Below are 57671 nucleotides of genomic sequence, written 5' to 3' on the forward strand. Positions count from 1 at the left end.
CTGTCGCATGCTGGGGGGCACAGCAAAGGTCAGGGCACTCATGATGCCGCCACACATGCCGATACAGTGCGCGCCTCCCAGCAAGCCGAAGACGAAGGCCGCCGCCAGCGGCGGCAGGCTCATGTCGGCGGGATTCATTTAAGCCCGCCTTATTCACGAGGGCGCTGATTGAGCGGTCTGAAGGTACTGGCTGTTGGCATTGCTTATCAGGATTCGCATCTTCAGCGCGAGTGGCTGTTGAGTAATGCCAGAACGCAGCCCTTTTCCTACTTACTTATAGCTCTTTGGAATCAATGGCGGCCGTCCAAGCAGCCGTGATCGCCGACCGCCGCTCCGGTCGCTCGCTTTCTGATGCTGTGGTGGTCTCGCAGGAGCGTCAGCTCAGTGCGGTCAGCTTCGGCAGCCCCTTAAGCAAGGTCGGCCACCACTTGTCGGCGGCGGCACCCAGATGAACGGTGATTCGCCGAGCGTGCAGCCTCAGCGTGGCGGCGACCTTCAGCACCTGCTCGCGCATCCGGCTGAGGCTCCAGCCTTGCCGGGTCTGCCGCTCCAGCAGGCAGCGCAGGCCATGCAGGACCTGGTAGGCGTAGAGGCTGAGCAGCAGGCTCACCTCGTTGCGGGCCATCACGTCCTGAACGGTGGAGGCGCCGCGCTCGGTCGACGAGAGGTGCACGTCGAGCGCCGACTTCACTTCGCCCATGTGCGCCTCGGCGCTGCCGCGCTTGCGATAGAGTGCTAGGACCTTCTCTGGCGGCCAGTCGAACTTGCCGAGGTTGGTGACCAGGAAGAAGGCATGCAGCAGCAGGTCATCGGGGCGTTCCTGCACCACCAGCACCACGCGACGCGGTGCCGACCAAGAGCCCGCTTGATACTCCAGATCGTGGCACCACTCGCGAGGCTGCTCGGGTGGCCGGCCGGGTGGCCGCTTCAGGAGCGGTGCTGCCAGCTTCTGTAGACCGGTGTGACTGCGCAACCGGCCCAGGTATTCGATCTCCCGATCCTCCAGGGCCTCCAGCGTCGCGTTATCGGTAAAACCGGCGTCGATGCGCACACGAACCTGTGCCCCGGTGCTCTCGTTGAGTCGTCGTACCAGATGCGGGATCCAGGTGTCGGCGTTCTCGGCCGGGCCGGCGTTGCCCTCGCGCAGCAGCCCACCCACCATGTCGCCGGTCTCGGCCAGCGAGGCGACCAGCGGCGAGTAGATGCGGGCACCGTAAAGTCCGTGAAATGCGGACCCGCCTTGGTGGCCGTGGACTTCGATCGGCAGGCCGTCGATGTCCAGCGTCAGCTGCTTGGGACGCTCGCCGTTCTGCAGCGAGGTCAGGCGCCAGACCACCAGCCGCAGCAGGCCTTCGTGCACGGCATCGATATTGTCGTTACGACCGAGGCAGCTCAGCAGCCGCGACAGCGTGGCTTGCGACGGCCGGTCCTGGGCCAGGGGCGTTGTCCCGCGCGCATCGCTGCAGGCCCAGCTGCCAGAGCGGATCACGGCGCAGCGTGTCGGTATCGCTGAGGTCGATCCAGCCCATCGCACGCTGCAGCACCAGGGTACGCAACTGGCTGGCCAGCGAATGAAGGATGCGCAGCGGGTGGCGTCGATCGACCAGATTGTCTTCCAGCGCCTCAATCACGCCGCTGTTGTCGAGGGCCTCACGCAACAGCAGAGCGCCGCTGTCGCTGGTAGTGCGCTGGCCGCTCAGCTCAACACGGACAGAGCCGTTGCATGAGGGCGTCCAGGTGGATAGGCTTTCACCCATAGCGGATGGCTCTCTTGGTTCAGATTCTTGCCGGAACGTTCTGATTTCTCAAGAGAATACCATCCGCTATCTTCGTTTTCAGGTCGGCCTCATGAATAAGGCGGGTTAATACATGATGGACTCCCGACAGACTGTTGTGCCACCAGCGACGACTCAACGCCGCCACCGATTGTGCTACCCTCGGCGTAGCGCCAAGACGCATCAGCTCACGATAAATCGTCTTACCTCGACGCCATTGCTTAAGGTGCAAAGCTCTTAACCGTCGTCGTATCCACCCGTCCAGCGACCGCCAGATACGAGGTGTTTGCGACAGCTTAAAGTAGCCTTGCCAGCCTAAAAGGTAGCGTCGTAGATAGGCGACGACCTGTGAGATACTGCGTCCGCCATTTCGGCGTGTCAGTTGCCTAATCCGCTGTTTAAATGTCCCCAACGCTTTTGCTGATATACCACGTCGGACATCTCCACCCTTAGCTTCCCATAGGGCGTAGCCCAGGAACTTGCGACCAAACACGCTGGTGACCGCACTTTTGGACTCATTGATCGTCAAGCGCAGCTTACTGTAACAGCGACGCTCTACCCAATACAAACCCTAGGCAGTTAACGCTATCTCGCGCTGAAGACGCAGATACAGCAACGCGCTGGCGGTGGCTTCGCTGACCACGCTGGGCCAGGTTAATGGGGGCAGTTTCCATCGGGTAAGCGCATCACCAAGGCAGCTGCTGGCTTCGATATGAGGATGCAGCCGCCGTAGCTGACGCCCGTGCAGCTTGGCAATATCCACCTGCGCGTTAGGCAGCCCGAATCCCAGCACGTTTCGAAACAGCCCATTAAGCGGCTCAATGGTGTTCTCTAATTGCCACCCGACTAGCGGCCGATTGCCAATAAACTCCGCCAGCTCACTCAGACACTCAGCATCGGGAGAACGGGGCGAGTGCGTGGCATGCAACTGATGATGGCGTCGCAGAGTAGCAGGCGCCAGCGCCGATGATGCGACTAAGGTGGCCACCCACGTACGGCTGGTGTGCACTTGGCGCGGGCTTAGCACCACCGCCGCCACACTCATTACAGCGGGCTGAACGGCGCTTACCTGGCACGCCATGGCCACGGCCTCTTCCCCCATATAAGGCTGAAACAGCCAGGCATAGGGCGAGTCCGCCCAGCGACGGCGGTCGCTCTCACGCTGAAGCAGAGTGCGCAGTGAACCGCTGAACAGGGTCATATGTCGATCTAACAAGCGCATTCCGCTCACGAATACTCCAAATGGTAACGATGGGAAAGACGCTGCTTAAAGTCTTTCACGATGCGTAGGGCTTCACGCAACAAGTCCCGTTCTAGCGAAGAGAGTTCCTGAACGACCACTCGATTGGTGCGTTTAGGGTTGACGTTATCCAACTCCTGAAGCTGCTGACGAAGGCGTAGCTCGGTAAACAGCGCCAGCGCCTCGCCTAGATCATCAGCAAAGCGGCGGTCAAGCCGCCCATCGGCGGCCAAGGCATCTAAGCGGTCCAAGGTAGAGGTCGCATTAATGCGCCGCTCAAGGGCCATCGTACGCACACCGTGGACTATCGGAAAAATACCGCCTTTTTTGATATCAATACCGTGCTGGGGCTTTTTCAGCGAGCCAAATAGCGTCAGCGGCGTCGAGAAGCGCAGTGCCGCCCGGGCAAAGTAAGAGAGCAGCAGTTCATCGTGGGAGCAGCGCTCAAACAGCGCTTCACGCACCTGATCCAGTAGCGCCGGATTACCCGCCACGCAGTGGGAGTCCAATAGAATCGCTAGTTTCATCAGGCTATCGCCATCTCGGGCATTGACCCACTTAGTGATATTGTTTTTCCACTGGGAAACCGTACCTACCCACTCTGGGTTAGACACCATGATATTGCCGGGGCAAGGTGGATAGCCTAGCTGGATTAGCGTTTCCGTTAGAGTGTTCATCTCCTCAGCCACTGTGGGCCACTGGCAATCATCAGCTAAGATCAACCCGTTATCTTGATCGGTTTTGAGGATCTGCTCGCCGCGTCCTTCGCTGCCCATCACCATTAAGCAGCTTTGGGTGTGGTACTGCTCAGGCACTGTGAAGCTCCACGCTTTGCTCATAATGCGCCCGTTCAGCGCCGCCAACAGATCCATGGCAAAACGCAGCTTTACGCCCTGCGCCATCAGCGCATTCACTAATTCCGGCGTACGCTGGCTAGCCGCCGCCAGCGCTTCCAGACTGCTAGCCTGCTCCACCTGCAGGCTGACCACGTAGCTACGGCTAGAGAAGAAGCTCAACACGTCCATTAGCTCAACGACGCCTTTAACACTCTCCCCTTCCATTACCACCACCCGCGCCACTTTATGGCGGGTCATTAAAATCAGCGCTTCAAACAGGTACTGCTCGGGAGCTACCGTGACCAAGGAGACGTTGGCCAGCGCTTCAACCGGTGTTGCCTGGGTGCAGTTACCCAATACCAACCCATTGAGCAGATCGGTTTTGGTCACCATGCCCAGGGCGCCTGCAGTAGCGACCAGTAGACTGTCCGCATGACTATCATGTAGCTGTCGAACAGCGTCATGAATACTCTTTGAGGCATCAATGAGCAGCGGCTCGCGCATACACTCATTCACTTTGGCCAGCATAAAGCCCGCCATGGTGACGCCGCCTTCAGCGCGTTTTTCGGTGAGCAGGCGCGCTTTGTGTGAGAGCGACTGCTTAAAGAACTGCTCAAACGGTGGATAGTGACGGCACAGTTGAGTAAACAGCGCTTTAGGCATCACATAGCACAGGCACTCTTGTTCAGCTTGGAAGCGGTAGCGGCTTTTGCCGTTGAGAATACTGATGGCGCCAAACAAATCGCCTGCGGTGTAGTGGCCAATGCGCGCACTAGCAGCAGGCAGGGTGGGATCAAGCTCGGCGACTTCTCCTTTATGTATCAAAAAAACCGACTCACCCGGCTGGCCCATCTCCAGAATAATTTCATCGCGGTCAAAGTAGGCAAGATCCATCCCGCGACGAACATGATCGCGCCCCGCCTCATCCATCAGCGTAAACGGTAGCTGGGAGAGATCCATTTCTACCATGGGCGACCTCGCTTAAGGGCAGGGGTTGGGAAGTAAAACGAACGGTTTGACTACTTTTCAACTCATTCACTTATTATACTTTAAGCTATAGCGCTAACGTCTTAACGACGTTCGTTTAGCGACTAAAGTAGTGTCTTTTTTAAACTCTCTTAAAACGATTAAACATCACTCATTAAGGTAGCAAACATTACTTTTAACCGAGCCATAGACCATTGTCCTATCACCGGCCACGCGGCGTTTAAAGAGCGCTGAAAGGCCATCAAAAATAATGCTTTATATTCATACAGACCATTTTCATCGCATCACTAAAAGCACCTGATACCAAAGTCTGGGATTTATTTTTTGCGATTATTGCCCAGTATTATCAACGAGTCATACAGGGTAATCGCACGACACCTATCTAACGCACTTCAAGCCGCTGACGATAACTTGCCGATCACCCAATAACGACACAAGACGGCTTAACAATAAGAAGGTGACGTGCCTGGCAACGCTGTCTTACCGCCCAACACCCAGCGCGGTTTTCTATGCGGGGTCGCCCTGATGAACCAAACGCTATCTTGAGTTCACTTTCCAACCCTAAAAATCACAACTGGAGAGCAACACAATGGCAGACGATAAATCCAATGCTGCTGAATACTGGAAGGCCAACGTCCGGCTAATCTTCGGATGCCTCATGGTTTGGGCATTTGTCTCCTATGGATGCGCCATCCTATTCCGTCCGCTACTCGCGGGCATTCCCGTTGGCGGAACGGACCTGGGCTTCTGGTTTGCTCAGCAAGGCTCCATTCTTACCTTCATCGTGCTGATCTTCTTCTACGCCTGGAGAATGAACGCGCTCGACAAAAAATACGGCCTGGGGGAGTAAGCCAGCATGAGCCAGTTTGCAATTAACTTACTGTTTGTTGGCGCCTCGTTTGCGCTCTATATCGGGATTGCGATATGGGCGCGAGCGGGCTCCACCAAAGACTTCTATGTCGCCGGTGGCGGCGTACACCCGATTACCAACGGCATGGCGACAGCAGCCGACTGGATGTCGGCGGCATCATTTATCTCTATGGCGGGCTTGCTCGCTTCTGGCGGCTACGCTAACTCCACCTTCCTGATGGGCTGGACCGGGGGCTACGTTATCCTGGCGATGCTACTTGCCCCTTACCTGCGTAAGTTCGGCAAGTTCACCGTTCCAGATTTCATCGGCGACCGCTTCTACAGTAACACCGCGCGTTTAGTGGCGATTGTGTGTTTGATCGTAGCCTCGGTGACCTACGTTATCGGCCAGATGACCGGTGCAGGCGTTGCGTTCTCCCGCTTCCTAGAAGTGAGCAACACCTGGGGTATCTGGATCGCCGCGTTTATCGTCTTCCTTTACGCTGTTTTCGGCGGTATGAAAGGCATCACGTATACGCAGGTTGCTCAGTACGTGGTACTGATCATCGCCTACACTATCCCGGCGGTGTTTATCGCCATGCAGCTTACCGGCAACCCAATCCCGATGTTCGGCATGTTCAGCACACATACAGAGTCCGGCATTCCGTTACTCACGAAGCTTGACGATGTGGTCAATGCACTGGGTTTCCAAGACTACACCGCAGACGTTGATAACAAGCTGAACATGGTGTTGTTCACTCTATCGCTGATGGTCGGTACTGCCGGTCTGCCCCACGTTATTATCCGCTTCTTTACTGTACCGAAAGTAGCCGATGCACGTTGGTCAGCGGGCTGGGCACTTGTCTTCATCGCACTGCTGTATTTAACCGCTCCTGCGGTTGGCTCAATGGCACGTCTCAACCTGGCTACAACCGTCTATCCAGATATGGCTGGGCAGGTGGAAAACTATGAAGAAGCCACTCTTAACCCCATCCTCTATGAAGATCGCCCTGACTGGTTCCGCACCTGGGAAGAGACTGGCCTGATTACCCATACTGACCTGAACAACGATGGTCGTATCCAGATGTACAACAATGCGGCTGATTTTTCTGATCGCGGCTGGGAAGGTAACGAGCTAGAAGTAAACAACGACATCCTAGTATTGGCGAACCCTGAAATTGCCAATCTCCCAAGCTGGGTAGTGGGCTTGATCGCAGCGGGCGGTATCGCAGCGGCACTCTCTACGGCAGCGGGTCTGCTCTTGGCAATCTCGTCAGCGATCAGTCATGACTTGATCAAAACCATGATCAACCCGAAAATCTCCGAAAAAGGCGAAATGCTGGCGGCGCGTATCTCCATGGCCGGTGCGATCCTGCTAGCAACTTACTTGGGCCTTAACCCACCTGGGTTTGCCGCTCAAACGGTAGCACTTGCCTTCGGTATTGCCGGTGCCTCGCTGTTCCCTGCGCTAATGATGGGTATCTTCTCTAAGCGCATGAACAACAAAGGCGCAATTGCCGGTATGCTGGCAGGTCTGATCTGCACCCTGCTCTACATCTTCACCTACCTGGGCTGGTTCTTTATTCCGGGCACCAACATGCTGGCCAATACGCCGGATAACTGGATACTGGGCATTTCACCGCTCTCGTTTGGTGCTGTAGGCGCGCTGATCAACTTCGCTGTGGCCTTCGTTGTCTCTAACGCCACCGATGCGCCGCCGCAAGAAATTCAGGACCTGGTGGAAAGCGTACGCTATCCGAAAGGTGCTGGTGCAGCGGTTGATCACTAAGTCATAATCGTTCCACCTTATTGCGCCGTCGGCCAATAGCGAACGGAACCACCTTCCATCGGGCTTCCTTAGGGAAGCCCGATGGCTTTTCAGAAGGAAATAGTATGATTTGGCACTTAGTGGCCGCTGTGTTTGCAGGCCTTGCCGCGGCAGGTATCGGCCTATTGCTTCGAACAATCAGCCGTAAGCGGCTACCCAAATGGATCGTGCCGGTGTTTGGTGGGCTGGGCATGCTGGGTTATCAGGTTCAATTTGAGTATGACTGGTTCGAGCATAAGCAGCTGCAGCTGCCGGAAACGGCCCAAGTGATTTCCAGCGACACGTCCAGCAACATGTGGCGACCCTGGACGTTTATTTTCCCGATCACCACCACTTTTAGTGTGGTGGATAGCGAGAATGTACGCGCCCAAACCGTCGATGGCGATCTGGTGGCCGAGTTTATTCTTTACCAGTTTGAGCGCCGCCATACGGACCTGATCACCACGCAGCCCTACATCCTCAACTGCTCAAGCCGAGAGCTGATTCCGCTAAACCCAGAGACCGGGGACGCGGATCTCAATGAGCTACGCACACTCCGCGACACCTCACCGCTGCTGACCACCGTTTGCCAACTGGCCAACGAACGGCAGACGTAGCGCCTCCCCTTCGCCTAGAATGGAGCCCTTTGCTGGGCGAAGGTCGATTTAGACGTACCGCTCAGAAGCGCTATTTAAAGGTACTGTTAAAGGTACGATTGGTGAGGAGACACTATGTTTCATGGCGGGCTGCTGGTCGCGGTGTCACTGCTCTATATTGCAGTGCTGTTTGGTATTGCCTGGTTTGGCGACCGGCGTGCACGCACTCACGGCGCTAGCCGGCGCCGCCCGATTATTTATAGCCTAGCGCTCGCTATCTACTGTACGTCATGGACCTTCTACGGCGCGGTGGGTCAAGCTGCCACCGCGGGCTGGTCATTTGCCAGTATCTTTGTCGGGCCTATTCTGACGTTTTTGCTCTTCTGGCCTGTGCTGGCGAAGATGATCCGCGTTGCTAAGCACCAAAACGTCACCTCCATTGCCGACTTCATCGCCTCCCGTTACGGTAAAACCCAATCGCTGGCCGCCTTTGCTAGTCTGGTCGCCCTTGTCGGCACCCTGCCCTACATCGCGCTACAGCTAAAAGCGGTCTCCACCACGTTCAGCGTGCTCACCGACGCTTCTGATGTTACTCATACGCCACTGTTTGGCGATACGGCCTTTTATGTGGCAGTGGTGATGGCCATTTTTGCCATTCTATTCGGCACGCGGCATACCGATGCCACTGAACACCATGAAGGTTTAATCCACGCCGTCGCGTTTGAGTCATTGGTCAAGCTGCTGGCCTTTGTCGTCCTCGGCGCTTTTGTTACCTGGGGCATGTTCGATGGCCTGGGTGAGCTGATGGGGCACGCAGAGAGTCAGCTTGAACTTCAGCGCCAGCTCGCTAATCAGGATTTTGGCCAGAGCTTCTGGGCGCAGACCCTGCTCGCCATGCTGGCAATCCTGTGTCTACCCCGCCAGTTTCATGTGGCGGTGGTCGAGAACATTCACCCTGACGACGCCACTAAAGCACGCTGGCTGTTTCCGCTTTACTTGCTGGCGATTGCCTTTTTCGTAGTTCCCCTGGCCGCCGCTGGTCTGCTGCTGTTTTCAGAAAGCGGTGTGGAGCCCGACACCTATGCGCTCGCCCTTTCCATGGCCTCCGGCCAGCAGTGGCTCACGCTGCTCACGTTTATCGGCGGATTCTCTGCCGCAACGGGCATGGTGATTGTGGCGGCGGTGGCGGTCTCCATCATGATCTCGAACGAAATTGTGATCCCGGCGCTCTTCAGGCTGCGCTGGTTCGACACCAAAGCCAGAGACTATGGCCGTTTGGTGCTGCGCGCTCGCCGCCTCACTATCGTGGCCGTGCTGGCCATGGCGTACGGCTTTTACCAACTGATTGGCGAGTTCACCTCGCTGGCCTCCATCGGCATGCTCTCGTTTGCAGCGGCGGCCCAGTTTGCTCCGGCGCTGATTGGCGGGCTGTACTGGAAGCGCGGCAACCGCTTAGGCGTCATTGTGGGCATGAACGTGGGCTTTGCTATTTGGGCGTATAGCCTGCTCATGCCCGCCATGATTAACGCTGGTGTACTGCCTCAAGCGTGGCTTGCCGGTGGCCCGCTGGGGCTTAACTGGCTGTCACCCACGGCGCTGTTTGGCCTGAACATGGGCGATGCCTTTACCCATGGCGTGATGCTTTCGCTAGGGGTCAATCTGTTCTGCTATATCTTTGTCTCACAGATCACCTCCCAGCGGGTAGTCGAACGCATTCAGGCGTCGCTGTTTGTGGATAGCGTCGAAACTCGCCAAACCTCCGTTAATCGCCCCTGGACAGGGGCCACAACGGTGGGCGATTTGAAAGTGCTGTGTGAGCGCTTCTTAGGCGCGGGCCAAGTCGACCGTGCCTTCGATGATTACGCACGCCGAGCGGGCAAGCCGCTGGACGATGGCACCCGCGCCTCCATCGACGTGATCCAATTCACCGAGCGGTTTCTCGCCTCTGTCTTGGGGGCATCGTCGGCGCGGATCGTGGTGAACTCTGCCCTTCAAGGGCGAGGCATCGGTATTTCCGATGTGATCTCCATCGTGGATGAGGCCTCCCAGGTGCTGGAGTTCAACCGTGCCCTGCTACAAGCCACCATCGAGAACATCAACCAAGGCATCAGTGTGGTCGACCAGAACCTGCGCCTAGTGGTGTGGAACCAGCGCTATTTAGAGCTGTTCCGCTTCCCCGACCACATCATTCGCGTCGGCGCACCGATGGATCGCATCTTCCGCTACAACGCCCACAACGGCGAGTACGGCCCTGGCGACCCGGAAGAGCACGTGCAACTGCTGCTGGATAACATTCGCGATGGCCAACCCCACCGCTACGTACGCTACCGCCAGGACGGCAGCGTGCTGGAAGTACAGGGCAACCCGATGCCCGGCGGCGGCTTTGTCTACACCTATCAGGATATTACCCAGCAAAAGCGTATCGAAGAGGCGCTGATCCGCTCAGAAAACAATATCCGCATCTATACCGATAACGTCCCGGCGCTCATTGCCTACTTCGATAAAGAGAGCCGCTATCTCTTTACCAACCGCGCCTACGAGCAGGCGTTCAACATCGACCGCAACGCGGTGATTGGGCGGCGCTACGAAGACGTGCTGCCGGTGAAACAGGCCGAAGAACGGGTGCCCTGGGTACAGCGCACCCTGGCCGGTGAGCGGGTCAGTTTTGAAGTCTCCATGCAGGTCAACGACGCCATGCGCTATATGCTGGTGACCTACACCCCGCACTTTGGTGACAGCCAGTCGATTTTGGGTTTCTTCGCGCTGTATCAAGATATTACCGAGCGCCGCCAAGCAGAAATTGCCCTCAAAGAGACCAACGAAACCCTGGAAGAGCGGGTGCGCGAGCGTACCCAGGCGCTCTCCGAAGCCAACGCTGCTCTACGCCAAGAGAACCGCGTGCGTGCCGAAGCGGAGCAGGCATTGCGCCAGGCCAAACAGCTCGCTGAAGACGCCAACGCTTCGAAAACCCGCTTCTTGGCCGCCGCCAGCCACGACCTGCTGCAGCCTTTGAACGCCGCGCGGCTGTTCACCTCGGCGCTAATGCAGAACGTCACCGCCAGCGACACCCAGCGCACCATTGGCCATATCGATAACTCTCTTCAGGCCGCCGAAGAGCTTCTCGGCACATTGCTGGATATCTCCAAGCTGGATGCCGGTGCGCTGACGCCACGGCGCAGCCACTTTGCCCTGGCCGATATTTTCCGCCCACTACGCGCTGAGTTTGAGGTGATGGCCGATGATCGCGGCTTGGATCTTGACGTTGTGCCCACTCAGCAGTGGGTGGATTCCGACCCGCAGATGCTGCGCCGGATCGTGCAGAACTTCCTCTCCAACGCGATTCGCTACACTCAAGAGGGGCGCGTGCTGCTTGGCTGCCGCCGCCAAGGAGGGCGACTGCTGATCGAAGTATGGGACAGCGGGCCAGGGATTCCCGAATCCAAATTGACGGAGATATTTCAAGAGTTCCGACGCCTCGATCAGGTTTCCCGTCATAAAGAGAGTGAAAAAGGCCTGGGGCTGGGACTCTCCATCGCTGATCGCATGAGCCGAGTGCTCGACCACCCTATCAAAGTGCGCTCCTGGGAAGGCGTTGGCACTGTGTTCTCGGTTAGCGTCCCCATCGTTGCGGCCCGAGAAATAACCGTCGCCGATCAGGAGCCCAGCGGCCGTCGTAGCGGTAATAAGCTGGCGGGCACACGGATTGTGTGTATCGACAACGAAACACTGATTCTAGAAGGCATGACTGCGATGCTCAGCGGCTGGGGCTGCGAAGTGTTTACCGCCACCAGCATCGGTGGGGCAAAGTCGATTCTACGCAATATGGACGGTGATCCTGACGCCATCCTGGCAGATTATCACCTGGATAACGAGATCACCGGCCTGATGGCGCTAGAAGCACTTAGTGAGCGCTTTGCAGGGGCCGTTCCCGGCATTGTCATCACCGCCGACCGTACCGAAGCCGTCGCAGAAGAGATCAAGCGGGCAGGCTACCAGCTCCTGCTCAAGCCGGTGAAACCAGCCGCCCTACGCGCACTGCTCACTCGTACTCTCCAGGCCAGCCGCGCCAAACCCTAATACTAAAAAACAGCAGCGCCGCGCTTAGAAAAATCTAAGCGCGGCGCTGTTCACCTGCCGTTAGCCGTTACGACTCGACTTTCGGCGGCTCCACTTCCAGTTTCTGCGCGGCAATAACCGCCTGAGTGCGCGAGTGCACGCCCAGCTTGCGCAGAATGGCCGTCACATGGGCTTTAATAGTCGCTTCTGACACATTCAGCTCGTAGGCAATTTGCTTATTCAGCAGGCCTTCGGTCAGCATGTTCAGCACGCGAAACTGCTGGGGTGTTAGCGAGGCAATCGCCTCAGCAAAGCGCGACTCCTCTTCACTGGTCTCTTCCAGTACGTTGGCTAGTGCTTCCGGTAACCACACCTCACCCTGCAGAATCTCACCGACCGCTTCCGCGATCAGTTGCAGCGACGATGATTTAGGAATAAAACCAGAGGCACCGTAGTCGATAGCACGACGCACCACGTAGGGCTCATCGCTGCCGGATACGACGGCTACCGGAATATCCGGCATCTGCCCGCGCAGTTGGATGAGACCCGAAAAGCCGTGGGCACCAGGCATATGAAGATCCAGCAGAATTAAATCCGCATCGGGGTGTCGATTAACGACCTCAGTGGTGGCTTCCATGGTGTCGGCTTCGACAATCTCAGCCTGGGGGGCCAACTGGCGCAACGCCTGGGTGAGCGCTGCACGAAACAGCGGATGGTCGTCAGCGACGATAAACTTATGGGCTACTGCCATGGATATTCCTCCGGTTCCTCGAGCAGCGGGGTTGCCTGCCGCCGCGACGCTAGGCTCATACGGTTGAAGCATGGTACCCCATGGGCTTCATCATGCCCAAGCATCACATGCACAATTTGTTATTGGAACGTCATTCAAACAGAAACAGCGGTGCCGGCTCATGGCCGGCACCGCAACAGACTAACGCAGTTTTCCCTGATTCAATAAATCCAGGCGTGACGCTGGTCATTGAAAACAGCCCCCACAAGACGATTCATGGGGGTGCTTCCCTTACTGGTTGGCACGATGTTCGATCAGGTCATCGACCACCGACGGGTCTGCCAGCGTGCTGGTATCGCCCAGACCATCGCACTCGTTGGCGGCAATTTTGCGCAGAATGCGGCGCATAATTTTACCTGAACGCGTTTTCGGCAGCCCCGGCGCCCACTGGATAACATCCGGCGAGGCAATAGGGCCGATATCCTTACGCACCCACTGGGTCAACTCTTTCTTTAGCTCGTCCGTGGGGTCGATACCGTCGTTCAGGGTCACGTAGATGTAGATGCCCTGGCCTTTGATATCGTGGGGGAAGCCCACTACAGCCGCTTCGGCCACGGCAGAGTGCGCCACCAGCGACGACTCGATCTCGGCGGTGCCCATGCGGTGGCCGGAGACGTTCAGCACGTCGTCCACCCGGCCGGTGACCCAGTAGTAGCCATCCTCATCACGACGGCAGCCGTCGCCCGTGAAGTACATGCCGTCGTAGGTAGAGAAATAGGTCTGAACGAAGCGCTCATGATCGCCCCAAATAGAGCGCGCTTGCCCCGGCCAGGAGTCCAGAATCACCAGGTTGCCCTCGGTGGCTCCTTCGAGTTGGTGGCCTTCGTTATCGACCAGGGCAGGTTTGACGCCAAAGAAAGGCGTGGTCGCCGAGCCTGGTTTCAGGTCGGTGGCCCCTGGCAGCGGCGCAATCATGATGCCGCCGGTTTCTGTCTGCCACCAAGTATCCACAATCGGACACTTCTCGTTGCCGATCACGCGGTAGAACCACTCCCACGCTTCGGGGTTAATCGGCTCACCCACCGAGCCCAGTAAGCGCAGCGAATCACGCTTGCTGGAATCCATCACGTTGTCGCCATGAGCCATCAGCGCACGCACGGCTGTGGGCGCGGTGTAGAGGATATTGACCTGATGCTTATCGACGATTTCACCCATGCGGCCGTGGGTCGGATAGCTCGGCACGCCTTCAAACATCAGCGTAGTGGCACCGTTCGCCAGCGGGCCGTAAACGATATAGCTATGCCCGGTCACCCAGCCCACATCTGCCGTACACCAGTAGATTTCGCCCTCTTGATAGTCGAACACGTACTGATGCGTCATGGCGGCGTAGGTCAGGTAACCACCGGTAGTGTGCTTCAAGCCTTTCGGCGCGCCGGTGGAGCCTGAGGTGTAGAGAATGAACAGCGGATCTTCCGCATTCATCGCCTCAGCTGGGCACTCGCTGGACTGTTTGTCGACCAGCTCGTCAAACCAGATATCGCGGCCTTCCTGCCAGTCGATCTCACCGCCGGTACGCTTCACAACCAGCACGTTTTTGCACACATCGGTGCCGTCACGCTTGAGCGCAGAGTCGACGTTCTCTTTCAGCGGCACATGCTTGCCACCGCGAACCGACTCATCGGCAGTGATCACCAGTTTGGAATCTGCGCCGATGACCCGCTGGGCCACAGCGTCTGGCGAGAAGCCGCCAAATACCACCGAGTGCACCGCACCGATACGGGCGCAGGCCAACATGGCCATGGCCGCTTCGGGAATCATCGGCATATACAGCGTTACTGTATCGCCTTTCTGAACACCCAGCGATTTCAAGCCGTTTGCTAGCTGATTGGTGCGCTCGTAAAGTTCGCGATAACTAATATGTTTGGATTCGTTGGGGTTATCGCCTTCCCAAATAATCGCCGTTTGGTCGCCGCGCTTCTCTAGGTGGCGATCTAAGCAGTTCGCCGCGACGTTAAGTTCGCCGTCTTCAAACCAGCGGATATCGACGTTATCTCGGGCGAACGAGGTGTTTTTGATTTTGCTGGGGGTTTTAATCCAGTCGAGGCGTTTTGCTTGCTCGTCCCAGAAACCTTCTGGGTCGTCCATGGACTGCTGATACATTGCCGCATATTTATCTTTATCGGCCCATGCCTTGGCAGCGATGCTATCGCGCACTGGATAGACGTTTTTATGCTCGCTCATGAAATTGCCTTTGTCCGTGAAGTTGCACTCTCTAGAAAATGGTGTCGGCCTTATTATTGACTACACCGACGCGCGTAATCTTCACCTAGCATAAACCTGTCCTGAACGGCTTCCCTTTAGACATTGGTATTATCATTTTTTATTTTAAAAACAATGATTTAAAATAGCATCACAGGTTTTTAAATGCGCTGTAGACCAAGGTCTGATCACAATGGCGGCAACGATAACGACGCCCCTTTACCACTAAGGCATGACGTCTGGCGGTAAAATGATGGACCTGGCAGCCACACTCATACCGATAAGGACGCGGTTGGGAACGCTGAATATCAAAGCGGTGAGTCACCCGTGGCACCAAGCCAAACAGATTTCGCATCACCGACTGCCACTCGCGGCCGTGGGGCTTTAAGCGCGTGCCGTTGGCCAGATGAAAGACCAGCCAGTGGGCCATCTCGTGGGGAATCACTTCATCGAAGAAGGCCTGTCGATTGTCTTTCAACAGCACTGGGTTAAAGCGTAGTCCACCCCGCCCAAGATGCGCCTGCCCTGCTGAAGCACCTTTCAAATCAAACCATACCTTTGGGGCAGGCAGCGCTGGGTAGACTTCTCGGCAGCGTGCCAGGGCCTGCGCCACGCGCTCTTGAGCCGCCTGAAGCAGCGCGTCATGAGAACGCGACATGAGCTCATCGCGCGGCCAAGGGGGCAGTGGTGACGTCTTCATTAGTGATAAACTAGCCATTAGTAACGTTGCTCGATTGTGACGGATCGACAGCGGTTTTCAAAGATGACGTTGACCACGAGGCTCCCCATGGCAGAGCGCAATACCGTGACCGAAGCAAACTCGCCCGACAATGCCCCGCCTCAGCCGCTGCTTGATGATGAACAGCTCGACAGGCTGGATGATTTTCTCGATTCAGAGCAAGTGGGCGAAGATGCCCTCGATCTGATTTCAGCCCACGGCTTTCTAGTCGCCTTGGCGATTGCCCCTAGCGAGCAGCCCACCGAGCAGTGGCTAGAGGAGCTATTCCAAGGCGAACCCAACTACCGCGACGCCGCCGAGCGCGAAGAGATCATCCAGCTGCTGACGCTACTGCGCGACAACACCATGGCGGTACTGGAGCAAGGTGGCCTACCGGAGCTGCCCTTCGAGCTAACGCTGGATGGCCTGCCCGCCGAGGAAACCCCTATTGGCGACTGGTGTGCAGGCTTTATGGAGGGCGTATTCAGCGACGAGAGCGCCTGGTTCCAGGAAGACGAAGAGGCTGCGGCCACCCTGCTGCTGCCCTTCATGCTGCTCTCGGGTCTGTTTGACGACGAACCCGACATGGCCGAGATGGCCAGCGACCAGGCCAATCAGGAAGCGCTGGTGGCCCAGCTGCCCGAACTGGTGCTCGACCTGTACCTGCACTACCGCGTACCCCCCGAGACGCCCAAACCCAAGCCCCGCAAGAAAACCCCTGCCAAGGGCAAAAAGCGCAAGTAGCCGCTACTTGAGCCGCGTCACCAGGCCATCCAGCGCGCCATATACCCACTCCCGGGCGCGCTGCCACCAGGGCCGCGCGGCCCAGGCATGGGCATCCACCTCTTGGCTGGCGGCAAAGTTACGCTCGAAAAGCGCCTGCACTTCGCAGGCAAACGCCGAGTCCTCGATCTCCTGATTGGCCTCTAGGTTCCAGTGTAGGTTCCAGTGATCAAAGTTACAGGAGCCGAGGCTAACCCACTCATCGGCCAGGACGAACTTGGCGTGTATAAAAGTCGGCTGGAACTCGAAAATACGCACGCCCGCTCTCAGCAGCCCTTGATAAAAACGCTGACCCGCATAGCGCACGCCGGGGTGGTCGTGCTTGGCACCGGGCAGTAGCAGACGAACGTCGACGCCTCGCTGGGCGGCTCGAATCAGGCGACGACGCAGCGCAAATGTCGGCACAAAATAGGGCGTACATAACCACAGTCGTTGGCGAGACTGGTGGACCCGCGCGTAGAGTGAGTGCCGAATGGCCTGGTAGCGATAGCCACGCCCCGAGATGACCCTGCCCCTGACACCCTCTTCCTGCGGCTCGGCTACCCGCGCCTCCGGCAGTGCCAGACGCGGCCCTTGCGGGGACGCATAGCGGGTCAGCCGCGAACACCACAAGCGACGAAACAGCGCCTCCCAGTCGGCCACCACGGGCCCTTCGACCCGGGCGGCGATTTCGTACCAGGCCTCCAGGAATTCATCCACCGCGCCAAACCCGCCCGTGAAGGCTACCTCGCCATCCACCACCACGATCTTACGGTGGTCACGGCTCAGGTTGCGTGCCAGCGAGTGGAAGCCAATCGGGTTGAACAGCTGCAAGGCCACGCCCGCTGCCTGCAAACGTTCACGGTCGCTTCGCTCCAACCCCATGGCGCCATAGCCATCTAGCAATAGATAGGTTTTCACCCCTCGCCGCGTTGCGGCTGCTAACGCGTCAATGACTTGGTTTGCGAGCTCGCCGGACTCCATCAAATAGAGCTCCACCAGCACGTAGTGCTGCGCCTGACTCACCGCCTCAAACATCGCCGGTAAAAAGCGCGATGCTTCCGGCAGCAGAATCACACGATTTCCTTCTCGCCACTCGTGCTGCATAGAGACTCCTTCTCTTGCTACGCTGCTTCATCCACGCTCAGCGGCTGAGTGAACGATGAACGTACAGATCGTAGCGGCTCGTTTTACCTTCCAGCGTGTGCTGCGGCGCAGGCCCGGCAATGGGCGGTGCTTTACGTGGTCGCTTCACCACCACACGGTGCGTTGCCACCTCCAGCGCCGCTGCTAATAAGCGCGGGGCATCGTCATCATCCCCGGCCAGCTCACGAAACACGCGCATCTCTTTTTTCACCAGCGCGGACTTTTCGCGATGGGGGAACATGGGGTCCAGATGAATGACCTGAGGCGCAAACTCAGCATCAGCGATGAGAGCTGCCAACTGTTCCGCGGCGTCGCCATGGCGAAGTGCCATTCGCCCGGCAATCAATGCCGTTTCATCTGCGCTAGCGGCACGTTCAAGGCCATCTTGCAGCAGCGCCGCAATGGCTTCGACCCGCTCAATCATTAGCACCTGCGCGCCTAGGCTTGCCAACACAAAGGCGTCGCGGCCAAGGCCTGCTGTGGCATCAACCACGCTCGGCGTGATGCCCTTGGTAAGCCCGCAGGCTTTGGCCACCAATTGCCCACGGCCGCCGCCGAACTGACGGCGGTGCGCGGCCTTGCCCGAGACAAAATCAACGCTGAGCGGCTTGCCGTACTGGCGCTCATCCCCCGCTAAGGCAAGCTGACCATTCACATACCCCAGGGTTAGCCCTGGCGGCAGGGCCACCTGTGGCACCGGCTGGCTCATGCCGGTTTTTTCCAGGCAACATTATTGCGCAAGTACACCGGCTGCGCTTCATGGGCCGCCCGGCCTAAGCCTGCGTCCAAGTCGCGCGCGGCCAGCCAGGCCATCTCCTCTGCGCGCGGTTCTAAGTCCGTGAGATGTTGCGACATACTGGCCTGCACGCCGACAGCAAACTCATCCCACAGGCTAAAGCCCGAGCCTACGCCCACCCAATCGGTCTCGTCGGCCGGCAAGCAGAATGCACTGGGCGCGATGACGACCTCGTCACTTTGTAAGCTTAGGGTATCGTTCAAGCAGTGCCAGGTGGCCGCATACACTTCGCCCATGCGCGCATCCAACGCGGTGACTACATGGCGAAAGTGATAACGCCGATGCGCTTGTAGCGCGAGCGCCTCCAAGGTCGAAATGCCGAGCAGCGGGCAGTCCAAGCCAAACGCCAGGCCTTGGGCAGCACCGGCCGCAATGCGCAGGCCGGTAAACGAACCGGGGCCACGCCCGAACGCAATGGCGTTCAGCGCTTGTGGGGCAATGCCCGCATCAGCGAGCAGCTCATCCACCATCGGCATCAAGCGCTTGGTGTGCGCGCGTGGCGTCATTTCATAGCGCGCCAAACAGTCACGCTGACCGCTTGCTTGGCGGAGCAAAGCCGCAGAACAGGCGCTGGAGGAGGCATCCAGTGCCAGAAGGTATAACGACGACATAGCGGTGTTGCACTCCGTAAAAATAGGCCTCTAGTATACCGTCACACGCCTGAAACGACGATGGCCCGCAGGAAGCCTGCGGGCCATCGTGACACGTGACGCTGCGGCGCGCTTAGCTCAGCGCTTCTTTCACCTGGCGCGTGATGTCCGCCACGCTGCCCACGCCTTCGACGCGGTGATACTGCGGCGCGGCGGCCGGGTCCTCTTTCGCCCACTGTTTGTAGTATTCCACCAGCGGCGCGGTTTGGTCGTGGTAGACCGACAGACGATTGCGTACCGTAGACTCTTGATCGTCTTCACGCTGAATCAGCGCTTCGCCGGTCACATCGTCTTTGCCCGGCTCTTTGGGCGGATTGTGCTCAACGTGATACACGCGACCAGAGGCCGGGTGTACGCGGCGACCTGCCAAACGGCTGACGATCTCTTCATCCGGCACGGCGATTTCCAGTACGTGATCGAGTTTCACACCGCCCTCCTTCATGGCATCTGCCTGAGGAATGGTGCGCGGGAAGCCGTCAAACAGGAACCCATTCTCACAGTCGGGCTGGCTAATACGCTCTTTGACCAGGTCGATGATGATGTCATCCGACACCAGACCACCGCTGTTCATAATCTCTTTAACCTTCAGGCCCAGCTCAGTGCCGTCCTTGATAGCGGCGCGCAGCATATCCCCGGTGGAAATTTGGGGAATCTTGAACTGCTCACAAATAAACTGAGCCTGAGTCCCCTTCCCTGCGCCGGGGGCACCCAACAGGATTAAACGCATGGCACTGCTCCTTGAATGATCGTCTTGAATGGTAGTGATAGATGAAATCAATGAACCGACAATAACCGTGCCGTTCAGGCGACACAACTCCCCAAAAGCCTGAGAGCACGATTATTTTGTGTTTTTTTGAGCAAAAACAGCAAAGTGGCCAGCGTTAGTACTTTGGTCACCCTGTTTGCGCCAAGCCACCGTTTACACGGCTAAGCCGTTTAAACACAAGCGGCGCCCGAAAGGGCGCCGCTTGTGGCTTGCTCGTATGATCGCTTACAGCAGCAAGCGACGGATATCGGTGAGCACGTCCGCCAGGAAGGCGGTGAATCGCGCTGCATCCGCACCGTTGATCGCGCGGTGATCGTAGGAGAGTGACAGCGGCATCATCAAGCGCGGCTGGAAAGCACTGCCATCCCATACCGGCTTCATCTGCGCTTTCGATACACCCAAGATCGCGACCTCAGGGGCGTTGACGATCGGCGTGAAGGCCGTGCCACCAATCGAACCCAGGCTCGAAATGGTGAAGCAGCCACCGGTCATCTCTTCCCGCTTGAGCTTCTTGGTTTGCGCTTTCTTGCCCAGCTCCGCCATCTCCTTGGCAATCTCAATCAAGGACTTCTTATCGGCGTCGCGCAGCACGGGCACCATCAGACCGTCCGGCGTATCCACCGCGATACCGATATGGACGTACTTCTTCCATACCAGCGTATCGCCGTCGCCTTTCAAGCTGACGTTGAACTGCGGGAACTTGCGCAGTGCAAAGGCACACGCCTTGACCAGGAAGGGCAGCGGCGTGAGCTTGGCTCCCTGGGCTTCGGCTTCCGCCTTCATAGCTTTACGGAAGTTCTCAAGCTCGGTGATGTCGGCTTCATCGAACTGAGTCACATGGGGTACGTTGAGCCAGCTGCGGTGCAGGTTCGTTGCGCCCATCTTGAGCAGGCGACCCATCGGCTTCTCTTCCACTTCACCAAACTGGCTGAAGTCGACTTCCGGCACGGCGGGGATACCTGCACCACCGCTGGCAGCAGGAGCGGCTGCCTGGGCTTTGCCCTGGTTCGCAATGGCTTGCTTAACGTACGCTTGTACGTCCTCTTTCAGCACGCGGTCTTTCGGGCCGCTGGGCTTCACGAGGCCAAGGTCGACGCCTAGCTCACGGGCCAGCATGCGTACTGCGGGTCCTGCGTGAACCAGCTTGCCGTCACGCGGCTTATGCGCGGCCATTTGCGCTTCGGGGCTGGGAGAACCCGCCGGAGAAGTCTGCTTGGCGCTGGGTGCGCTCTGCGGCTTGCTATCCGCCTTTTCAGGAGCCGCTTTTTTGGGTGCGGCTTTCTTGGCACCCGCGACTTCCATATAGCCGATCACGTCACCTTCGGAGACCGTATCACCCTCTTTGACGGTGAGCTCCAGAATCTTGCCCTTGAAGGGGCTTGGCACGTCCATGGAGGCTTTGTCAGACTCCAGAGTGATCAGCGGGTCTTCGATGTCAACTTCATCGCCAGCGGCAACACCAATTTCGATAATCGGCACGTCAGAAGAGCCTGACAGATCCGGCACGCGAATCTCTTTGCGTTCGGGCTCGCCGCTGCCGCCCTCTTCTTCGGCCGCATCGTCTTCGGCGTCGGCAGATTGGTTAGCGGTGGCAGACTCGTCAGCCTGCTCAGGCGCGTCCGCGTCGTCGGTATCGTCACCTTCGCCCGCGATCTCCATCTGGCCAATCACGTCGCCTTCGGAAACGGTGTCGCCCTCTTTCACCGTTAGCGACACGATCTTACCGCTGTGCGGGCTAGGCACGTCCATGGAAGCCTTGTCAGACTCCAGGGTGATCAACGGGTCTTCAGCGTTGACGTCATCGCCTTCGCTCACGGCGACTTCGATGATCTCGACGTTATCGGAGCCGCCAAGGTCAGGCACCTTGATGTCGACGGTCTGCTTGCCACCGCTGGCTTTCTTCGGCGCAGGGGCCGCTTCTGGCTGCTTGGCGGGCGCGTCGGCTTCGGGCTGGCTGTCTTCTGCGGCGGCTTCTGGCTCGGCATCGCTCTCACCGCCACCTTCCACTTCCAGCTCAACGATATCGTCGCCTTCGGAGACTTTATCGCCCTCTTTCACCAACACTTTGACCACCTTGCCGCCTTTCGGGGCCGGTACATCCATGCTGGCTTTGTCGGATTCCAGAGTGATCAGGGTGTCTTCCGCTTCGATGACGTCGCCTTCTGACACCGCAATCTCGATGATTTCGACATCGGTATCCCCACCGATGTCGGGAACTTTGATGATTTCGCTACTCAAGGTCGCGCTCCTTCCAAATCGGATCGAGCCGGCGGACATCTGTCCGCCGGGCAGCGGTTTAGCTGGTCAGCGGGTTCGGCTTGTTGGCATCGATGCCATATTTCTTCAGCGCTTCGCCAACCTGCTTGCGATCAAGCTCACCACGGTCGGCCAGCGCACGCAGCGCAGCAACGGTGACGAAGTAGCGGTCTACTTCGAAGAAGTAGCGCAGCTTCTCGCGGGTATCAGAACGACCAAAGCCGTCGGTACCCAACACAGTGTAATCACTGGGCACCCAAGCACGTACTTGATCCGCGTAGAGCTTCATGTAGTCGGTAGACGCAATCACCGGACCATCACGACCTTCCAGGCACTTGGTAACGTGGGGCTTGTTGGCCTCGGCATCCGGGTTGAGGAACGCTTCACGCTCCAGCAGCAGCGCTTCACGACGCAGCTCGTTGAAGCTGGTCACGCTCCAGATGTCCGCCCCGATGCCCCAGTCGTTGGCCAGCAGCTCAGCGGCAGCTTCCACTTCACGCAGAATGGTGCCGGAACCCAGCAGCTGAACGCGCCCTTTGTCACCCTGGGTCTCTTTAAGCAGGTACATGCCCTTGACGATGTCGTCGGCCGGTACGTTCTCAAGCTCGGGGTGCTCGTAGTTCTCGTTCATCACGGTCAGGTAGTAGAAGCAGTTCTCTTGATCCGTGAACATGCGCTTCAGGCCGTCTTGCACGATAACCGCAACTTCATGGGCGTACGTCGGGTCGTAGCTGCGGCAGTTGGGGATGGTGGAGGCCTGAATCAGGCTGTGGCCATCCTGGTGCTGCAGGCCTTCACCGTTGAGCGTGGTACGCCCGGCGGTGCCGCCAACCATAAAGCCACGCGCCTGCAGGTCGCCTGCGGCCCATGCCAAATCACCAATACGCTGGAAGCCGAACATCGAGTAGTAGATGTAGAACGGCAGCAGGGTGACGTTGTTGTTGCTGTAGGAGGTCGCGGCGGCGATCCACGCCGACATCGCTCCTGCCTCTGTAATGCCTTCCTCGAGTACCTGACCTTTCTGGTCCTCGCGGTAGTACATGATCTGGCCTTTATCGACCGGCTCGTACTTCTGACCTTCGGCAGTGTAGATACCCAGCTGGCGGAACATGCCTTCCATACCGAAGGTACGGGCCTCATCGGGGACAATCGGCACGACCTGCTTGCCCAGCTGCTTGTCTTTCACCAGGCCATTCAGGATACGCACGAAGGCCATGGTGGTTGAGATTTCGCGGCCTTTGGAACCGCCCATCTGGGAGGCAAACGTCTTGTCTTCCAGGCTGGGGATTTCCAGCGCTTCGAAATCGCTGCGGCGGCTCGGCAGGTAGCCGTTGAGACGCTCGCGCTGCAGGTGCATGTACTTGAGCTCGGGAGAGTCCTCTTCCGGCTTGTAGTACGGCACGTCTTTGAGCTGCTCGTCGGTGAGCGGAATGCCGAAGCGGTCGCGGAATTTCTTCAGCGCTTCGTACTCCATGCTCTTGACCTGGTGGGCTTCGTTGGCGGCTTCGCCATCGCCGCTGCCCATGCCGTACCCTTTGACGGTGTGCGCCAGGATGACCGTGGGCTTGCCGTTGGTGGTGTTGACCGCTTCGTGGTAAGCCGCGTAGACCTTGAACGGGTCGTGGCCACCCCGGTTGAGCTTCCAGATATCCTCGTCGGAGAGGTCTTTGACCATCGCTTCGGTTTCTGGGTACTTACCAAAGAAGTGCTCACGGGTGTAAGCACCGCCGTTCGCCTTGTAGTTCTGGTACTCGCCGTCGACCGCCTCGTCCATGCGCTTCTGAAGGATGCCTTTCTTATCCTTCTCGAACAGCGGATCCCAGAGACGACCCCAAACGACCTTGATCACGTTCCAACCGGCACCGCGGAAGACGCCTTCGAACTCGTCCATAACGCGGGAGTTGCCGCGTACTGGGCCGTCCAGGCGCTGCAGGTTACAGTTGATCACGAAGATCAGGTTATCGAGGTTCTCACGGCCCGCCAGGGAGATCGCGCCTAGGGATTCCGGCTCGTCACACTCGCCATCGCCCATGAAGCACCAGATCTTGCGGTCGTGCATGTCTTTCAGCTCACGGTGATGCAGGTACTTCATCACGTGGGCTTGGTAGATAGCCTGAATCGGGCCAAGCCCCATGGAGACCGTGGGGAACTGCCAGTAGTCCGGCATCAGCCACGGGTGCGGGTAGGAAGAGAGGCCATCGCCGTCGACTTCACGACGGAACTTGTCCATCTGCTCTTCGGTCAGGCGGCCTTCCAGGAAGGAGCGCGCATAGATACCCGGTGCCACGTGGCCCTGAATGTAAATCAGGTCGCCTTCAAAGTCGCCTTTGGGGGCGCGGAAGAAGTGGTTGAAGCCCACGTCGTACAGCGTGGCGGACGACATGAAGCTTGCAATGTGGCCCCCCAGGCCCGGGTTGGCCCGGTTGTTACGAATCACCTGGGCAATCGCGTTGTAGCGAATCAGGGAACGAATGCGACGCTCCATGAACAGGTCGCCCGGCATGGGCGCTTCGCGATGAACCGGGATCGTATTACGGTGGGGGGTTGTCACCGAGAAGGGCACCTTCATCCCGTCCCGGCGCAGGCGATCCGCCAGGCGGGTCATCAGGTAGCGGGCACGATCCTCGCCCTCACGATCCAGTACCGATTCCAGGGATTCCAGCCACTCCGTGGTTTCGACCGGATCGAGATCTTCTCTTGTCTCCAGACTCATAGAGGTCTCTCCGAATGACGATAAATGACAATGAGCCCCGCCAACCCTTCGGGCCTGGGGCGGCTGCAGTGTTTGGCCACCACAGGCCTGTGAATAGCCGACGCGATGCATCGAGCAGGGGATTTTCACCCTACATTCAATGAGCTACGCTTTCATGAATGTAGTTAAGCTACAGGTATTTGGTAAAAATTAGCCTTTTGTATATGCGAAGATACCGCAAAGTCGCCACGCTGCCAATTCCGGCACGCCGCAAAAAGCCATCGAAAACAAACTATTGCACTGCAACATAAGCGCTTTATAAGACCTTTGTCGCTGCGACTAACACCTTCTGAATGTAGTTAAACTACCGTTTTATTACCTGCCTCAAGAACCACTTAACGCTACTTTTTAACCCACGCTTTTATCGTTTAAAGGCCGCCTGTGACAATCGCTGGCGGAAATACGCCCAATCGAAGGCGGGCCCTGGATCGGTTTTACGCAGCGGCGCTACTTTGGCATGGCTGGTGATTCGCTGTGGCGTCAAAGCCGGGTAGCGAGCCATCAGCCACCCCACCGCGTCGACGAGGGAAGTGTACTGCGCTTGGGTAAAGGGAGTGTCATCATCGCCCTCAAGTTCGATGCCCACAGAAAAATCGTTGAGCCTGGATCGCCATACGCCCAGCGCAGGGTCCCACCAGCAGGAGCGACCGGCATGCCAGGCACGCTGGTCGGTATCGACGAACTGAACGCACTCGCCGTCGCGACGGATCAACAGATGGGCCGATACCCGCAGGTGGGCGATCTCGGCAAAGAAAGGGTGTCCGTCCGGGGGCAGTCGATTGGTGAATAGCGCCTCGATGGCATCGCCCGAGAACTGCCCTGGCGGCAGGCTAATGGCGTGCAAGAGCAGCAGCGATACCTCGCCGTGAGGGCGTGCATCCTGGTTAGGCGACGCTACCTGCCGTGCCCTGGACCACTGCCCTGCCCTGTTTTCTTGGTTCATGATCGCACTCGCTCCTCTACGTTAGCGTTCTGTTTCACTATAATGCCCGTCATCGAAGACGACGCCCAGAGACCCCACCGCTATGGATTATCAAACTGCTCTTGCTGAAGAGATTCGCGCCTGTGCTGCCCGCCTGTTAGCGGAAGACGTTGGTACGGGAGATATCACGGCTCAGCTGATTCCTGAGAACCAGTGGGCAACCGCTAAGGTGATCACCCGTGAACCTGCCGTGCTGTGTGGCGTTGCCTGGGTTGATGAAATTTTTCGTCGTTTGGATAGCCGCGTGACATTACGCTGGCAGGCTGCTGACGGCGATGTTTTAGATGCGGAGCAGTGTTTTTTAGAGATTGAAGGCCCGGCCCGTAGCCTGCTGACCGGTGAACGCGCAGCGCTGAACATTCTGCAGACGCTGTCTGCCACGGCCACCGCCACTCGCCGCTATGTAGACCTGATCGAAGGCACCGGCGTACGCCTGCTGGACACCCGCAAAACGCTACCGGGGCTACGCTTGGCACAAAAGTACGCAGTCACCTGTGGCGGTGGCCATAATCACCGCCTGGGCCTGTGGGATGCCTTCTTGATCAAGGAGAATCACATCGCGGCCTGTGGTGGCATTCAGGCCGCCGTGGCGCAGGCCCGCAAACTAGCCAGCGACCTGCCGGTAGAAGTGGAAGTCGAAACCTTCGAGGAGTTGGACCAAGCGCTGGCGGCAGGTGCCGACATCGTGATGCTGGATAACTTCGCCATTGAAGACCTGCACGTGGCGGTGGAAATCAATGGCGGACGCGCCACTCTGGAAGCCTCCGGCAATGTGGATGACACCACGCTAAAAGCGATTGCCGACACCGGCGTAGACTGCATTTCTAGCGGCGTGCTGACAAAAGATGTGAAGTCCATCGACCTGTCGATGCGCATCACCCAAACCTTTAACGTCTGAGCGGCTAGGTTTCCACTGCGTTTAGCTGCTTGACGAGCCGGTAGCGCTGTAGCATCTCGCCGCTGCGCTCTACCCACTGCTCGCCGTGGTTCACGAAGCCTCGGCGTAGCAAGCGCTCGTAGAGTACCAGGCTCGCCTCGATCTCCACCTGAGACACGCCATGTTCCAGCAGAATACGCTCGGCATGGATCAGTAGCGTGGTGCCTATGCCGCGTCCCGCTAGTGACGGCCACACGTAGAGGGTCTCAATACGTCCAGCACTGATATTAAGCTCTAAAAAACCGACGCACCGGCCATCACAAGCGGCTACCAGCGTAGTGTATAGCGCTTGGCGCGCCGCCCAGGCGCTCGCCTCGCGGGGTAGCGCATTGGCCCAGGCGCGGCGCTCATCCAACCCGTAATGGGTGGCCGCCCCCTGCATGACGGCATGGTAAAATACTTCCGCCTGATCAGCGGCATCCTTGGCTAACGCCGCGCGATAGGTAACGCGGGCGGTGGGCGCAGGGGATGGTGCGCGTTCGTTCGTTTTCAACATGCTTCGCCTCAATGCGATTTAGCGGCTGGCAACGGACAACTCACTGTCTGCCGCCAGTTGGCTATTTTATACTCATCGCTACATTACTAAATACCCACGACTTCGTTGACCACGTTGGCACCGACCAACCTTCAAAAGGCAGTGCTATGCACGATCGTTCAGATAGCGCGTCATTTGCGCTGACGCCCATTGGTCATATTATCAGCGACTATCCGGATAAATTCGGCGTCCCCCGCCAGCCTGGGTTAGCGCCAGCGGCCAATGCACGTCTAGTACTCACAGCGCCGTTTGATGATCCTCTCACCGTACGGGGCTTGGAAGACTTTAGCCACCTATGGATATCATTCATCTTTCATCAAAGCCCAACCCGGTGGACGCCCTTAGTGCGCCCGCCGCGCCTGGGTGGCAACCGTAAAGTCGGCGTCTTTGCCAGCCGCAGCACCCATCGCCCTAACCGGTTGGGGCTTTCGCTGATTGAGCTATCGCACATTGATACTCAGCAAGGGGTGAGTTTGCACTTGGCAGGCTGTGACTTGGTCAGCGGCACGCCAGTGGTCGATATTAAACCCTACCTGCCCTGGGCCGAAGCGAAGCCCGAGGCGCGGGCGGGATTTGCCCCCAGCGCCCCGTCACTGCTGCCCGTGAGCTTTAGCCAGGCCGCCCAGGCCAGCCTTGCCGCCCGCGCCGACGGAGCGTCGCTCTACGCGCTAATTGAGCAGGTGTTAGGCCAAGACCCACGCCCGGCTTACCAGCGTGAGGAGCAGAGTGGGCGCATTTATGGGGTACGACTGCGGGATATAGATGTGAAATTCCAAGCGGTAAAAGAAACACCCCTTGAAAACGACGCCACCACCCTGAAGGTGGTGGCGATCGATACGCTGACTAACGAAACACGTTAGGCGGGAAAGGTAATCCCTAGACGACGGCCGACTTCTTCGTAGGCTTCAATGACGCCACCCAACCCCTGACGGAAGCGGTCCTTATCCAGCTTCTCGCGGGTGTTGGCATCCCATAAACGGCAGCCATCCGGGGAGAACTCATCACCCAGTACCACCTCGCCTTTGAACACGCCGAACTCCAGTTTGTAATCCACTAACAGCATATCGCCTTCGGCAAACAGCTGCTTGAGGATATGATTCACCTTAAACGTCAACGTCTTCATTTTGGCGAGCTGCTCGGGGGTTGCCCAGCCAAAGGTTTCCGCCAGCGACTCATTGATCATCGGGTCGCCCTTCTCGTCGTTCTTTAAGAACAGCTCAAAGGTCGGCGGGTTAAGGGCAATCCCCTCTTCCACGCCCAGTCGCTTCACCAAACCACCTGCGGCAATGTTGCGCACCACGCACTCGACCGGAATCATCTGCATTTTTTTGACCAGACTTTCGTTGTCGGAAAGCTGCTTCTCAAAATGCGTCGGGATACCGCCCTCTTCTAAACGCTCCATGATGAAAGCGTTAAAAATGTTGTTCACCATCCCCTTACGGGCCAGCGCCTCTTTCTTTTTACCATCGAAAGCGCTGGTGTCATCACGAAATTGCAGTACCAGCAGGTCAGGATCGTCAGTGGTGTAGACAGATTTTGCCTTGCCGGCATAGAGTTCTTGGCGCTTTTCCATGGAGGCTCCGTGAGAAAGTGAGAGTCAAAGGGTTAACGTAAGTAGCCGGAGACGCGCTCAAGCAACTCGCGCTGATCATCAGCGCTAAAACTACGCTCGCTGGCGTTGATAGCCCGCAGCACGGTCTGGTCACCGTTGGGCTCAAGCGCTAGTCGAATCTGCTTAACATCAGGGCCAAAGACGATCTGCAGCGGGTTGCGCCCACGCTCAGTTTCCGTCATGTACTCCACCAAGAACTCATAGTCATCGGCGGAGGTCGCGAGCAGATTACGCTGCCCCTCTTGGGTGAAATCAAGAGAGAGGTAGTGGTTCAGCTCCGCCCAAACGCGGTCGATGGGTTGCGGAATCAGCACTTCCCACTCATCGCCCTGTTGACGCAGTTGCAGCGTTTGCTCGCTAGCCAAGCGCTGAGCGGTCCAGGAAGAGGAGCTAGCCGTTGCGCTACGCGCGCCCAGGTACTGCTCTAGTGCCGTTAAGCAGCTCTCAGCACTTTGCCCACTCTGGTCACAGCGCACTTCGCTGCTACCAGCGCGCAGGGCACTCTGCAGGCTTAGTGTGGCTTGCGGGGTCACGATCACGCCTTGGGTGGCGCTGCTCTCTTGAACAGGAAGCTGGCGGCTGCGTACAAACGCTTCCAGTTGTGGCCAAACGGTACCAGGGTCGGCGGCCACTACTAACCAACTTTGATCGCCCACCTGACGGCGCTCAACGTACTCAGGCTCTAATCCACCACCAATGGCCAACGGCTGCGGCGGTTCAATCTCTGCCGGTTCGTCAAGCTGTGAGCCCTGCAACGCTATCTGGGTAACGGGCATGGCATCTTGGTAACGCTGCGTATTACGGGTTTCAGGCAGCACGAGGGGCGGCGCAGGAGCCGCTTCGGTGTAGTCCAAGTTGCGGTCGTGGTAATAACCATCGCGCGCGCAACCTGCCAGTGTGACAGCAGCTGCGAGTGCCAGCGGTATCCATTTAAGCGCACGTTGTTCAAGCACAGAGCTCATCAAGCCACCTTAACAGTCAACAGGTCAGTTACCCGGAAGGCCATGCCATCACCGGGTAGCAAAAGGGTTTCGAGCGCCGGGTTACTCCTCTACGACGCCCGCCAGCTGCAGTGCTTCGCTTACCGTGCCGTGGTACTTCTCCGACAGCCACGTCAGCGGCAGACGAATACCTGCTTCCATGTAACCCATGCGGTGCAGCGCCCACTTTACGGGAATGGGATTAGATTCAATGCCTAGGTTAGTGTGCAGCGGCATCAAGCGCGTATTAATTTGGTGAGCCTTGTCGGCATCGCCAGCCACAGCAGCCGCGCACAGGTCATGCATGGCTTTGGGGGCAACGTTCGCGGTCACGGAGATATCACCATGCCCACCCATTAGCATGAAATCGCAGGCCGTTGCGTCATCACCCGAGTAGAGCATGAAATCGCTGCCTTTCAGGCGTGAGATTAGATCCTCAGCGCGCTCAAGGTTCCCGGTGGCATCTTTTAGGCCGATAATGTTGTTCACTTCCGCTAAGCGCACCACTGTCTCGTTGTAGAGATCGGAGCAAGTGCGGCCAGGAACGTTGTACATAATGACCGGAAGTTTGCTACCTTCAGCGACCGCTTTAAAGTGCTGGTACAGGCCTTCCTGGGTAGGCTTATTGTAGTAGGGGCAGACGGATAGGCAGTAGTCCGCGCCCACTTCACTGGCGTAGCGCGCCAGCTCAACGGCTTCCGAGGTAGCGTTCGCCCCGGTACCGGCAATGACAGGAATGCGACCATTGACTTCTTCAACCACGCTGCGGATCACATCAAAGTGCTCAGCAAAGGACATGGTCGTGGGTTCACCCGTGGTGCCCGCAGCGACGATGGCATCAGTGCCATTATCGAGGTGGAAGTTCACCAGACGACGAAGCGCCTCCCAGTCGATGTCGCCATTGACTTTCATCGGCGTCGCCAGGGCGACAATGCTGCCTGTGATCATCCGTATTTTCCTCACCTGCAAAAAGTTGAAATCAAGCTGCCACGTAGGGTGCAATGACGTACATTGAGTTAAGACGCGGCGTTGATACTTTGAAGGAGCGCGATCACCCCTGCCCACAAACAGCAAATGGTACTCAGGCGATTCGAGCCTGTACAGCGTAAAGCGCTGCGAGTTTACTTAACGCTTTGACAGCAGCGCAGCGCTTGCGTGTAATTTTCTATGAAAGTCACCCCCATAAGGAGCCTTTATGGCGATTGAACTCGGCCAGCCCGTCCCTGATTTTTCCGCCCCAGCCACCGGCGGCGACACCATCACGCTGTCGGAACTGCGTGGCAAGCAGGTAGTCATCTACTTCTATCCGAAAGCCAGCACGCCAGGCTGCACCACCGAGGGCGGCGACTTCCGTGATCGCAAAACTGCCTTCGATGCCGCCAACACCGTGGTCATCGGTGTCTCCCGGGACGGTCTGCGCGCCCAGGAAAACTTCAAAGCCAAGCAGGATTTCAATTTTGAACTGATTTCCGACAAAGACGAAACCGTTTGTCAGCTGTTTGATGTGATCAAACTCAAGAAAATGTACGGCAAAGAGCACCTGGGCATCGAGCGTAGCACCTTCTTGATCGACCAGGATGGCAAGCTTGCCCAAGAGTGGCGCGGCGTTAAAGTTCCTGGCCACGTAGATGAGGTACTAAGCGCGGCGCAGGCACTGAATAGCCAGTAATAATGCACCGCTGGCTGTGCCCATATCGGGGCACAGCCATGCTCACGGCTAATCCTGCTTCAGCGGTGGCACCTGCGATGTTTGTCGGCCTTCAAGCCCTCTTGGCCATGCATACACCAGCGCTTTCAGCAGCGTGGCAAGCGGGATGGCAAAAAACACCCCCCAGAATCCCCAAATACCGCCAAAGAACAGCACCGCAACGATAATCGAGACTGGGTGGATGTTATTGGTTTCTGAGAACAGCACGGGGGCCAGTACGTTGCCATCCAGTGCCTGCAGCACGCCGTAGGCCACTAAAACGTAGACAAACTGCTCGCTAATACCGAAATGGAAGCCCGCTACCGCCGCCACGGGGATGGTTGCCACCGCCGCGCCAATGTAGGGCACCAATACGGAAAAACCGACCAGCACGGCCAGTAGCGCCGTATAGGGCAAGCCAAAAAAGGCAAAGGTGATATACGCCACCGTGCCGACGATGACGATCTCAATGGACTTACCGCGGATATAGTTGGCGATTTGGCGATCCATTTCATGCCAGATGCGCGTCAGCAGCGTACGCTTCTGCGGCAGCAGCGAGAGCGTAAAGCCCACCAGCGCCTCACGATCTTTCAGCATAAAAAAGACCAAAATCGGCACTAACACCAAATAGATGATCAACGACATGACATTGCCAAGCGAGGTCAACGAGAGCGTCAAGGCGCGCTGACCTAGCTGGCTAATTTCCCGCCCGGCGACGCCAATCCAGCTCTGCATCTGATCAGGCGTCACGATATTAGGGAAGCGCTCCTGCAACTGATCTAGCCAGCCCTGGCCGCTGGCAAACATGCGCGGCGTCTCTTGAACGAGCCCGACCAGCTGATTCCAGATCAGCGGCATCAAGATAAACGCTAGCGTGAGCAGCACGCTGACAAATGCCAAAAACACCATAATGACAGCCAGCAAATGCGGCACTCGACGTCGCGTGAGCGCGCTAACCACGCCTTGCAGTAAAAACGCCAGCACCAACGCGGTAAAGAACGGTGCCAACATGCGGCCAAACCAAATAATGGCGGCAAACCCTGCCACCAGCACCACCAGAAGAATTAACGCCTCTTCGTCTGAAAAGTAGCGCTCTACCCAACTTTTCAGAATACTGCGCATGGTCATGAGTGGGTGTTCCCTGCTTTACGAATCCAAAATACATACACGTCGCCGCGCTGCACCCGCGCTTCCATCACATGGTCGCTTAGCTCAGTAAATGCCGCCATATCCCGCCACGAGCCCGCATCGGTCGCACTTACTTCCAGCAGTTGGCCTGGCGCAAGGCCTGCCAGTGCCTGCTTCGCCTTTAGCAGCGGTAGCGGGCAGTGCAATCCGGTGGCGTCCAACACTTGATCGGGCTTAAGCCCTTCGGCTAACCCTGACGCTGTTTGCTCAGACATACTCTCCCCCAAAGGCAGCTTCCATGATGCTAAATCGTTCAATGGCTACATAACCATCGCATTGTTGCATAAACTGTTTTTTTGCGATGCCCACTGCGATATTGATTTAACGGCACTTCCCTGCCTGAATCAATGTCACACCGTTGTTAGCCGTGCCTATTATTCGAACGAATGGGGATGTCATGCTGCATTTTAGACCCGCCTACTCTCGCTGGGCCTGCACGCTCGCGCTCTCGCTCAGCGCTTTGTGCGTTAGCTTGCCCAGCCACAGCTATGACGACTACCAACTGCCCAGTTTAGGGGGCGCATCGGCATCGGTAAGCAATGAGGAGTTTCGCCTTGGCCGCGCATGGCTGCGCCAGTTTCGTGCCCAGGCCCCTCAGTGGCAGGATCCTATTGTCAGCGACTACCTGGAGAGCCTGGTGGCACGCCTGGCTCCTTACAGCCAGCTCGGCAGCCTGCAAACCACCACGGTGATGGTGGATAACCGTTCGCTCAATGCGTTTGCGGTGCCCGGCGGCGTGGTGGGCATTAATTCAGGGCTGTTTGCCTTTGCTGAAGATGAAGGCGCTTTTGTATCGGTGATTGCCCACGAGCTTGGCCACCTTTCCCAACGCCACTACGCCCGTGGCAGCGCCCGTGCAGAACAGACCCAGCTGCCCGCCATGGCGGCTATGCTAGCCGGTATGCTGATTGCTGCCAGCGGCGGCGGCGATGCAGGCATTGCCACCGCCATAGGCTCTCAGGCGGCGCTTATTCAGGACCAGCTCACCTACTCCAGACGTTTTGAGCAAGAGGCTGACCGTATTGGCCTACAGGCCATGGCAGAGGCAGGCTACGACCCAGAGGCCACGGTGCGTATGTTCGATACCATGCAGCGCCTGTCGCGGCTTCAAGGCGGCACGCCGCCTGAATTTCTATTGACCCACCCTGTGTCAGATAGCCGCCTGAGCGACGCCCAAGCGCGGGTTTCTCAGCTTAGCGTGGCCAGCCGCTACACCAGCGATACGCTCTACGACATGATGCGCGCTCGCGCTTTGCTGAGCATTTACCGCAATTCACCCCAGCAAGCGGCTTCGCGGCTGGCTCAGGAGGATGCCGAGGAGCCTGCGCTGCGTTATATCAACGCACTTATTGATGCGCACAATGGTCAAACCGACCGCGCGCTGCAAACCCTCGATCAGCTTGCCAACGAGCTTCCTGATTACGGCATGCTGCCCGCCTCCGCGGCGAACGTAGCCCTGGAAGCCCAACGCTACGATGAGGCCATTTCCCGCAGCCAGCGGCTGCTGCGGCTGATGCCTAACTATCTGCCTGCTCAGTTGACCCTAGCGGAGGCGCAGCTACAGCGCGATCCAGAAGCGGCTTACGAACTGCTTCGAGATATCACCACGCAGCACCCGGAAAGCCCCCAGGGCTTCAACCTGCTGGCAGAGGCCGCCGGGCGCAGCGGGTTTAACGGCTGGGGTCACCTGGCCCGTGCCGAGCACCTGCAGCTCACCGGCCGAGTGGACCGCGGCATTCGACAGTTAAGTATTGCCAAAGACGCCGCCCAGCAAGAAAACGACACTCAGGCGCTAGCGCGCATTGAACAGCGCAGAGAAGCGTTTCTTGAGTACCGAGAGGCGCTAGAGAAGTTTTAGCGCCATAAAGCACATGCAACACATACAAAAAAGCCCGACGCATCGCGTTCGGGCTTTTGGCTTACAGCAGAAACGTTGTACTGATATTAAAGCGCTGATACTTAAGCGCTAATGTTTAAGCGTTAAAGTTCAACATACGCTCAAGGGGCTTTAACGCCTGCTGACGCAAGGCATCATCAACAAAGATCTCGCCGCTGCCTTCACGCAGCGCGCCTGCCAAATTATCCAGCGCGTTCATCGCCATCCAGGGGCAATGGGCACAGCTGCGGCACGTCGCACCGTTTCCGGCGGTGGGCGCTTCAAAGAGCGTTTTCTCAGGCACGGCCTGCTGCATCTTGAAGAAAATGCCCCGGTCAGTGGCCACAATCAGCTGTTCATTGGGCAGCGTTTGCGCTGCTTTGATGAGCTGGGAGGTAGAGCCAGCCACATCGGCCAGCTGCACAACAGCCTCCGGCGACTCCGGGTGGACAAGCACGGCGGCATCCGGATACAGACGCTTCAAGTCTTGAATGCCTTTCGCCTTGAACTCCTCGTGCACGATGCAGGCACCGTCCCACATCAGCATGTCGGCACCGGTTTTTTTCTGAATATAGCCACCCAGATGCTTATCCGGTGCCCACAAAATCTTTTCACCCTTCTCCTGCAGGTGCTCAATGACCTCCACGGCAATCGAAGAGGTCACGACCCAATCGGCACGCGCTTTTACCGCCGCCGAGGTATTGGCGTACACCACCACCGTACGGTCCGGATGGGCATCGCAGAACGCGCTGAACTCGTCAATCGGGCAGCCAATATCGAGCGAGCAGGTCGCTTCGAGCGTAGGCATCAACACACGCTTTTCTGGGGAAAGGATCTTGGCCGTCTCGCCCATAAAGCGTACGCCTGCCACCACGAGTGTGGTGGCATCGTGACGGGCACCGAAGCGGGCCATTTCCAGGGAGTCCGCCACACAGCCGCCAGTCTCTTCAGCAAGCTGCTGAATGGCATCGTCGGTATAGTAATGCGCTACCAAAACGGCGTTATTCGCCTTGAGCAACTGCTTGATTTCAGCCACTCGCGCTTCGTCTTCCGCAGGGATACGGGTAGGACAGTACGGGCTTGGTAGCGGAGCGTCTAGCTCAGCTTGAGAGGTCATCATAGTCATTGTGTCTACCACTGTGACGAACAGGGAATCCCCCTGTTAAACACCAGTCACGGCGTATGCGCTCCGCATGCGCCGCACTCGGGGGCAACGGCCGCTGCGTCTCTCGCGGTGGCACGTCACCAGCCTGGCTTGCTTAGAGCCAGGGCTGCCGTGACATCTTCGGCAGCCAAACGATCTATCGATTATGCGTTAACCAATACGTTTTTCACTATTCTTCTAACTATGCTTCTCACCACGCGTCTCACCACTGGACCACCGTGGCAATCACGTTATTGTCATCATATTGTGGTGGACAATCGTTGCCCGCTGCAAGCAGAAAGTCACGTTGCAGCGCGGCAAAACGTGCATAGCAAAACGCCCCTGGCAGCAAGCTACCAAGGGCGTCGGAATTTGGTGGGTCGTGTAGGATTCGAACCTACGACCAATTGATTAAAAGTCAACTGCTCTACCAACTGAGCTAACGACCCAAATTTTGCTGCGCTAATCAAAAACGACTAGCAAATACTACACTAACTCACATCGAAACACATATTGAAAACAAAGCATTGGTGAAACTATTACCTGATGCGTTTGCTTATTTCGGATGGTGGGTCGTGTAGGATTCGAACCTACGACCAATTGATTAAAAGTCAACTGCTCTACCAACTGAGCTAACGACCCGTCCGAACGGATGCATATAGTACGGATACGGCTTGTGAATAGCAAGCCCTTTTTTATCTTTCGTCTATATCTACTGCTCTGCACGGTGCCAAAAAGCCTTACCCCGTGCAGAGCGCACTGCTTGAACCGCGCCTAGCCTAACCGCGCTTGGGTTTCGGCTTGCGCATCGCCTGCACCGGACGACGCTTATGCTTGTCGCGGCTCCAGCGGTTCTTCTCGTCTGGCGTCAGCTCAGGCACTTTGCGGGTTTCCAGGTTGGCCAGCGTCGCTAAGTCATCCACCTCATCCTGAGAGAGTTCGACCCACTCACCGGCTTTCGCCCGCTTGTCGAGGAAGATATTGCCGTAGCGCACACGCTTCAGGCGGCTAACGGTAAGCCCCTGGGATTCCCACAGGCGGCGCACTTCACGGTTGCGGCCCTCCAGAATCACCACGTGGAACCAGGTATTGATGCCTTCTCCACCAAACTCCTGTACGTCGGTAAAGCGCGCCGGGCCATCTTCCAGCATCACACCGTCGACCATCGCGACGATATGCTCGCGCTTGACGTCGCCCATGACCCGCACCGCGTACTCACGCTCTACCTGGGTAGAGGGGTGCATCAAGCGGTTGGCAAGTTCACCGTCGGTGGTGAACAGCAGCAAGCCGCTGGTATTGATGTCCAAGCGGCCAATGGCAATCCAGCGCTCGCCTTTCAGGCGCGGTAGGCGCTCAAAGACCGTGCGACGGCCTTCCGGGTCTTTACGGGTGCACAGCTCGCCTTCCGGCTTGTTGTACATAATGACCCGGCGCGGCACTTCCTCTTCCGGACGCAGCGTCACCGGGCGGTCATCAAAGCTGACCTTATCCCGCGCTTCCACTCGGTCGCCCAGTTTGGCCACTTGGCTATTCACCTTCACCCGACCATCGGCAATGGCAGTTTCCATTTCACGGCGGGAGCCAAGGCCCGCGCGGGCCAGCACTTTCTGCAGTTTTTCGCTGGTAGGCGGCGTGGTGTTGTTACTTTCACTCATGGTCGTCTGACCTCACATCGTTGGTCTGCGTGTCAGCGTCCTCATGTTGACGCTGCGCACGTGCCGCTAGCCGCGCCTCTAAATCGGCAAAGCTGAGCGGCTGGGTTAACGCCGTCTCGGCGTGGTGGTCGGCACTCTCTGCCAACGTATTCTCATCTTGCTGGGGTGGCGCATCCTGCACGCTTTGCACCGTTTCGTCCAGTGCTAGCGGCGGGTTTTGTTCGGATGATGCCTCCTCCAGAGAAAGCGCTTCGCGATCGTCACCGTTGACCAGGGTATGCATGGGCGGCAGCGCATCCAGGGTTTTCAGCCCGAAGTCATCCAAAAAGCTGCGCGTGGTGGCATAGACCGCCGGACGGCCCGGCACGTCCCGGTGGCCCACCACGCGTATCCAGCCGCGCTCCATCAGCGTGCGAATAATCGAACTGCTGACGCTCACACCGCGCACATCTTCGATATCACCCCGAGTCACCGGTTGGCGGTAGGCAATTAGCGCCAGCGTTTCCAAGAGTGCTCGAGAGTAGCGCTGGGGGCGCTCGTCCCACAGCCGCGAGACCCAGTGGGCCAAGCGTGGGCGAATGCGTAGCTGAAAGCCAGAGGCGGTCTCGACCAGTTCGAGCGCGCCGTTATCGTGGCGCAGCGCTAGCCGTGAAAGCGCCTCCCTCAACGCTTTGCGGGAAGGGCACTCATCGGCCAAAAATAGCGTTTCCAGGCGCTCAACCGGCAGTGGTTCACCCGCTGCTAGCAGCGCCGCTTCAATAATGTCATCTAACGTGGTGTCTCTCACCGCGACTCCTCGTCAGGTTCAAACACAGACTCTTCGAATGCTGAGGCGGCATCGCCCTGCTCCTCTTCCAAACGCTCGAATGCGTCCTCTTCCCCATCGACCAGCGCCGCTTGGCGGGCACGCACATGAATGGGCGACAGCGGTGCATTTTGAACAATCTCAATCATGGCTTCTTTGGCAAGCTCTAGAATGGCCATAAAGGTCACGACTACACCGGCACGTCCCTCTTCCAGGGTAAACAGCGCTTCAAACGGCGTATAACGGCCGCTCTCGCCATCCTGACTGAGCTGCTCCATGATTTTCAGCATGCGCTCGCGGGTGGAGAGCACTTCACGGCTGATCTGGTGGGCCTGGGCCAGCTCGGCGCGCTTGAGAATATCGGACAGTGCTCCCAGCAGCTCATCAAGCTCTACATCGGGATGGATCACCCGCGTTTCCAGCGGCGGTAAGCCCGCCTGCACGCTGAACCAGTCCCGGCCGACGCGGGGCAGCGTATCCAGCGCCTCAGCGGCCTCTTTTAGGCGCTCATACTCCTGCAGGCGGCGAATCAGCTCGGCGCGGGGATCCTCTTCCTCCTCGCCTTCCGCTTTGGGAGGGCGTGGCAGCAGCGTCCGGGATTTAATCTCCGCCAGCATGGCAGCCATTAGCAGGTACTCACCCGCCAGCTCAATCTCCATGGCTTTCATCAGCTCCACGTATTCAATGTACTGGTGGGTGATGGTGGCCACGTTGATGGTCAGAATATCCAGGTTCTGCCGCCGAATTAAATACAGCAGCAGATCCAGCGGCCCCTCGAACGCTTCCAGGAAGACCCGGAGCGCCTCGGGGGGAATATAGAGATCTTCCGGCAGCTGCGTAATGGGCTCATCGAACAGGCGCCCAAGGGCCTCCACGGTGGGCTCCACCGCAGAGGGCATCGCGTCTTGATCCGGCACGGCGCTGGGCGTCTCGCTCACGCGGGTCGAGTCCTTGTCAGTTGAAAACGGCAGTGTAACAGCGCTCCATCAATGCGGCATCTCGGCCGCCTCGGCGGCTTTACGATAGCGGCCCTGATAGTCGAACAGCTTGTCGCGGATTTGAAAGTGGCGGCCTACCTTTCTACCCACCACAAAGTCGGGATGGCGCAGGCGAGACTGGGCAGCCACCACGTCGTCTGGCGTTGCTGGCTGCCACGGCACGCCCGGCGCGCGCAGGTGGGCGCGCAAGAAGACCGCATAAAAGGCGCGGCTCTGGGCGGCGGTCTCCAGGGCAAACCATTCGCTCAGGCTGGCACCGTCTTCGTCATGATAGGTCACTTTGAGACGCGGCAGGCCGCGCCCGTTGGTGGTCGCCTCCAGCTGCATGCCGCTCACCCGCAGTACTTTGGCGTCCTTGAGCCGCAGCGCCTCCTTGAGCTTGTCATCGGCATCCACCAGCAGCTTCTCGCAGCCATGGCAGCGCCGGGCAGCGATATCGTTCTCTGCCCCGCACGCATCGCAGACCTTGAAGCGAAAGCGAAAGGTGCACTGGCTACGGCGTCCGGTGTCGTCCTCCACCAGCCCCTGGCAGCGGCGGCCAAAATGCTCGATCACCAGCTCACCGTCGCGCTTGCCCCAGAACAGGTTCGCGTGACCGCAGTCCGGGCAGGGCACCTGCACCGGTTCGCTATCGCTATCCGGCTTGGGTTCGCCTACTTCCGGGGCGTAGAGATCCCACGGGTTGCCCGCATAGTCGAGAATCAAGCACTCCTCTTTACCCGGCGAGAGGCGCAGCCCGCGACCAACGATCTGCTGATACAGGCTGACCGACTCGGTGGGCCGCAGAATCGCGATCAGATCCACATGGGGGGCATCGAACCCGGTGGTTAATACCGCCACGTTGACCAGATACTTGAGCTTGCGCGCCTTGAACGCATCGATCAGCGCGGTGCGCTCGGCGGAGACCGTCGCACCGGTGATCAGCGCGGATTGGTCGGCAGGCAGATAGCCCATGATCTCTTCGGCGTGGGCCACCGTCGCGGCAAAAATCATCACCCCCTGGCGGTCGGCAGCGTACTCCACCACTTGGGCAATGATGCCCGGTGTCGCCCGGTTGCCCGCCACCACCCGGTTGAGTTCCTCCTCCCGAAACAGACCACTGGACGAGGGCGCCAGCGCCGAGAAGTCGTACCCCTCGATGGCCATATCCAGCCGCTTGGGCGCGGCCAAAAAGCCCTGTTTGACCATCAGACGCAGCGGCTGCTCGAACACGCAGTCGGCAAAAAAGCTCTCTTCTGAACCACGCACCATCCCGTGATGGTGGCGGTGGTAGATAAAGCCCTGCCCCAAACGAAACGGCGTGGCGGTTAGGCCGAGGATTTTTAGCTGCGGGTTCTGGCTCCGTAGATGCTCGATCACCTGCCGATAGCTGGAGTCCTCCTCCAGCGATACCCGATGGCACTCGTCGATTACCAGCAGAGTAAAGCTGGCGTCGTTGAATTGCTCCATGTTACGCACCACCGACTGCACCGAGCCAAACACCACTTGGCGGCTAGCCTCTTTGCGCTTTAACCCGGCGCTGAAAATATCCGCCTCCAAGCCGTAGGCTTGGTACTTGGCGTGGTTCTGCTCCACCAGCTCACGCACGTGGGCCAACACCAGCACCCGCCCACGGGCTAGCCTCGCCAGTTCAGCGATCACCAGCGACTTGCCGCTGCCGGTGGGCAGCACCACTACGGCGGGGGCGCTGGTGGCGCGAAAGTGGCTGACTACCCGCTTGACCGCCTCGGTTTGGTAGGGGCGCAGCGAAGGCGCTGCCCCGTTAGCCAAGAAAGGCGGCCCGGAGGCCGCCTTTTCAGGATGTGTCATCCATCACCTATCGGGTTGATCACATGACGTTAGCCCAGCCATACCCGCGCATTGCGGAACAGGCGCAGCCATGCACCATCTTCGGTCCACTTCGCCGGACGCCAGGAGTTGGTGACCGCGCGGGTCACCCGCTCGGGGTGCGGCATCATGATCGTCACGCGGCCATCCGGCGTGGTCAGGCCGGTAATGCCCGACGGGGAGCCGTTGGGGTTGGCCGGGTAGCGCGTAGTGACTTGACCGTAGTTATCGATATAGCGCAGGGCAATTTGGCTGCTCGACTGCATGCTGCGCAGGTGCGCCGTATCGCGGAACTCGGCGCGGCCTTCCCCGTGGGCCACAGCGATGGGCAGCTTGGAGCCTTCCATACCCGCCAGCAGAATCGAGGGGCTCTTCTCGACCCGAACCATGGAAACGCGGGCCTCGAACTGCTCGGACTCGTTGCGCACAAAGGCAGGCCAGTTTTCCGCACCGGGAATCAGCGTTTTGAGCTGCGAGAGCATCTGGCAGCCGTTACACACGCCCAGCGAGAAGCTGTCGTCTCGGTTGAAGAAAGCTTCAAACTGCTCGCGGGCGCGTTCATTGAATAGCACTGACTTCGCCCAGCCGCCGCCTGCTCCCAGCACGTCGCCGTAGGAGAAACCGCCACAGGCCACTAAGCCTTTGAACTCCTCCAGGGAGACACGGCCTTCCAGGATGTCGCTCATGTGCACGTCCACCGCATCGAAGCCCGCTTTGTGGAAGGCCCAGGCCATCTCTACCTGACCGTTGACGCCCTGCTCGCGCAGCACGGCCACCGCCGGCTTGGTGGTGTTGATATACGGCGCGCTGATATCGTCGTTGATATCGAAAGTCGGTGCGGCGCTGAGGCCCGGGTCGCGAACGTCGAGCAGGTTGTCGAACTCGTTCTTCGCGCATTCCGGGTTATCCCGTAGCGCCTGCATGCGGTAGCTGGTCTCGGACCAGGTGCGTTGGGTTAGCTGACGGGTAGTCTCCAGCAGCGGCTCTTCGAACAGCGTGACACGCACTTGGTCGTCGTAACGCGGGCGAGCAATCACGCCGCAGGTTTCGATACCGGCCATGGCGAACTGCGTCAGCACCTCTTCGGTGTGCTCACGGCTTACCTGGATCACCGCCCCCAGCTCTTCAGAGAACAGCGCGTTGAAGGCTTCTACCGGCTCGTCGATCAGCCAGTCGAGCTTGATTTCGAGACCGGCGTGCGCGGCAAAAGCCATCTCCAGCAGCGTCACCAACAGGCCACCGTCGCTGCGGTCGTGGTAAGCCAGCAGCTTACCGTCGCGGTTCAGACCTTGGATCACTTCGAAAAACGCTTTCAGATCTTCCGGGTCGTCCACATCGGGGCACTCATCGCCCACTTGGCCATAGACCTGCGCCAGCGCCGAGCCGCCAAGACGGTTCTGGCCGTTCCCCAGGTCGATCAAGATCAGATCAGACTCGTCCTGTTCCAGGTTGATCTGCGGCGTCAGCGTCGCCAGCGCGTCGGTCACCGGCGCAAAACCTGTGACCACTAGCGACAGCGGCGAGGTAATGCTCTTCTCTTCGGCATCCTCGCCCTCTTGCCACGCAGTGCGCATGGACATCGAGTCCTTGCCCACCGGTACAGCGATGCCAAGCGCCGGGCATAGCTCCATGCCGACGGCATGAACGGCGTCGTACAGCGCCTGGTTTTCACCGGGGTGGTCGGCGGCGCTCATCCAGTTGGCAGAGAGTTTGATATCCGACAGCTTGGCAATCGGCGCGGCGGCTAAGTTGGTAATTGCTTCTGCCACCGCTAAGCGCGCGCTGGCGGCGGGGTTGATGAGCGCCACCGGCGGGCGCTCGCCCATGGCCATGGCTTCACCGGCATGGGTATCGAAGCTGGCGGTGGTGACCGCTACGTCGGCCACCGGCACCTGCCAGGGGCCGACCATCTGATCGCGAGCTACTTGGCCGGTGATGGAACGGTCGCCGATGGTGATCAGGAAGCTTTTCGAGGCCACCGTGGGCAGGCGCAGCACCCGATCCATCGCTTCGCGCAGGTCCAGGTTATCCAGCATGACGCCCGAGAGCTCAGGGGTTTGGCGCTCAAACGAACGGGTCATCTTCGGCGGCTTGCCAAACAGCACGCTCATGGGCAGATCGACCGGTTTGGTCTCGAAGTGGCCGTCGCGCACTTCCAGGTGGTGCTCCGCCTGGGCTTCGCCCACTACCGCGTAAGGGCAGCGCTCGCGCTTGCACAGCGCGTCGAAGGTATCCAAGTCTTCAGGGGCTACTGCCAGTACGTAGCGCTCCTGGGCTTCGTTACACCAGATTTCCAGCGGGCTCATGCCCGGCTCGGCATTGGGCACCGCACGCAGGTCGAACAGACCGCCACGGTTGCCGTCTTTTACCAGCTCCGGCAGGGCGTTAGACAGCCCGCCCGCGCCTACGTCGTGAATGAAGCGAATCGGGTTTTTCTCACCCAGCGCCCAGCAGCGATCGATGACTTCTTGGGCACGGCGCTCAATTTCCGGGTTTTCCCGCTGCACAGAGGCGAAGTCCAGGTCCGCGCTGGACTCACCGGAGGCCATGCTGGAGGCCGCACCACCGCCCAGGCCGATCAGCATCGCCGGGCCGCCCATGACGATCAGCTTGCCGCCGACCGGGATCTCGCCTTTTTGCACGTGTTGTGCGCGAATGTTGCCGTAGCCACCGGCAATCATGATCGGCTTGTGGTAGCCGCGACGCGCAATGCCGCCTTCGCCGAGCGCATCCTGCTCGTAGGTGCGGAAGTAGCCGGTCAGGTTGGGGCGGCCAAACTCGTTATTGAACGCGGCACCGCCAATCGGGCCGTCCAGCATGATATTGAGTGCGGACTGCATGCGCTCGGGCTTGCCGTAGTCGAAGGCTTCCCAGGGCTGAACAAATTCAGGAATGCGCAGGTTAGAGACGGTAAAGCCGGACAAACCTGCTTTCGGCTTGCCGCCGATGCCGGTCGCGCCTTCGTCCCGAATCTCACCGCCAGAGCCGGTGGCCGCACCGGGGAACGGCGCAATGGCCGTGGGGTGGTTGTGGGTCTCCACCTTCATCAGAATGTGGATCGGCTCTTGATGGGCATCGTAGCTGGCACGCTCGCCCTCGGCACCGGTGAGCGGCGTGGGGAAGAAGCGTCCGCCGTGGCTGCCTTTGATCACCGCCGCGTTATCGCTGTACGCAGAGAGCACGTTATCCGGTGACGTGGCGAAGGTGTTCTTGATCATCTTAAACAGCGAGTGGCTCTGGGCTTCGCCGTCGATGACCCAATCTGCATTGAAGATTTTGTGGCGGCAGTGCTCAGAGTTCGCCTGGGCGAACATCATCAGCTCAACATCGCTGGGGTTGCGGCCTAGCTCGATAAAGGCGGCTACCAGGTAGTCGATCTCATCGTCTGCCAGCGCAAGGCCAAGTTCGCGGTTAGCCGTGACAAGAGCGTCGCGACCGCCTTCCAGAATATCCACGCTGCCAAGGGGCGCAGGCGAGTGGTGGGCAAACAGTTTGCCCGCCTCGGCTACGTCGGCCAGTACGTGTTCGGTCATGCGGTCATGGAGCAGCGCGCTAATCGCTTCCAGCTGTTCTGTGCTGGGTGCGCCGCGCAGCTCTACGCGGTAATCAATGCCGCGTTCAATGCGGCTGATCTGGCTAAGCCCGCAGTTGTGGGCAATGTCGGTTGCTTTAGAGGACCACGGTGACTGGGTGCCTAAACGCGGGACGACCAAAAAGCGCTGGGCGTTGTCGGGAATCTCTTGGCTGTCTCGGCTGCCGTACTCCAGCAGTTTCGCCAACCGCGCCTCGGCGGCATGATCGAGCTCTTCGTGGTGGTCAATGAAGTGGACGTAATGGGCAGACAGTGCCTCCACCTCCGGAACACGGTCACGCAACACCGTTAACAGCCGTTCATGGCGGAAGGCAGAAAGGGCGGGTGCGCCTCGCAGTTCGAGCATATCTGGGAGCCTCTAAAGCAGGGAGAGTTCGAGCAGGAAATCACCGGGCCGCAAAGCGGCAATCCCACTATGATACTGGAAAGCGACGGCCACACGAAATCAACAAGGTGACAGCGTCTATCAGGCTGGGTATCGTGGCAGACTGTTCCATGTTGACAAGACATCATGCCGACATTGATTTACCAACACTTTATCGCCTATTACCGGGCGTATTTCGCGATGATCGCGACACTTTTGCTTATTTTGGTGCCGCACAGTTCGTCGGTACCAAGCGGTGAACATTTAGCGCAAATTAATGCAAAAGAGTTCATCACTATTCACACTCGCAACACACCTACCACCTATTACGAAGGCCGCCAGGGGCCGACTGGCTTTGAGTATGAGTTGATGCACCGCTTTGCGGACTACCTGGGAGTTAGCCTCAACCTGAACGCAAGCCACCACCCGGAGAGCGTGCTCCCCGCCGTGCGCGAGCAGGGCGACTTAGGTGCCGCGGCCCTCCCCCTGCTGGCGGATTCACCAGGCATTCACTACACCCGCTCCATCATTCAGATGCAGCCGCTGGTGGTGTATCGCCGCGGGCTCAACGGCATTGATGAACCGGCAGATCTTGTCGACCTGGAACTTGGCACGCTAAGCGAAGCGGGCACCAGTCAGGCACTGCTATCACTGCAGCGTGACTACCCCAGCCTTACTTGGAAAGAGTCTCACGAGCTTGAAGTGGCCGAACTACTGGCGCGGGTAGAGAGCGGCACCCTGGATGCGGCGATTATTTTTGATCATCAGTTTCGTTTGAACCGGCTGTTTTTCCCTAACGTCGAACGCGGCTTCTTTTTAGGCGAGCCGCTCTCTCTGGCCTGGGCGGTTCCTAGCGGCCGCGGACTTGGATTATTAGAAGCCGCCAATCAATTTCTCCAGGAGCTGCAAGAGAACGGCACCCTGGAGCAGTTGGTAAGTCGCTATTTTGGCCACGATGACTATCTTGAGTACGTGGGCACTCGAACGTTTCTCGCCCACCTTGACGAACGTCTGCCCAACTACACCGAGCTATTCAAGCAAGCGGCCCGCGATACCGGCTTTGATTGGAAGCTACTGGCCGCCGTCGGGTATCAAGAGTCGCACTGGGACCCGACCGCTGTATCCCCCACCGGGGTTCGCGGCCTGATGATGCTGACCAACCCCACGGCCAGCGAAATGGGCGTAGCCGACCGCACCGATGCTGCACAGAGTATTGATGGCGGCGCGCGCTACCTGCGCAGTATTAAAGACCGGCTTCCAGACAGCATTACCGGGGATGACCGGCTCTACATGGCCATGGCAGCCTACAATGTAGGCCTTGGCCACCTTTACGATGCGCGTAAGATTGCCGAGATGCGCGGCGGCGATCCGGATCGCTGGCAGGACGTTCGTGCGGCGCTCCCGCTCTTACAGGAACGAGAGTGGCATAGCCAAACCCGCCACGGCTATGCCCGTGGCGGCGAGCCGGTCATCTATGTGCGCAACATCCGCCGCTACTACGAGATGATTGAGTATGTGGAGCGCAGCCGACAACAGTTTTTCCAGCTAGAGCAAACGCCAGCCAGTGAAGAACCATTATTGCTGTTCGATATTATTCCGCCGGTTGAGCAGTAATCGCGCGCTAACGTTTTTCAGCGAAAAACTGCTTGAGCAGCCTTTTGGCCGGCACTGCTAGCACGCCGCCCGTAATCTCTATCTGATGATTAAACCAGGGCTGAGCAAGCAGGTTGGCCTTTGACTCCACCATGCCCGTGCGTGGCTCGGGCGCGCCGTATACCAAACGGGCAATGCGCGCATGCACCATAGTGCCTGCGCACATCATGCAGGGCTCTAGCGTTACAAACAGCGTACAGCCCTCTAAACGGTAGTTGCCCAGCCGCTGCCCCGCCTCGCGTAGCGCACGCACCTCGGCGTGGCCGCTGGGGTCGCAGCTTGCCAGCGGTGCATTGTGGCCAGCACCAATAATCTCCCCCTGGGTATCCACCACCACCGCGCCCACCGGCACTTCTCCGTTGGTAAACGCCAGGTGCGCTTGGTCCATAGCGCGGTGCATGTAAAATTCATCGCTGCGTATCAAGGCAAACTCCGCTAAGGTAGCAAAACGATCGTTTTAATAGCGTGATGGCCGCACTGGGTATACTTGCAATCATCGGCGGGAAAACAGACAGCACCAAGGATACAGAGAATGAACGACGCGCTGAAGTCACTGGTCAACTTGTTAGAGCTTGAAACCCTTGAAGAGACGCTATTTCGAGGCCAGAGCCAAGATTTAGGCTTTCCCCAACTGTATGGCGGCCAAGTGTTGGGCCAGGCACTGGCCGCAGCGGCGCGCACGGTGCCGGATGAACGCCGCCCGCACTCCCAGCACGGCTATTTTTTGCGCCCAGGCGACCCGCACCGCCCGGTGGTGTATCAGGTCGATACCATTCGCGACGGCGGCAGCTTTACCACACGGCGGGTGACGGCTATTCAGAAAGGGCGACCGATCTTTTTCTGCAGCGCCTCTTTTCAGAGCGCTGAAGAGAGCATCAATCATCAGCGGGCCATGCCAGAAGTGCCCACGCCGGAAGCGCTTATAGAGAGCGGCGATGCCAAACACGCGCGCTTCCCCGGCCACCCTATCGAGTTTTTGCACTTGAAGGATAAGCCGGACAGCGCGTCACCGGCCGGTCAGTGCCTGTGGTTCCGCTTTGCAGGTGGACCGCTCCCGGATGACCCGACACTGCATCGTCATCTGCTCTCTTATGCGTCAGATTTCAACCTGCTGACCACCGGACTGATTCCTCATGGCATCAAGTACACCGACCCGAAACTGCGCATTGCCAGTCTCGACCATGCGATTTGGTTGCACGAAGATACGCGGCTAGATGAGTGGCTGCTGTACGCCATCGACTCCCCCTGGAGTGGTGGCGCACGGGGCTTGGCGAGGGGCCATATTTATCGCCGCGATGGGCGTTTAGTCGCCACGACGGCGCAGGAGGGGTTGGTGCGCTATCCGCAGTCTTGAACCTCTGCTCTAAACACCTCTAAAAACAGCAACGCCCGCAGTGTGCGGGCGTTGTAAAATACCGGTCAGCACAACCCTAGACGGGGGGCGCTGTAAACCCGTCCTTGGGCGCTACTTTCGCCATCTGACCGCCATGGATGGTGGAAATACCGAAATTGCAGGGAGCATTTTTCGGCCATGGCGAAAGACCCCCGTTACGGGCTGCCCTGACCTAAGTGGCCTTGTTAATTACCCACCATACACGTCATTAATGGTTTTCAGCGGGTAGTGAGCCGGGTACGGCTTGCGGGCCACGCCAGAGTCGACCGCTGCCTGGGCCACTGCAGATGACACGCGCGCCAGCAGACGGATATCCACCGGCGTGGGGATGATGTAATCACGCCCGAAGCTCATCTCGGTACGCTCGTAGGCGTTCAGCACTTCCTGGGGAACCGGCTCGCGGGCCAGGTCTTTCAGTGCATGCACCGCCGCCAGCTTCATGGCTTCGTTGATACGCGTGGCGCGCACATCCAGCGCGCCGCGGAAGATGAACGGGAAGCCCAGCACGTTGTTCACCTGGTTCGGGAAGTCCGAACGGCCGGTGGCCATGATCACATCCGGGCGCGCTTCGCGGGCTACGTCCGGGTGAATTTCCGGGTCGGGGTTGGTGCAGGCGAAAATCACCGGGTCAGCGGCCATTTTCTTCACCTGATCTGCAGAGAGCAGGCCCGGGCCAGAGAGGCCGATAAACACGTCCGCGCCGTCGATGGCATCGTCCAGCGTGCGCATGTCGGTATCGCGGGCGAACTCCGCTTTGTACTCGTTGATGCCGTCACGCTCAGTGTGAATGACGCCACGACGATCCAGCATCACTAAGTTCTCTTTCTTAGCACCGCAGGAGATCAGCAGGCGCATACAAGCAATAGCAGCCGCCCCGGCGCCCATGCAGACGATTTTCACGTCTTCAATCCGCTTGCCCGCGATATCCAGCGCGTTGAGCATGCCCGCAGCGGTCACAATTGCCGTGCCGTGCTGGTCATCGTGGAATACAGGGATGTTGCAGCGTTCAACTAACGTCTTTTCGATCTCAAAGCACTCAGGCGCTTTGATATCTTCCAGGTTAATACCGCCCCAGGTGTCGGCAATGCGGGCAACGGTGTCGATAAACGCCTGCGGGCTTTCAGCGTCTACTTCGATATCAACGGAGTTAATGCCCGCAAAGCACTTAAACAGTACGCCTTTACCTTCCAATACCGGCTTACTAGCCAGCGGGCCAAGGTTACCCAAACCCAGAATCGCACTGCCATCTGAAATAACCGCGACTAGGTTACCTTTGCCGGTATAACGGTACGCATTTTCCGCTTCGCGAGCGATTTCGCGAACCGGCTCAGCAACGCCTGGGCTATACGCTAGCGCCAAATCCCGAGCTGTCGCGGTGGGCTTGGTCAACTCCACGGAAAGCTTACCGGGGATCGGCTTAGCGTGATAATCCAAAGCTGCCTGCTTATTTGCATCCGTCATAGTAAAGGTCTCATCAGCCTAAAGTAGAAAAGTTGTATCAGAATATAGAAAAAACCTAGGCGCCTCAAGCACGTAGTAAACTTACCTACGAAACGATCGTTTTAGCCACATTCCCTTCCATTTCGGAACTTTTCCACGTTATTTGCTGCAACTTATGCATCCAGCCATCAGCTATAAAGGTTTCCTTATTGATGCAGCGCAGTATTTTTGGAAATAAATTCCAATAAGAGCAACACATAGTTATCCACACCTGGTTGTCAAAACACCCTGTGGAAAAGATGACCAAGTAAGTAGAAAAAGAACCGCGTTAGGAGGGCAACACGTCAAGCAACGTGCCGTAAAGCAAGTGGCAACACATTCAGGCAGTAGGAACGCTAATAAAAAGGGTAGTCCCTTAGGGACAAAAAGCCCACGCCGTGGCGTGGGCTTTTGCACAGAGCACAATGCGTGCCTGCGATAGGCTTAATCCGTTAGGATTAGCCGCGCTTGATAGCAGCGCCGAAACGCTTGTTGAAGCGCTCTACGCGGCCACCAGTGGTCGCTTGCTTCTGCTTGCCCGTGTAGAACGGGTGGCAGTTGGAGCATACGTCCAGAGAGAAGTCCTGACCAGAGGTAGAACCGACCTGGAAGCTTGCACCGCAAGAACAGTTGGCGGTGACCGTGTTGTAATTCGGGTGGATACCTTGTTTCATCTTGAGCCTCATAAGCTATATGCCGCCACCTGATCCGTTGCCAGGCACCGCATACGGGTTTGAAAAACTGCTAACCGGTTAACCGCTCCATCCGATAGATTCAGAGCGGCCGCGCATTCTAGCAAACTAATCGCCGGAGGCCAATTGTCCGATTCTGTTTCTGCCCAGCCATCGTCACCTGGGCTGCCTAAGGGCGCTTTTCAGGTGCTCAAGGTCGCGTTACCGTCGCCGCTAAGACGCCTGTTTGACTACTTACCCGCACCGAGGGCTCCCGCCTGTGGCTGGCAGCCTGGGCTGCGGGTAAGGGTGCCGTTTGGCCGCCGCGATGTCGTCGGAGTGGTGGTGTCTTTGGCTTCCGGCAGCGAATTACCGCGCTCGCAGCTGCGGGCCATCGGTGAAGCGCTGGATGAGGGCCCATTACCCAGCGACTGGCAGTGGCTGTGCCAGTTTGCAGCGCGTTACTACCAGCACAGCCTGGGCGATACCATGCAGCACGCTATGCCCGCCAGGCTACGCCAGGGCCACCCTATGGCAGGGCGCACCCAAACCCTGTGGCTTCCGCTACCCAACGATGAAACAGCGCTGGCACGCGCGCCTAAACAGGCGGAGCTTTATGCGCTTCTTCGCCAGCACCCTCACGGGCTGCCGGGCCGCGCCGTGAGCGCCCACGGCTTCACCCGAGACCAGCTATTAGCGCTGCAAAAAAAAGGCTTTACCCAACCCCAAGAGATTACCCTCACCGCCGCTCAACCCACCGGCGGAAGCTTACTCGCCTCCCCGTCGCTGCCGCTCAACCGTGAACAGGCCACTGCGCTATCCGTGCTGCATGAAAAACTCGACGGCTACCACCCCTGTTTATTGGAAGGCGTGACCGGTAGCGGCAAAACCGAGATTTACCTACAGCTCATCGAAGCGCTCGCTGCCAAAGGAAAGCAGTCCCTGGTGCTCGTGCCCGAAATTGGCCTCACACCACAAACGCTAGCGCGGTTCAAAAGCCGTTTTCGCGTGCCGGTGGTGGCGCTGCACTCCGGGCTTACCGACCCAGAGCGCTTAGATGTATGGGAAGCCGCCGCCAACGGCCGCGCACTGGTGATTATCGGCACCCGTTCGGCCATTTTCACCCCGCTGGCAAACCCCGGCGCGATCATCGTCGACGAGGAGCACGACGGCTCCTATAAACAGCACGACGGGCTGCGCTACCACGCACGGGACCTTGCTGTTGCCAGGGCGCACTACCACGGCATTCCCCTATTACTGGGCAGCGCGACGCCCTCGTTTGAAAGCCTGCAGAAGGCGCTTACGGGCGCTTATCGACACCTGCGGCTAACTCAGCGGCCCAGCCGTCACCCGCCCGCTAAGTTAGAGCTAATCGACCTGCGTCATCAACGTCGCCAAGGCGGGCTGTTGCCGGGGGCCATCAAAGCCATCAAAAGCACCCTCGCGGCGGGCAAGCAGGCACTCATTTTTATCAACCGGCGCGGCTTTGCGCCGAGCCTAGCCTGCCATAGCTGCGGCTGGATGGCCGAATGTGGCCAGTGCGATGCGCGTATGACGCTACACCGCCAGCCACCGCTGCTGGCCTGCCACCACTGCGACAGCCGCCGTGCCCTGCCGGATGCCTGCCCAGAGTGCGGCAGCGGCGATTTACGTGCGCTGGGTAGCGGCACGGAGCGCACCGAGGAGACGCTACAAGGGCTGTTCCCTGACACCACTGTTCACCGCATTGACCGCGACAGCACGCGCAAAAAAGAGAGCTTCGAGCAGGTGCTCAAAGAGATTCAGCGCGGCGAGCCCTGCCTGCTGGTGGGTACTCAAATGCTCGCCAAAGGCCACCACCTGCCCCACGTCACCTTGGTGGTGGTGGTCAACGCCGATGGCGGCCTCTACGCGGCGGATTTTCGCGCCCTAGAGCACAGCGCACAGCTATTGGAGCAAGTAGCGGGGCGCGCAGGCCGCGCCGCCCACCCTGGCCGGGTGCTGGTGCAAACCCTCCACCCGGATGACCCACACCTAGGCCAGCTGGCCGAACATGGCTACGGCGCGCTGGCCCGCAACCTGCTGGAAGAGCGCCGCATTGCCAAACTGCCACCGTTCAGCTTTATGGCCCTACTACGTGTCGAAAGCCCCCAAGAGCACGCCGCCCTAGCGCTGGCCCAGCAGGCCGCCCAGGCGCTACGCCAGTGGCTGAAGGACGCCAATGTGCCAGTGCGCTGCCTGGGGCCCGTACCCGCCCCCATGGAGCGTCGCCAAAACCGCTACCACATCCACGTTATGATCACCGCTGACAAACGTAGCCACCGCCACGCCGCCGCTAACTGGCTGGTGCAGTGGCTAGAAGCCAACCGCGAGGCGCGCAAAGTGCGCTGGTCGATTGACATCGATCCACAAACCCTGGCCTAGCCGCCAGAGCTCGTATCCAACGCAAGTCCTATCCTAAGGGAATACGGCTTTGAAACTGCGCGCCAATTGCCGATAATGACCGCTTTGCCGCTGCATTACCTGGGCGCCTGCACACGCCGCCACCGACGACATCCGGATATTTACATGAAAGATACGATTATTTCTCTGCTCGAAGGCGCGGTTGACGCGCTTAAGCACCAAGGCGTGCTGCCCAACGACTTAACGCCCACGATCAAAGTGGACCCTACCAAAGACAAGGCCCACGGCGACTACGCCACCAACCTCGCACTGATGTTGGCCAAGCCTTCCGGCATGAAGCCACGCGAGCTGGCCGATACCCTCGTCGCCGCCCTACCCGCCAGCGATGCCATTCAAAAAACTGAGATTGCGGGTCCTGGGTTTATCAACTTCTTTGCCGCCGCGGACGCCGCTGCACAAATCGTTGCTCAGGTGCTGGATAGCGGCGATGCTTTTGGCCGCAGCCTAATCGGTAAAGGCGAGAAAGTGCAGGTGGAGTTTGTCTCTGCCAACCCCACTGGCCCGCTCCACGTAGGCCACGGCCGAGGTGCGGCGATTGGCGACAGCCTTTGCCGACTGCTGGAAGCCACGGGCTACGACGTGACCCGCGAGTTCTACTACAACGACGCGGGTGCTCAGATTAAGAACTTAGCACTTTCCGTTCAGGCTCGTGCTAAAGGCCTCGGCCCCGACGATGCCAGCTGGCCGGAAGATGGCTATCGCGGCGAGTACATCGTGGATGTCGCCAACGACTATATGGCGGGCAAAACGGTCACCGCCGATGACCGCGAAGTAACGGCTAAAGCGGATGCGGATGATTTAGATGCCATTCAAGCCTTTGCCGTTGCCTGGCTGCGCCGCGAGCAGGATCTAGACCTCAAAGCCTTTGGCGTCGAGTTTGACGTTTACTTCCTGGAGTCCTCGCTCTACGAGGATGGCAAGGTCGAGGCCACCGTCGAAAAACTGGTCGCCAACGGCCACACCTATGAAAAAGACGGCGCCATGTGGCTGCGTACCACCGACTTCGGTGATGACAAAGACCGTGTGATGCGCAAGCGCGAAGGGGGCTACACCTACTTCCTACCCGACGTGGCGTACCACCTCGACAAGTGGCAGCGCGGCTTCACCACCGTGATCAACGAGCAGGGCGCCGATCACCACTCCACCGTGACGCGGGTGCGGGCGGGTCTGCAAGCGCTGGAAGTGGGCATCCCGACAGGCTGGCCCGACTACGTGCTGCACCAGATGGTGATGGTCACCCGTTCTGGGGTCGAAGTGAAGCTCTCCAAGCGCGCAGGCAGCTACGTCACTATTCGCGATTTGATTGATGAAGTGGGCCGTGATGCAACGCGCTTCTTCCTGGCGGCACGGCGCGCGGACTCTCAGTTGACCTTTGACATCGACCTCGCCCGGTCGCAGTCCAACGACAACCCGGTGTATTACATTCAGTATGCCCACGCGCGGGTGTGCAGCATGTTGCGCAAAGCCGAAGAGGCAGGCCAACCCTTCGATCACAGCATCGCCACGGCCCACTTGGCACTGCTCGATAGCGATCAGGAGAAAGCGGTGCTGAACCGGTTGGCCCGCTATCCGGAGGTGGTCGAACACGCCGCCAAGAACCGCGAGCCGCAGCAAGTCGCCCAGTACCTGCTGGACTTGGCCGGTGACTTCCACACCTGCTACAACGCGGTCAAAGTGATGGTCGATGACGACACGCTGCGCAACACTCGCCTAGCCCTGGGCCTAGCAACCCGCCAAGTGCTGCGCAATGGTCTGGACCTTATGGGTGTTAGCGCACCCGAGGAGATGTAGTTCATGGCCAGCCCGCGCACTAAGCCCACCCGCCGTGGAGCCACGTCGCAGCGTAAGTCCGCCCGCCGCTCTGGGGGCGGGCTACGCATTCCCGGCTGGCTGTGGGGGATTGTCGGGGTCGCCGCTGGTTTTTTCCTCGCCCAGCACCAGCACGGCACTGCTCCCTGGCAAGATCAGCAGGAGGTTCCTCAGGCGACGGTACTGCCAAAACCCGCGGGTAGCGATGAGCGCAGCGCAGCGCGGCAAACCGAAACGCCCACCGAGCCCTCTATGCCTACGTTCGAGTTCTACACGCTGCTGCCTGAAACCGAAGTCATCGCCCCCGGCGGAGCGATTCCCTCGACTATCACGCCCCCGACCGTAGCGGCCAGTGATGCAGACGCAAGCGATACGGCAACCGACACGTCAACCGATAGCACAGAAACCGCCACCAGCACGCCTGCTGACGACCCCATTGCTCAGGTGATTGCCGCCAACACGCGCCCCAACGAGCAGGCCGCTGCCGCTCAGCAGGCACCCGCGGCCACCAACAGCACGCCCAGCCGCTATATGCTGCAAGCCGCTTCGTTTCGTGAGATTAGCGATGCCGAACAGCTGCGCAGTCGTTTGCGTAACCTAAGCCTGCTAGCGCAGATCAGCGAAGTGCAGGCCAACGGTGATACCTGGCATCGGGTTCAGGTTGGCCCCTACGACGACACCCGCGAGCTCAACCGCGCTCAGGACTTAATGAGCACACAAGGCATTGAGCCGCTGCTGATACAGCTACAGAACTAACTAACAGCGTGCTGAGCTGCGCCAGGCACGCTTTATCTGATGGCTTTCGCTTGCGGGCGGTTGATTTTTTATCAGCCGCCCGCATTTTGTTGGGAATCGCTTTTTATACGGCCGCCCTGGCGGCCGATCAGTCATCGGGAGCGCGTCTCCCCCAAGGAGTTATCTCCATGACCACAATTGTTTCCGTTCGCCGCGGTAACCAAGTAGCCCTCGCAGGCGACGGCCAAGTCTCGCTTGGCAACACCGTGATGAAAGGCAATGCCAGCAAAGTACGCCGCCTTTACCGTGGCAAAGTGCTGGCCGGTTTCGCCGGTGGCACCGCTGATGCGTTTACCCTATTTGAGCGTTTTGAAGCGCAGCTTGAAAAGTATCAGGGCCATTTAACCAAGGCAGCAGTTGAGCTTGCCAAAGATTGGCGCACCGACCGCGCGCTGCGCCGCTTAGAAGCCCTGTTGGCCGTGGCCGACCACAGCGCCTCGCTGATTATTACCGGTAACGGCGATGTGGTTGAGCCAGAGCGCGGCATTATTGCGATTGGCTCAGGCGGCAACTTTGCCCAGGCCAGCGCCCGCGCACTGCTCGAAAATACTGAGCTGTCCGCTCGCGAGATTACCGAAAAATCCCTCGCCATCGCTGGTGACATCTGCGTATTCACCAATCACCACGTGACGCTCGAAGAGCTGAACATCAACGAACGTTGAGGCCACTTTAATGACCCAGATGACACCCCGCGAAATCGTCCATGCGCTGGATCAGTACATTATCGGCCAGCAAGATGCCAAGCGCGCAGTGGCTATTGCCCTGCGTAACCGCTGGCGTCGTATGCAGCTCGACGACGAGCTGCGCCCGGAAGTTACGCCGAAAAACATTCTGATGATTGGCCCCACCGGCGTGGGTAAAACCGAAATTGCCCGCCGGTTGGCGAAGCTGGCCCGTGCGCCGTTTATCAAGGTAGAAGCCACCAAGTTCACCGAAGTGGGCTACGTGGGCCGCGACGTCGAGTCGATTATCCGCGACCTGATGGAAGCGGCGATCAAGATGGTCCGCGAGTACGCCAAAGAAGAAGTTGGCCACCGCGCCGCAGACGCCGCTGAAGACCGTGTACTCGACGCCCTGCTGCCGCCGCCCCGAGGCCAGGAAGATAAGCCCCGCGAAGATAGCAGCACCCGCCAGACCTTCCGCAAAAAGCTGCGTGAAGGCCAGTTGGACGATAAAGAGATCGATATTGAGATCTCCTCCCACGGCCAAGGCATCGACATCATGACCCCTCCGGGTATGGAAGAGATGACCAGCCAACTGCAGAGCCTGTTCTCCAACATGGGCCAGCAGAAGCGCGAGCAGCGCCGCGTGACCGTCAAAGAGGCGCTGGTGCTACTGCGTGATGAAGAGGCTGGCAAGCTGGTCAACGAAGAAGAGATCAAAGCCCGCGCCGTGGAAGCCGTCGAGCAGCACGGCATCGTGTTCCTGGACGAGATCGACAAGGTCGCCAAGGGCAGTGGCCAATCCAGCGGTGGCGAAGTATCTCGGGAAGGTGTGCAGCGTGACCTGCTGCCGCTGATTGAAGGCTCGACGGTGTCGACCAAGTACGGCATGGTCAAAACCGACCACATTCTGTTCATCGCTTCCGGTGCTTTCCACCTGTCGCGCCCTTCAGACCTCATTCCGGAACTGCAGGGCCGCCTGCCGATTCGCGTTGAGCTGGATGCGCTAACGCCGGGCGACTTCAAGCGGATTCTCACCGAGCCTTCTGCCTCACTGACCAAGCAGTACCAAGCGCTGCTGGCGACCGAAGGGCTAGACCTTGAGTTCACCCCAGACGGTATTGAGCGTATTGCCGAAATCTCCTGGCAAGTGAACGAAGGTACCGAGAACATCGGTGCGCGCCGCCTGCACACCGTGCTGGAGCGCCTATTGGAAGAGGCTTCGTTCAAGGGTGGTGATATGGATAGCCCCTTGGTGATCGACGCTGACTACGTCAACGCTCAGCTAGGCGAACTGGCGGTCGACGAAGACCTGTCGCGCTATATTCTGTAAGCGCTACTATCGGTATAGCCACCGGCAGCTTGTCCGCTTTGCGGGCAGGCTGCTTTTGCTACTTATCGTCACGAGGTTCCCGTATTCATGAACGCTCCAACGCCCACACGGGTTCACTACCATAAACAGGCTCGCGAGCTAGAGCTTGGCTATGCCAGCGGTGACACCTACCGTCTGCCCGTTGAGTTGTTAAGGGTTTACTCCCCTTCTGCCGAAGTGCGCGGCCACGGCGGTGACACGGCCGTTCTGCAAGTCGGTAAAAAGGAAGTCG

Annotated in this window: 46 protein-coding genes, 2 tRNA genes and 1 pseudogene (1 of these 49 running past the window's edge); 17 read left to right on the forward strand and 32 right to left on the reverse strand. The window is 58.7% G+C overall.

What is annotated here, in order from left to right:
- From AC13CN_RS11180 to AC13CN_RS11200, 5 genes and pseudogenes are all read right to left on the reverse strand, one after another.
- Positions 1–138, reverse strand: a 138-nt coding sequence (locus tag AC13CN_RS11180) for an urease accessory protein UreH domain-containing protein (RefSeq protein ID WP_483052948.1), incomplete at its 3' end; no start/stop codon positions are given.
- A 238-nt stretch (positions 139–376) separates the two neighbouring features.
- Positions 377–1757: pseudogene (locus AC13CN_RS11185) on the reverse strand (IS1380-like element ISPsp9 family transposase).
- Positions 1758–1776: 19 nt separating this feature from the next.
- Entirely contained in the window at positions 1777–2268 is a 492-nt protein-coding gene (locus AC13CN_RS11190; RefSeq protein WP_228219251.1) for a group II intron maturase-specific domain-containing protein, read from the reverse strand.
- A 78-nt stretch (positions 2269–2346) separates the two neighbouring features.
- Positions 2347–2997, reverse strand: coding sequence for a 3'-5' exonuclease family protein (locus AC13CN_RS11195; protein WP_058577151.1), 651 nt, complete (start codon positions 2995–2997; stop codon positions 2347–2349).
- A gap of 5 nt (positions 2998–3002) precedes the next feature.
- Positions 3003–4820 (reverse strand): putative nucleotidyltransferase substrate binding domain-containing protein, encoded by a 1818-nt coding sequence (locus AC13CN_RS11200; RefSeq protein ID WP_253557185.1) that lies wholly within the window; start codon positions 4818–4820, stop codon positions 3003–3005.
- Positions 4821–5427: 607 nt separating this feature from the next.
- Here AC13CN_RS11200 and AC13CN_RS11205 point away from each other — a divergent pair.
- From AC13CN_RS11205 to AC13CN_RS11220, 4 genes are all read left to right on the forward strand, one after another.
- Entirely contained in the window at positions 5428–5688 is a 261-nt protein-coding gene (locus AC13CN_RS11205; protein ID WP_044628717.1) for a DUF4212 domain-containing protein, read from the forward strand.
- Between the two features lie 6 nt (positions 5689–5694).
- Entirely contained in the window at positions 5695–7476 is a 1782-nt protein-coding gene (locus AC13CN_RS11210) for a sodium:solute symporter family protein (RefSeq protein WP_089674989.1), read from the forward strand.
- Positions 7477–7580: 104 nt separating this feature from the next.
- A complete protein-coding gene (locus AC13CN_RS11215) occupies positions 7581–8111 on the forward strand; it encodes a hypothetical protein (RefSeq protein ID WP_062374854.1) in 531 nt (176 codons plus the stop codon).
- A gap of 114 nt (positions 8112–8225) precedes the next feature.
- Positions 8226–12167 carry a hybrid sensor histidine kinase/response regulator gene (locus AC13CN_RS11220; protein WP_253557187.1) on the forward strand — a complete coding sequence of 1314 codons (3942 nt, stop codon included), beginning with the start codon at positions 8226–8228 and terminating at the stop codon, positions 12165–12167.
- Between the two features lie 67 nt (positions 12168–12234).
- On the opposite strand, the gene AC13CN_RS11225 is transcribed toward AC13CN_RS11220, so the two are convergent.
- From AC13CN_RS11225 to AC13CN_RS11235, 3 genes are all read right to left on the reverse strand, one after another.
- A complete protein-coding gene (locus tag AC13CN_RS11225; protein WP_016916171.1) occupies positions 12235–12897 on the reverse strand; it encodes a LuxR C-terminal-related transcriptional regulator in 663 nt (220 codons plus the stop codon).
- Positions 12898–13167: 270 nt separating this feature from the next.
- Positions 13168–15117 carry an acetate--CoA ligase gene (gene acs / locus AC13CN_RS11230; RefSeq protein ID WP_089674993.1) on the reverse strand — a complete coding sequence of 650 codons (1950 nt, stop codon included), beginning with the start codon at positions 15115–15117 and terminating at the stop codon, positions 13168–13170.
- A 169-nt stretch (positions 15118–15286) separates the two neighbouring features.
- Positions 15287–15793: a SprT family zinc-dependent metalloprotease gene (locus AC13CN_RS11235; protein WP_228168337.1), complete on the reverse strand. Its 507-nt coding sequence runs from the start codon at positions 15791–15793 to the stop codon at positions 15287–15289.
- Positions 15794–15922: 129 nt separating this feature from the next.
- Here AC13CN_RS11235 and AC13CN_RS11240 point away from each other — a divergent pair, with 129 nt between their 5' ends.
- Entirely contained in the window at positions 15923–16597 is a 675-nt protein-coding gene (locus AC13CN_RS11240; RefSeq protein WP_253557189.1) for a YecA/YgfB family protein, read from the forward strand.
- Positions 16598–16600: 3 nt separating this feature from the next.
- Here the strand turns inward: AC13CN_RS11240 and AC13CN_RS11245 are convergent, their stop codons facing one another.
- From AC13CN_RS11245 to ampD, 7 genes are all read right to left on the reverse strand, one after another.
- Positions 16601–17722, reverse strand: coding sequence for a phospholipase D-like domain-containing protein (locus AC13CN_RS11245; RefSeq protein WP_062362234.1), 1122 nt, complete (start codon positions 17720–17722; stop codon positions 16601–16603).
- A gap of 37 nt (positions 17723–17759) precedes the next feature.
- Entirely contained in the window at positions 17760–18470 is a 711-nt protein-coding gene (locus AC13CN_RS11250; RefSeq protein ID WP_044628725.1) for a class I SAM-dependent methyltransferase, read from the reverse strand.
- Positions 18467–19168 carry a tRNA (adenosine(37)-N6)-threonylcarbamoyltransferase complex dimerization subunit type 1 TsaB gene (gene tsaB, locus AC13CN_RS11255; RefSeq protein WP_044628726.1) on the reverse strand — a complete coding sequence of 234 codons (702 nt, stop codon included), beginning with the start codon at positions 19166–19168 and terminating at the stop codon, positions 18467–18469. Before tsaB ends, AC13CN_RS11250 begins: the two co-directional genes overlap by 4 nt.
- A 112-nt stretch (positions 19169–19280) precedes the next feature.
- The gene (gene adk / locus AC13CN_RS11260; protein ID WP_062362226.1) at positions 19281–19934 is read right to left on the reverse strand and encodes an adenylate kinase; all 654 of its coding nucleotides are present in this window, start codon (positions 19932–19934) and stop codon (positions 19281–19283) included.
- Positions 19935–20198: 264 nt separating this feature from the next.
- Positions 20199–22211: a pyruvate dehydrogenase complex dihydrolipoyllysine-residue acetyltransferase gene (gene aceF / locus AC13CN_RS11265; protein WP_253557190.1), complete on the reverse strand. Its 2013-nt coding sequence runs from the start codon at positions 22209–22211 to the stop codon at positions 20199–20201.
- A 58-nt stretch (positions 22212–22269) separates the two neighbouring features.
- On the reverse strand, positions 22270–24942 hold the full coding sequence (gene aceE, locus AC13CN_RS11270) for a pyruvate dehydrogenase (acetyl-transferring), homodimeric type (RefSeq protein ID WP_062374850.1): 2673 nt from the start codon (positions 24940–24942) through the stop codon (positions 22270–22272).
- 400 nt (positions 24943–25342) lie between these two features.
- Positions 25343–25924, reverse strand: coding sequence for a 1,6-anhydro-N-acetylmuramyl-L-alanine amidase AmpD (gene ampD, locus AC13CN_RS11275; RefSeq protein WP_062374848.1), 582 nt, complete (start codon positions 25922–25924; stop codon positions 25343–25345).
- 82 nt (positions 25925–26006) lie between these two features.
- Here ampD and nadC point away from each other — a divergent pair, with 82 nt between their 5' ends.
- A complete protein-coding gene (gene nadC / locus AC13CN_RS11280; RefSeq protein WP_062374847.1) occupies positions 26007–26861 on the forward strand; it encodes a carboxylating nicotinate-nucleotide diphosphorylase in 855 nt (284 codons plus the stop codon).
- A gap of 4 nt (positions 26862–26865) precedes the next feature.
- On the opposite strand, the gene AC13CN_RS11285 is transcribed toward nadC, so the two are convergent.
- The gene (locus AC13CN_RS11285) at positions 26866–27396 is read right to left on the reverse strand and encodes a GNAT family N-acetyltransferase (protein ID WP_089675000.1); all 531 of its coding nucleotides are present in this window, start codon (positions 27394–27396) and stop codon (positions 26866–26868) included.
- A 146-nt stretch (positions 27397–27542) separates the two neighbouring features.
- Here AC13CN_RS11285 and tsaA point away from each other — a divergent pair, with 146 nt between their 5' ends.
- Positions 27543–28295, forward strand: coding sequence for a tRNA (N6-threonylcarbamoyladenosine(37)-N6)-methyltransferase TrmO (gene tsaA, locus AC13CN_RS11290; RefSeq protein WP_062374845.1), 753 nt, complete (start codon positions 27543–27545; stop codon positions 28293–28295).
- On the opposite strand, the gene purC is transcribed toward tsaA, so the two are convergent.
- The 3 genes from purC to dapA all read right to left on the reverse strand — a co-directional run bounded on the left by purC (position 28292) and on the right by dapA (position 30975).
- Entirely contained in the window at positions 28292–29008 is a 717-nt protein-coding gene (gene purC / locus AC13CN_RS11295; RefSeq protein ID WP_044628734.1) for a phosphoribosylaminoimidazolesuccinocarboxamide synthase, read from the reverse strand. The genes tsaA and purC overlap by 4 nt on opposite strands.
- Before the next feature lie 32 nt (positions 29009–29040).
- Positions 29041–30009 carry an outer membrane protein assembly factor BamC gene (locus AC13CN_RS11300; protein ID WP_062374843.1) on the reverse strand — a complete coding sequence of 323 codons (969 nt, stop codon included), beginning with the start codon at positions 30007–30009 and terminating at the stop codon, positions 29041–29043.
- Positions 30010–30090: 81 nt separating this feature from the next.
- A complete protein-coding gene (dapA, locus tag AC13CN_RS11305; protein WP_044628736.1) occupies positions 30091–30975 on the reverse strand; it encodes a 4-hydroxy-tetrahydrodipicolinate synthase in 885 nt (294 codons plus the stop codon).
- 247 nt (positions 30976–31222) lie between these two features.
- Here dapA and AC13CN_RS11310 point away from each other — a divergent pair, with 247 nt between their 5' ends.
- On the forward strand, positions 31223–31696 hold the full coding sequence (locus AC13CN_RS11310) for a peroxiredoxin (protein WP_062374841.1): 474 nt from the start codon (positions 31223–31225) through the stop codon (positions 31694–31696).
- A gap of 48 nt (positions 31697–31744) precedes the next feature.
- Here AC13CN_RS11310 and AC13CN_RS11315 read toward each other — a convergent pair whose 3' ends face one another.
- Together AC13CN_RS11315 and AC13CN_RS11320 are read right to left on the reverse strand one after the other, a co-directional pair.
- Positions 31745–32842 (reverse strand): AI-2E family transporter, encoded by a 1098-nt coding sequence (locus AC13CN_RS11315; RefSeq protein WP_044628738.1) that lies wholly within the window; start codon positions 32840–32842, stop codon positions 31745–31747.
- On the reverse strand, positions 32839–33117 hold the full coding sequence (locus AC13CN_RS11320; RefSeq protein WP_044628739.1) for a sulfurtransferase TusA family protein: 279 nt from the start codon (positions 33115–33117) through the stop codon (positions 32839–32841). Before AC13CN_RS11320 ends, AC13CN_RS11315 begins: the two co-directional genes overlap by 4 nt.
- Positions 33118–33299: 182 nt before the next feature.
- Between AC13CN_RS11320 and AC13CN_RS11325 the strand changes: the two genes are divergently transcribed.
- Entirely contained in the window at positions 33300–34760 is a 1461-nt protein-coding gene (locus AC13CN_RS11325) for a M48 family metalloprotease (RefSeq protein WP_062374839.1), read from the forward strand.
- Between the two features lie 115 nt (positions 34761–34875).
- On the opposite strand, the gene nadA is transcribed toward AC13CN_RS11325, so the two are convergent.
- The 8 genes from nadA to purL all read right to left on the reverse strand — a co-directional run bounded on the left by nadA (position 34876) and on the right by purL (position 45145).
- On the reverse strand, positions 34876–35904 hold the full coding sequence (nadA, locus tag AC13CN_RS11330) for a quinolinate synthase NadA (RefSeq protein WP_062374837.1): 1029 nt from the start codon (positions 35902–35904) through the stop codon (positions 34876–34878).
- 391 nt (positions 35905–36295) lie between these two features.
- Positions 36296–36371: transfer RNA gene (locus AC13CN_RS11335), tRNA-Lys, on the reverse strand.
- A gap of 117 nt (positions 36372–36488) precedes the next feature.
- A tRNA-Lys gene (locus AC13CN_RS11340) sits at positions 36489–36564 on the reverse strand.
- 137 nt (positions 36565–36701) lie between these two features.
- Complete coding sequence (gene rluB / locus AC13CN_RS11345) at positions 36702–37577, reverse strand: 23S rRNA pseudouridine(2605) synthase RluB (protein WP_062374835.1); 876 nt, start codon at positions 37575–37577, stop codon at positions 36702–36704.
- A complete protein-coding gene (gene scpB / locus AC13CN_RS11350) occupies positions 37570–38364 on the reverse strand; it encodes an SMC-Scp complex subunit ScpB (protein ID WP_062374833.1) in 795 nt (264 codons plus the stop codon). Before scpB ends, rluB begins: the two co-directional genes overlap by 8 nt.
- Positions 38361–39320 (reverse strand): segregation and condensation protein A, encoded by a 960-nt coding sequence (locus tag AC13CN_RS11355; RefSeq protein ID WP_062374830.1) that lies wholly within the window; start codon positions 39318–39320, stop codon positions 38361–38363. Before AC13CN_RS11355 ends, scpB begins: the two co-directional genes overlap by 4 nt.
- Before the next feature lie 48 nt (positions 39321–39368).
- On the reverse strand, positions 39369–41189 hold the full coding sequence (radD, locus tag AC13CN_RS11360; protein WP_483053157.1) for a DNA repair helicase RadD: 1821 nt from the start codon (positions 41187–41189) through the stop codon (positions 39369–39371).
- 29 nt (positions 41190–41218) lie between these two features.
- Positions 41219–45145, reverse strand: a complete 3927-nt coding sequence (gene purL / locus AC13CN_RS11365; protein ID WP_062374829.1) for a phosphoribosylformylglycinamidine synthase — start codon at positions 45143–45145, stop codon at positions 41219–41221.
- A gap of 165 nt (positions 45146–45310) precedes the next feature.
- Between purL and mltF the strand changes: the two genes are divergently transcribed.
- On the forward strand, positions 45311–46777 hold the full coding sequence (gene mltF / locus AC13CN_RS11370) for a membrane-bound lytic murein transglycosylase MltF (RefSeq protein WP_054645112.1): 1467 nt from the start codon (positions 45311–45313) through the stop codon (positions 46775–46777).
- Between the two features lie 7 nt (positions 46778–46784).
- On the opposite strand, the gene tadA is transcribed toward mltF, so the two are convergent.
- Positions 46785–47237, reverse strand: a complete 453-nt coding sequence (gene tadA / locus AC13CN_RS11375; RefSeq protein ID WP_208596167.1) for a tRNA adenosine(34) deaminase TadA — start codon at positions 47235–47237, stop codon at positions 46785–46787.
- Positions 47238–47348: 111 nt separating this feature from the next.
- Between tadA and AC13CN_RS11380 the strand changes: the two genes are divergently transcribed.
- Positions 47349–48170 carry an acyl-CoA thioesterase gene (locus AC13CN_RS11380; RefSeq protein ID WP_062374825.1) on the forward strand — a complete coding sequence of 274 codons (822 nt, stop codon included), beginning with the start codon at positions 47349–47351 and terminating at the stop codon, positions 48168–48170.
- A gap of 228 nt (positions 48171–48398) precedes the next feature.
- Here the strand turns inward: AC13CN_RS11380 and AC13CN_RS11385 are convergent, their stop codons facing one another.
- The gene (locus AC13CN_RS11385) at positions 48399–49670 is read right to left on the reverse strand and encodes a malic enzyme-like NAD(P)-binding protein (RefSeq protein ID WP_062374823.1); all 1272 of its coding nucleotides are present in this window, start codon (positions 49668–49670) and stop codon (positions 48399–48401) included.
- Positions 49671–50146: 476 nt separating this feature from the next.
- Positions 50147–50362, reverse strand: coding sequence for a 50S ribosomal protein L31 (rpmE, locus tag AC13CN_RS11390; protein WP_044630499.1), 216 nt, complete (start codon positions 50360–50362; stop codon positions 50147–50149).
- 144 nt (positions 50363–50506) lie between these two features.
- Here rpmE and AC13CN_RS11395 point away from each other — a divergent pair, with 144 nt between their 5' ends.
- The 6 genes from AC13CN_RS11395 to AC13CN_RS11420 all read left to right on the forward strand — a co-directional run.
- Positions 50507–52762, forward strand: coding sequence for a primosomal protein N' (locus AC13CN_RS11395; protein WP_228168343.1), 2256 nt, complete (start codon positions 50507–50509; stop codon positions 52760–52762).
- A 144-nt stretch (positions 52763–52906) separates the two neighbouring features.
- Entirely contained in the window at positions 52907–54592 is a 1686-nt protein-coding gene (gene argS, locus AC13CN_RS11400; RefSeq protein ID WP_062374861.1) for an arginine--tRNA ligase, read from the forward strand.
- Between the two features lie 3 nt (positions 54593–54595).
- The gene (locus tag AC13CN_RS11405) at positions 54596–55366 is read left to right on the forward strand and encodes an SPOR domain-containing protein (protein ID WP_253556806.1); all 771 of its coding nucleotides are present in this window, start codon (positions 54596–54598) and stop codon (positions 55364–55366) included.
- Between the two features lie 167 nt (positions 55367–55533).
- Positions 55534–56067, forward strand: coding sequence for an ATP-dependent protease subunit HslV (gene hslV / locus AC13CN_RS11410; protein ID WP_044630495.1), 534 nt, complete (start codon positions 55534–55536; stop codon positions 56065–56067).
- 10 nt (positions 56068–56077) lie between these two features.
- Positions 56078–57400, forward strand: a complete 1323-nt coding sequence (gene hslU, locus AC13CN_RS11415; RefSeq protein ID WP_058577130.1) for an ATP-dependent protease ATPase subunit HslU — start codon at positions 56078–56080, stop codon at positions 57398–57400.
- Between the two features lie 87 nt (positions 57401–57487).
- Positions 57488–57671 carry the beginning of a gamma-butyrobetaine hydroxylase family protein gene (locus AC13CN_RS11420; protein WP_054641528.1) on the forward strand. Its footprint extends 200 nt past the window's final position, so the window shows 184 of its 384 coding nt (coding positions 1–184); the start codon lies at positions 57488–57490; its stop codon lies beyond the right edge, outside the window.

The organism is Vreelandella sp. L-25 (genome assembly GCF_056857535.1).

What these genes read in the sequence shown, in the direction of transcription:
- AC13CN_RS11205 (WP_044628717.1), top strand. Translation starts at nt 5,428, where the DNA reads ATGGCAGACGATAAATCCAATGCTGCTGAATACTGGAAGGCCAACGTC.
- AC13CN_RS11315 (WP_044628738.1), bottom strand. Translation starts at nt 32,842, where the DNA reads ATGACCATGCGCAGTATTCTGAAAAGTTGGGTAGAGCGCTACTTTTCA.
- AC13CN_RS11195 (WP_058577151.1), bottom strand. Translation starts at nt 2,997, where the DNA reads ATGCGCTTGTTAGATCGACATATGACCCTGTTCAGCGGTTCACTGCGC.
- AC13CN_RS11245 (WP_062362234.1), bottom strand. Translation starts at nt 17,722, where the DNA reads ATGCAGCACGAGTGGCGAGAAGGAAATCGTGTGATTCTGCTGCCGGAA.
- AC13CN_RS11225 (WP_016916171.1), bottom strand. Translation starts at nt 12,897, where the DNA reads ATGGCAGTAGCCCATAAGTTTATCGTCGCTGACGACCATCCGCTGTTT.
- radD (WP_483053157.1), bottom strand. Translation starts at nt 41,189, where the DNA reads ATGACACATCCTGAAAAGGCGGCCTCCGGGCCGCCTTTCTTGGCTAAC.
- tsaB (WP_044628726.1), bottom strand. Translation starts at nt 19,168, where the DNA reads ATGTCGTCGTTATACCTTCTGGCACTGGATGCCTCCTCCAGCGCCTGT.
- AC13CN_RS11300 (WP_062374843.1), bottom strand. Translation starts at nt 30,009, where the DNA reads ATGAGCTCTGTGCTTGAACAACGTGCGCTTAAATGGATACCGCTGGCA.
- rpmE (WP_044630499.1), bottom strand. Translation starts at nt 50,362, where the DNA reads ATGAAACAAGGTATCCACCCGAATTACAACACGGTCACCGCCAACTGT.
- dapA (WP_044628736.1), bottom strand. Translation starts at nt 30,975, where the DNA reads ATGATCACAGGCAGCATTGTCGCCCTGGCGACGCCGATGAAAGTCAAT.
- purL (WP_062374829.1), bottom strand. Translation starts at nt 45,145, where the DNA reads ATGCTCGAACTGCGAGGCGCACCCGCCCTTTCTGCCTTCCGCCATGAA.
- tsaA (WP_062374845.1), top strand. Translation starts at nt 27,543, where the DNA reads ATGCACGATCGTTCAGATAGCGCGTCATTTGCGCTGACGCCCATTGGT.
- mltF (WP_054645112.1), top strand. Translation starts at nt 45,311, where the DNA reads ATGCCGACATTGATTTACCAACACTTTATCGCCTATTACCGGGCGTAT.
- AC13CN_RS11320 (WP_044628739.1), bottom strand. Translation starts at nt 33,117, where the DNA reads ATGTCTGAGCAAACAGCGTCAGGGTTAGCCGAAGGGCTTAAGCCCGAT.
- AC13CN_RS11240 (WP_253557189.1), top strand. Translation starts at nt 15,923, where the DNA reads ATGGCAGAGCGCAATACCGTGACCGAAGCAAACTCGCCCGACAATGCC.
- acs (WP_089674993.1), bottom strand. Translation starts at nt 15,117, where the DNA reads ATGAGCGAGCATAAAAACGTCTATCCAGTGCGCGATAGCATCGCTGCC.
- AC13CN_RS11310 (WP_062374841.1), top strand. Translation starts at nt 31,223, where the DNA reads ATGGCGATTGAACTCGGCCAGCCCGTCCCTGATTTTTCCGCCCCAGCC.
- AC13CN_RS11405 (WP_253556806.1), top strand. Translation starts at nt 54,596, where the DNA reads ATGGCCAGCCCGCGCACTAAGCCCACCCGCCGTGGAGCCACGTCGCAG.
- nadA (WP_062374837.1), bottom strand. Translation starts at nt 35,904, where the DNA reads ATGACTATGATGACCTCTCAAGCTGAGCTAGACGCTCCGCTACCAAGC.
- AC13CN_RS11385 (WP_062374823.1), bottom strand. Translation starts at nt 49,670, where the DNA reads ATGACGGATGCAAATAAGCAGGCAGCTTTGGATTATCACGCTAAGCCG.
- AC13CN_RS11325 (WP_062374839.1), top strand. Translation starts at nt 33,300, where the DNA reads ATGCTGCATTTTAGACCCGCCTACTCTCGCTGGGCCTGCACGCTCGCG.
- AC13CN_RS11200 (WP_253557185.1), bottom strand. Translation starts at nt 4,820, where the DNA reads ATGGTAGAAATGGATCTCTCCCAGCTACCGTTTACGCTGATGGATGAG.
- AC13CN_RS11250 (WP_044628725.1), bottom strand. Translation starts at nt 18,470, where the DNA reads ATGAGCCAGCCGGTGCCACAGGTGGCCCTGCCGCCAGGGCTAACCCTG.
- ampD (WP_062374848.1), bottom strand. Translation starts at nt 25,924, where the DNA reads ATGAACCAAGAAAACAGGGCAGGGCAGTGGTCCAGGGCACGGCAGGTA.
- AC13CN_RS11380 (WP_062374825.1), top strand. Translation starts at nt 47,349, where the DNA reads ATGAACGACGCGCTGAAGTCACTGGTCAACTTGTTAGAGCTTGAAACC.
- purC (WP_044628734.1), bottom strand. Translation starts at nt 29,008, where the DNA reads ATGGAAAAGCGCCAAGAACTCTATGCCGGCAAGGCAAAATCTGTCTAC.
- rluB (WP_062374835.1), bottom strand. Translation starts at nt 37,577, where the DNA reads ATGAGTGAAAGTAACAACACCACGCCGCCTACCAGCGAAAAACTGCAG.
- AC13CN_RS11210 (WP_089674989.1), top strand. Translation starts at nt 5,695, where the DNA reads ATGAGCCAGTTTGCAATTAACTTACTGTTTGTTGGCGCCTCGTTTGCG.
- AC13CN_RS11220 (WP_253557187.1), top strand. Translation starts at nt 8,226, where the DNA reads ATGTTTCATGGCGGGCTGCTGGTCGCGGTGTCACTGCTCTATATTGCA.
- hslV (WP_044630495.1), top strand. Translation starts at nt 55,534, where the DNA reads ATGACCACAATTGTTTCCGTTCGCCGCGGTAACCAAGTAGCCCTCGCA.
- nadC (WP_062374847.1), top strand. Translation starts at nt 26,007, where the DNA reads ATGGATTATCAAACTGCTCTTGCTGAAGAGATTCGCGCCTGTGCTGCC.
- AC13CN_RS11215 (WP_062374854.1), top strand. Translation starts at nt 7,581, where the DNA reads ATGATTTGGCACTTAGTGGCCGCTGTGTTTGCAGGCCTTGCCGCGGCA.
- aceE (WP_062374850.1), bottom strand. Translation starts at nt 24,942, where the DNA reads ATGAGTCTGGAGACAAGAGAAGATCTCGATCCGGTCGAAACCACGGAG.
- argS (WP_062374861.1), top strand. Translation starts at nt 52,907, where the DNA reads ATGAAAGATACGATTATTTCTCTGCTCGAAGGCGCGGTTGACGCGCTT.
- hslU (WP_058577130.1), top strand. Translation starts at nt 56,078, where the DNA reads ATGACCCAGATGACACCCCGCGAAATCGTCCATGCGCTGGATCAGTAC.
- AC13CN_RS11285 (WP_089675000.1), bottom strand. Translation starts at nt 27,396, where the DNA reads ATGTTGAAAACGAACGAACGCGCACCATCCCCTGCGCCCACCGCCCGC.
- adk (WP_062362226.1), bottom strand. Translation starts at nt 19,934, where the DNA reads ATGCGTTTAATCCTGTTGGGTGCCCCCGGCGCAGGGAAGGGGACTCAG.
- AC13CN_RS11235 (WP_228168337.1), bottom strand. Translation starts at nt 15,793, where the DNA reads ATGTCGCGTTCTCATGACGCGCTGCTTCAGGCGGCTCAAGAGCGCGTG.